57 protein-coding genes and 1 other RNA gene (2 of these 58 running past the window's edge) are annotated in these 55,675 nt (G+C 64.7%); 27 read left to right on the top strand and 31 right to left on the bottom strand.

Annotated elements, in window-relative coordinates; translation table 11 throughout:
- The 4 genes from G9C89_RS13290 to G9C89_RS13275 all read left to right on the top strand — a co-directional run.
- Positions 1-154, top strand: partial view of a M16 family metallopeptidase gene (locus G9C89_RS13290; RefSeq protein ID WP_172148664.1) — the end only. Its footprint begins 1,199 nt before the window's first position; only the last 154 of its 1,353 coding nucleotides appear in the window; its start codon lies off the left edge, out of view; it ends in the stop codon at positions 152-154.
- On the top strand, positions 147-1,628 hold the full coding sequence (locus G9C89_RS13285; RefSeq protein ID WP_256674181.1) for a M16 family metallopeptidase: 1,482 nt from the start codon (positions 147-149) through the stop codon (positions 1,626-1,628). Before G9C89_RS13290 ends, G9C89_RS13285 begins: the two co-directional genes overlap by 8 nt.
- Complete coding sequence (gene rsmD / locus G9C89_RS13280; protein ID WP_172148660.1) at positions 1,628-2,230, top strand: 16S rRNA (guanine(966)-N(2))-methyltransferase RsmD; 603 nt, start codon at positions 1,628-1,630, stop codon at positions 2,228-2,230. Before G9C89_RS13285 ends, rsmD begins: the two co-directional genes overlap by 1 nt.
- Positions 2,231-2,370: 140 nt before the next feature.
- Positions 2,371-3,360 (top strand): hydrolase, encoded by a 990-nt coding sequence (locus G9C89_RS13275; protein ID WP_172148658.1) that lies wholly within the window; start codon positions 2,371-2,373, stop codon positions 3,358-3,360.
- A gap of 40 nt (positions 3,361-3,400) precedes the next feature.
- Here G9C89_RS13275 and G9C89_RS13270 read toward each other — a convergent pair whose 3' ends face one another.
- Positions 3,401-4,060 (bottom strand): TetR/AcrR family transcriptional regulator, encoded by a 660-nt coding sequence (locus tag G9C89_RS13270; protein WP_172148656.1) that lies wholly within the window; start codon positions 4,058-4,060, stop codon positions 3,401-3,403.
- Between the two features lie 239 nt (positions 4,061-4,299).
- Between G9C89_RS13270 and G9C89_RS13265 the strand changes: the two genes are divergently transcribed.
- The 6 genes from G9C89_RS13265 to ggt all read left to right on the top strand — a co-directional run bounded on the left by G9C89_RS13265 (position 4,300) and on the right by ggt (position 10,924).
- Positions 4,300-5,742, top strand: coding sequence for a coniferyl aldehyde dehydrogenase (locus tag G9C89_RS13265; protein ID WP_172148646.1), 1,443 nt, complete (start codon positions 4,300-4,302; stop codon positions 5,740-5,742).
- Between the two features lie 110 nt (positions 5,743-5,852).
- Positions 5,853-6,398, top strand: coding sequence for a twin-arginine translocation pathway signal protein (locus G9C89_RS13260; RefSeq protein ID WP_172148644.1), 546 nt, complete (start codon positions 5,853-5,855; stop codon positions 6,396-6,398).
- 239 nt (positions 6,399-6,637) lie between these two features.
- A complete protein-coding gene (locus tag G9C89_RS13255) occupies positions 6,638-8,233 on the top strand; it encodes a GMC family oxidoreductase (protein WP_172148642.1) in 1,596 nt (531 codons plus the stop codon).
- A 111-nt stretch (positions 8,234-8,344) separates the two neighbouring features.
- The gene (gene coaD, locus G9C89_RS13250) at positions 8,345-8,824 is read left to right on the top strand and encodes a pantetheine-phosphate adenylyltransferase (protein WP_172148640.1); all 480 of its coding nucleotides are present in this window, start codon (positions 8,345-8,347) and stop codon (positions 8,822-8,824) included.
- Between the two features lie 134 nt (positions 8,825-8,958).
- On the top strand, positions 8,959-9,210 hold the full coding sequence (locus G9C89_RS13245; protein WP_025163485.1) for a YfhL family 4Fe-4S dicluster ferredoxin: 252 nt from the start codon (positions 8,959-8,961) through the stop codon (positions 9,208-9,210).
- A gap of 4 nt (positions 9,211-9,214) precedes the next feature.
- On the top strand, positions 9,215-10,924 hold the full coding sequence (gene ggt, locus G9C89_RS13240) for a gamma-glutamyltransferase (protein WP_172148638.1): 1,710 nt from the start codon (positions 9,215-9,217) through the stop codon (positions 10,922-10,924).
- A 135-nt stretch (positions 10,925-11,059) separates the two neighbouring features.
- Here ggt and G9C89_RS13235 read toward each other — a convergent pair whose 3' ends face one another.
- The 11 genes from G9C89_RS13235 to G9C89_RS13185 all read right to left on the bottom strand — a co-directional run bounded on the left by G9C89_RS13235 (position 11,060) and on the right by G9C89_RS13185 (position 23,737).
- Positions 11,060-12,913: a Na/Pi cotransporter family protein gene (locus tag G9C89_RS13235; RefSeq protein ID WP_172148636.1), complete on the bottom strand. Its 1,854-nt coding sequence runs from the start codon at positions 12,911-12,913 to the stop codon at positions 11,060-11,062.
- Positions 12,914-12,934: 21 nt separating this feature from the next.
- On the bottom strand, positions 12,935-13,273 hold the full coding sequence (locus G9C89_RS13230; protein WP_172148634.1) for a multidrug transporter: 339 nt from the start codon (positions 13,271-13,273) through the stop codon (positions 12,935-12,937).
- 153 nt (positions 13,274-13,426) lie between these two features.
- Positions 13,427-14,239 carry a bifunctional DNA-formamidopyrimidine glycosylase/DNA-(apurinic or apyrimidinic site) lyase gene (gene mutM / locus G9C89_RS13225; RefSeq protein ID WP_172148632.1) on the bottom strand — a complete coding sequence of 271 codons (813 nt, stop codon included), beginning with the start codon at positions 14,237-14,239 and terminating at the stop codon, positions 13,427-13,429.
- Between the two features lie 198 nt (positions 14,240-14,437).
- Positions 14,438-14,827, bottom strand: coding sequence for a glycine cleavage system protein GcvH (gcvH, locus tag G9C89_RS13220; RefSeq protein ID WP_172148630.1), 390 nt, complete (start codon positions 14,825-14,827; stop codon positions 14,438-14,440).
- 182 nt (positions 14,828-15,009) lie between these two features.
- Positions 15,010-16,107 carry a glycine cleavage system aminomethyltransferase GcvT gene (gene gcvT, locus G9C89_RS13215; protein WP_172148628.1) on the bottom strand — a complete coding sequence of 366 codons (1,098 nt, stop codon included), beginning with the start codon at positions 16,105-16,107 and terminating at the stop codon, positions 15,010-15,012.
- A 253-nt stretch (positions 16,108-16,360) separates the two neighbouring features.
- Entirely contained in the window at positions 16,361-17,977 is a 1,617-nt protein-coding gene (locus tag G9C89_RS13210; RefSeq protein WP_172148626.1) for an ABC transporter permease, read from the bottom strand.
- Positions 17,978-18,111: 134 nt separating this feature from the next.
- Entirely contained in the window at positions 18,112-19,113 is a 1,002-nt protein-coding gene (locus tag G9C89_RS13205; RefSeq protein WP_172148624.1) for an extracellular solute-binding protein, read from the bottom strand.
- A 181-nt stretch (positions 19,114-19,294) separates the two neighbouring features.
- Positions 19,295-20,512 (bottom strand): 2-octaprenyl-3-methyl-6-methoxy-1,4-benzoquinol hydroxylase, encoded by a 1,218-nt coding sequence (locus G9C89_RS13200; RefSeq protein ID WP_172148622.1) that lies wholly within the window; start codon positions 20,510-20,512, stop codon positions 19,295-19,297.
- 109 nt (positions 20,513-20,621) lie between these two features.
- Complete coding sequence (gene ubiH / locus G9C89_RS13195; protein ID WP_172148620.1) at positions 20,622-21,806, bottom strand: 2-octaprenyl-6-methoxyphenyl hydroxylase; 1,185 nt, start codon at positions 21,804-21,806, stop codon at positions 20,622-20,624.
- A gap of 4 nt (positions 21,807-21,810) precedes the next feature.
- On the bottom strand, positions 21,811-23,145 hold the full coding sequence (gene pepP / locus G9C89_RS13190; protein WP_172148618.1) for a Xaa-Pro aminopeptidase: 1,335 nt from the start codon (positions 23,143-23,145) through the stop codon (positions 21,811-21,813).
- Between the two features lie 37 nt (positions 23,146-23,182).
- Positions 23,183-23,737 (bottom strand): YecA/YgfB family protein, encoded by a 555-nt coding sequence (locus tag G9C89_RS13185; RefSeq protein WP_172148616.1) that lies wholly within the window; start codon positions 23,735-23,737, stop codon positions 23,183-23,185.
- A gap of 156 nt (positions 23,738-23,893) precedes the next feature.
- On the opposite strand from G9C89_RS13185, the gene G9C89_RS13180 reads away from it, so the two are divergent.
- The 4 genes from G9C89_RS13180 (at position 23,894) to G9C89_RS13165 (ending at position 25,272) form a co-directional block, all read left to right on the top strand.
- Positions 23,894-24,103, top strand: coding sequence for a TIGR02449 family protein (locus G9C89_RS13180; protein ID WP_172148614.1), 210 nt, complete (start codon positions 23,894-23,896; stop codon positions 24,101-24,103).
- Entirely contained in the window at positions 24,100-24,414 is a 315-nt protein-coding gene (locus tag G9C89_RS13175) for a cell division protein ZapA (RefSeq protein ID WP_172148612.1), read from the top strand. Before G9C89_RS13180 ends, G9C89_RS13175 begins: the two co-directional genes overlap by 4 nt.
- 33 nt (positions 24,415-24,447) lie before the next feature.
- Positions 24,448-24,626, top strand: a non-coding RNA gene (gene ssrS, locus G9C89_RS13170) — 6S RNA.
- A 49-nt stretch (positions 24,627-24,675) separates the two neighbouring features.
- Positions 24,676-25,272, top strand: coding sequence for a 5-formyltetrahydrofolate cyclo-ligase (locus tag G9C89_RS13165; protein ID WP_172148610.1), 597 nt, complete (start codon positions 24,676-24,678; stop codon positions 25,270-25,272).
- A gap of 54 nt (positions 25,273-25,326) precedes the next feature.
- On the opposite strand, the gene G9C89_RS25210 is transcribed toward G9C89_RS13165, so the two are convergent.
- Positions 25,327-25,458 (bottom strand): hypothetical protein, encoded by a 132-nt coding sequence (locus G9C89_RS25210; RefSeq protein WP_256674180.1) that lies wholly within the window; start codon positions 25,456-25,458, stop codon positions 25,327-25,329.
- A gap of 199 nt (positions 25,459-25,657) precedes the next feature.
- Here G9C89_RS25210 and G9C89_RS13160 point away from each other — a divergent pair, with 199 nt between their 5' ends.
- Positions 25,658-26,113 carry an EVE domain-containing protein gene (locus tag G9C89_RS13160; RefSeq protein ID WP_172148608.1) on the top strand — a complete coding sequence of 152 codons (456 nt, stop codon included), beginning with the start codon at positions 25,658-25,660 and terminating at the stop codon, positions 26,111-26,113.
- Between the two features lie 54 nt (positions 26,114-26,167).
- Positions 26,168-28,009: a sensor domain-containing diguanylate cyclase gene (locus G9C89_RS13155; RefSeq protein WP_390623804.1), complete on the top strand. Its 1,842-nt coding sequence runs from the start codon at positions 26,168-26,170 to the stop codon at positions 28,007-28,009.
- Between the two features lie 101 nt (positions 28,010-28,110).
- Here the strand turns inward: G9C89_RS13155 and G9C89_RS13150 are convergent, their stop codons facing one another.
- Positions 28,111-28,524 (bottom strand): flagellar basal body-associated protein FliL, encoded by a 414-nt coding sequence (locus tag G9C89_RS13150; protein ID WP_172148596.1) that lies wholly within the window; start codon positions 28,522-28,524, stop codon positions 28,111-28,113.
- A gap of 224 nt (positions 28,525-28,748) precedes the next feature.
- Here G9C89_RS13150 and G9C89_RS13145 point away from each other — a divergent pair, with 224 nt between their 5' ends.
- Entirely contained in the window at positions 28,749-29,726 is a 978-nt protein-coding gene (locus G9C89_RS13145; RefSeq protein ID WP_172148594.1) for an NADPH:quinone oxidoreductase family protein, read from the top strand.
- 112 nt (positions 29,727-29,838) lie between these two features.
- Here G9C89_RS13145 and G9C89_RS13140 read toward each other — a convergent pair whose 3' ends face one another.
- From G9C89_RS13140 to G9C89_RS13120, 5 genes are all read right to left on the bottom strand, one after another.
- Positions 29,839-30,807, bottom strand: coding sequence for a CDP-6-deoxy-delta-3,4-glucoseen reductase (locus G9C89_RS13140; protein ID WP_172148592.1), 969 nt, complete (start codon positions 30,805-30,807; stop codon positions 29,839-29,841).
- Between the two features lie 94 nt (positions 30,808-30,901).
- A complete protein-coding gene (gene ubiD / locus G9C89_RS13135; RefSeq protein ID WP_172148590.1) occupies positions 30,902-32,368 on the bottom strand; it encodes a 4-hydroxy-3-polyprenylbenzoate decarboxylase in 1,467 nt (488 codons plus the stop codon).
- 197 nt (positions 32,369-32,565) lie between these two features.
- Positions 32,566-33,825, bottom strand: coding sequence for a transcription termination factor Rho (rho, locus tag G9C89_RS13130; protein WP_172148588.1), 1,260 nt, complete (start codon positions 33,823-33,825; stop codon positions 32,566-32,568).
- A gap of 244 nt (positions 33,826-34,069) precedes the next feature.
- On the bottom strand, positions 34,070-34,396 hold the full coding sequence (trxA, locus tag G9C89_RS13125; RefSeq protein WP_172148586.1) for a thioredoxin TrxA: 327 nt from the start codon (positions 34,394-34,396) through the stop codon (positions 34,070-34,072).
- A gap of 116 nt (positions 34,397-34,512) precedes the next feature.
- Positions 34,513-35,205, bottom strand: coding sequence for a FadR/GntR family transcriptional regulator (locus tag G9C89_RS13120; RefSeq protein ID WP_172148584.1), 693 nt, complete (start codon positions 35,203-35,205; stop codon positions 34,513-34,515).
- A 284-nt stretch (positions 35,206-35,489) separates the two neighbouring features.
- Here G9C89_RS13120 and G9C89_RS13115 point away from each other — a divergent pair, with 284 nt between their 5' ends.
- From G9C89_RS13115 to ppx, 6 genes are all read left to right on the top strand, one after another.
- Positions 35,490-36,275 (top strand): transporter substrate-binding domain-containing protein, encoded by a 786-nt coding sequence (locus G9C89_RS13115; RefSeq protein WP_172148580.1) that lies wholly within the window; start codon positions 35,490-35,492, stop codon positions 36,273-36,275.
- A gap of 24 nt (positions 36,276-36,299) precedes the next feature.
- A complete protein-coding gene (locus tag G9C89_RS13110; RefSeq protein WP_172148578.1) occupies positions 36,300-36,965 on the top strand; it encodes an amino acid ABC transporter permease in 666 nt (221 codons plus the stop codon).
- Positions 36,962-37,612 (top strand): amino acid ABC transporter permease, encoded by a 651-nt coding sequence (locus G9C89_RS13105; RefSeq protein WP_172148940.1) that lies wholly within the window; start codon positions 36,962-36,964, stop codon positions 37,610-37,612. The genes G9C89_RS13110 and G9C89_RS13105 overlap by 4 nt, the downstream gene beginning before the upstream one ends.
- Entirely contained in the window at positions 37,599-38,330 is a 732-nt protein-coding gene (locus G9C89_RS13100) for an amino acid ABC transporter ATP-binding protein (protein ID WP_172148576.1), read from the top strand. Before G9C89_RS13105 ends, G9C89_RS13100 begins: the two co-directional genes overlap by 14 nt.
- On the top strand, positions 38,327-38,836 hold the full coding sequence (locus tag G9C89_RS13095; protein WP_172148574.1) for an ureidoglycolate lyase: 510 nt from the start codon (positions 38,327-38,329) through the stop codon (positions 38,834-38,836). The genes G9C89_RS13100 and G9C89_RS13095 overlap by 4 nt, the downstream gene beginning before the upstream one ends.
- Positions 38,837-38,928: 92 nt before the next feature.
- The gene (gene ppx / locus G9C89_RS13090; RefSeq protein WP_172148572.1) at positions 38,929-40,431 is read left to right on the top strand and encodes an exopolyphosphatase; all 1,503 of its coding nucleotides are present in this window, start codon (positions 38,929-38,931) and stop codon (positions 40,429-40,431) included.
- Here the strand turns inward: ppx and ppk1 are convergent.
- Together ppk1 and hemB are read right to left on the bottom strand one after the other, a co-directional pair.
- Positions 40,418-42,622, bottom strand: coding sequence for a polyphosphate kinase 1 (ppk1, locus tag G9C89_RS13085; RefSeq protein ID WP_172148570.1), 2,205 nt, complete (start codon positions 42,620-42,622; stop codon positions 40,418-40,420). The genes ppx and ppk1 overlap by 14 nt on opposite strands.
- Before the next feature lie 18 nt (positions 42,623-42,640).
- On the bottom strand, positions 42,641-43,654 hold the full coding sequence (hemB, locus tag G9C89_RS13080; protein ID WP_172148568.1) for a porphobilinogen synthase: 1,014 nt from the start codon (positions 43,652-43,654) through the stop codon (positions 42,641-42,643).
- A gap of 211 nt (positions 43,655-43,865) precedes the next feature.
- Between hemB and G9C89_RS13075 the strand changes: the two genes are divergently transcribed.
- The 3 genes from G9C89_RS13075 to G9C89_RS13065 all read left to right on the top strand — a co-directional run bounded on the left by G9C89_RS13075 (position 43,866) and on the right by G9C89_RS13065 (position 46,030).
- A complete protein-coding gene (locus tag G9C89_RS13075) occupies positions 43,866-44,420 on the top strand; it encodes a DedA family protein (protein ID WP_172148938.1) in 555 nt (184 codons plus the stop codon).
- Positions 44,421-44,749: 329 nt separating this feature from the next.
- Positions 44,750-45,409: an isoprenoid biosynthesis glyoxalase ElbB gene (gene elbB / locus G9C89_RS13070; RefSeq protein ID WP_172148566.1), complete on the top strand. Its 660-nt coding sequence runs from the start codon at positions 44,750-44,752 to the stop codon at positions 45,407-45,409.
- A 150-nt stretch (positions 45,410-45,559) separates the two neighbouring features.
- On the top strand, positions 45,560-46,030 hold the full coding sequence (locus tag G9C89_RS13065) for a thioesterase family protein (protein ID WP_172148564.1): 471 nt from the start codon (positions 45,560-45,562) through the stop codon (positions 46,028-46,030).
- Positions 46,031-46,060: 30 nt separating this feature from the next.
- On the opposite strand, the gene G9C89_RS13060 is transcribed toward G9C89_RS13065, so the two are convergent.
- The 5 genes from G9C89_RS13060 to G9C89_RS13040 form a co-directional block, all read right to left on the bottom strand.
- Positions 46,061-46,516 (bottom strand): YaiI/YqxD family protein, encoded by a 456-nt coding sequence (locus G9C89_RS13060; protein WP_172148562.1) that lies wholly within the window; start codon positions 46,514-46,516, stop codon positions 46,061-46,063.
- Between the two features lie 37 nt (positions 46,517-46,553).
- Entirely contained in the window at positions 46,554-47,183 is a 630-nt protein-coding gene (locus G9C89_RS13055; RefSeq protein ID WP_172148560.1) for a LysE family transporter, read from the bottom strand.
- A gap of 95 nt (positions 47,184-47,278) precedes the next feature.
- Positions 47,279-48,043 carry a TerC family protein gene (locus G9C89_RS13050; RefSeq protein ID WP_172148558.1) on the bottom strand — a complete coding sequence of 255 codons (765 nt, stop codon included), beginning with the start codon at positions 48,041-48,043 and terminating at the stop codon, positions 47,279-47,281.
- 5 nt (positions 48,044-48,048) lie between these two features.
- Positions 48,049-48,378 (bottom strand): hypothetical protein, encoded by a 330-nt coding sequence (locus G9C89_RS13045; RefSeq protein ID WP_172148556.1) that lies wholly within the window; start codon positions 48,376-48,378, stop codon positions 48,049-48,051.
- Entirely contained in the window at positions 48,375-50,285 is a 1,911-nt protein-coding gene (locus G9C89_RS13040; RefSeq protein WP_172148554.1) for an ATP-binding cassette domain-containing protein, read from the bottom strand. Before G9C89_RS13040 ends, G9C89_RS13045 begins: the two co-directional genes overlap by 4 nt.
- Before the next feature lie 50 nt (positions 50,286-50,335).
- On the opposite strand from G9C89_RS13040, the gene G9C89_RS13035 reads away from it, so the two are divergent.
- Complete coding sequence (locus G9C89_RS13035; RefSeq protein ID WP_172148544.1) at positions 50,336-50,800, top strand: TIGR02444 family protein; 465 nt, start codon at positions 50,336-50,338, stop codon at positions 50,798-50,800.
- Here the strand turns inward: G9C89_RS13035 and G9C89_RS13030 are convergent.
- The 5 genes from G9C89_RS13030 to G9C89_RS13010 form a co-directional block, all read right to left on the bottom strand.
- Positions 50,797-51,735: an AlgP family protein gene (locus G9C89_RS13030; protein ID WP_172148542.1), complete on the bottom strand. Its 939-nt coding sequence runs from the start codon at positions 51,733-51,735 to the stop codon at positions 50,797-50,799. The genes G9C89_RS13035 and G9C89_RS13030 overlap by 4 nt on opposite strands.
- A 408-nt stretch (positions 51,736-52,143) precedes the next feature.
- Positions 52,144-52,626 (bottom strand): sigma D regulator, encoded by a 483-nt coding sequence (rsd, locus tag G9C89_RS13025; RefSeq protein WP_172148540.1) that lies wholly within the window; start codon positions 52,624-52,626, stop codon positions 52,144-52,146.
- Positions 52,627-53,053: 427 nt separating this feature from the next.
- Positions 53,054-54,301 carry a heme biosynthesis HemY N-terminal domain-containing protein gene (locus tag G9C89_RS13020; RefSeq protein WP_172148538.1) on the bottom strand — a complete coding sequence of 416 codons (1,248 nt, stop codon included), beginning with the start codon at positions 54,299-54,301 and terminating at the stop codon, positions 53,054-53,056.
- Entirely contained in the window at positions 54,298-55,446 is a 1,149-nt protein-coding gene (locus tag G9C89_RS13015) for a uroporphyrinogen-III C-methyltransferase (protein ID WP_172148536.1), read from the bottom strand. Before G9C89_RS13015 ends, G9C89_RS13020 begins: the two co-directional genes overlap by 4 nt.
- 16 nt (positions 55,447-55,462) lie before the next feature.
- Positions 55,463-55,675, bottom strand: the final stretch of a protein-coding gene (locus G9C89_RS13010) for a uroporphyrinogen-III synthase (RefSeq protein ID WP_172148534.1). 561 nt of this gene lie beyond the right edge of the window; only the last 213 of its 774 coding nucleotides appear in the window; its start codon lies beyond the right edge, outside the window; the stop codon is at positions 55,463-55,465.

Below are 55,675 nucleotides of genomic sequence, written 5' to 3'. Positions count from 1 at the left end.
AACCGTCGGCCTGTCCTGGACGCTGATGGACCAGGAGCTGGCCGAGCTGGAAGCGGTCACCCCGGCCGATATCCAGAGCGCAGCGAAAACCTTCTTTACCCGCGATCGCCTGAGCGTCGCCCATGTTCTACCCGAGGAGAAGCATGATGAGTGAGCGCAATGGTTTGCGCTACGGCCTGCTCGGCCTGGCGGTACTGGTGTTGTTGGCGCTTCTGCTGCTGGTGATCAAACGTCCCGACCAAGCCAGCAGCCCGTCCGTACCCGCCCCGTCGACTGCCATCGAATCCCTCGCCGAACTCAATGGCCAGGCACCAGGCCGGCGCAATCTGGAGATCCAGACCTGGCAAACCGCCGAGGGCGCCAAGGTGCTGTTCGTCGAGGCGCGCGAGTTGCCGATGCTCGACCTGCGCCTGACGTTCGCCGCCGGCAGCAGCCAGGATGACGGCGTGCCAGGGCTGGCCATGCTGACCAACGCCATGCTCAACGAAGGCGTACCGGGCAAGGACGTCGGCGCCATCGCCGCCGGTTTCGAAAGCCTGGGCGCCGAGTTCGGCAATGGCGCCTACCGCGACATGGCGGTGGCCAGCCTGCGCAGCCTCAGTGCGGCGGAGCAGCGCGAGCCGGCGCTGCAGCTGTTCAACCAGGTGATCGGCCAGCCGACTTTTCCCGAAGACGCCCTGGCACGGATCAAGAACCAGCTGCTGGCCGGCTTCGAATACCAGAAGCAGAACCCCGGCCAACTGGCCAGCCTGCAACTGTTCGAGCGGCTCTACGGCGAGCACCCCTACGCCCACCCCAGCGAAGGCAACGAAGGCTCCGTCCCGGCAATTAGCCGCGAGCAGCTGCAAGCCTTCCATGCCAAGGCCTACGCCGCCGGCAACGCGGTGATCGCCCTGGTCGGCGACCTCTCGCGGGCCGAAGCCGAAGCACTCACGGCAGAGGTTTCCGCCGCATTGCCGCAGGGCCCGGCCCTGCCCATCATTGCCCAGCCGGACGCACCGCAACCCGGCGCCAGCCATATCGAGTTCCCGTCCAACCAGACCCACCTGATGATCGCCCAGCTCGGTATCGACAGGCGCGACCCGGACTATGCCGCACTCTTTCTGGGTAACCAGATCTTCGGCGGCGGCGGTTTCGGCACCCGGCTGATGAGCGAGGTGCGCGAAAAGCGCGGCCTGACCTACGGCGTCTACTCCGGCTTCAGCGCCATGCAGGCTCGCGGGCCGTTCATGATCAACCTGCAGACCCGCGCCGAACTCAGCGCCGGCACCCTGCAACTGGTCAAGGACATGCTGCGCGACTACCTGGCCAGCGGCCCGACCCAGGAGGAACTGGACAACGCCAAGCGCGAGTTGGCCGGCAGCTTCCCGCTGTCCACCGCGAGCAACGCCGCCATCGTCGGCCAGCTCGGTTCCATGGGCTTCTACGACCTGCCGCTGAGCCACCTGGAAGACTTCATGCGCGAGGTGCAGGCCCTCAGCACCGAACAGGTCAAGGCCGCCATGGCCAAGCACCTCGACCCGCAGGCCCTGGTCATCGTCACTGCCGGGCCGACGGTGGCGCAGCAAGACCTGCCGCCGCCCAGCAACAAACCCGCCGAACAACCTTCTGCCGTACCGGAGCACTGATGCGCAAGCCAAACAAAGCGGCCACGGCCCACGGCGGCGATGGTCAACTGCGGATCATCGGCGGGCAATGGCGTTCGCGCCAGTTCAACTTCCCCATGGCCGCCGGCCTGCGCCCCACGCCCAACCGCGTGCGCGAGACCCTGTTCAACTGGCTGGCGCCCTACGTCGAGGGCGCCAAGGTGCTCGACCTGTTCGCCGGCAGCGGCGCGCTGTTCCTCGAAGCGCTGTCACGCGGGGCCGGCAGCGCCCTGGCGCTGGATCTCAACCCCGGCGCCGTCGCCAGCCTGCGCGGCCACCTGCTGACCCTGGGCTGCGACAACGGCCAGTTGCTGCAAAGCGATGCCCTGGCCTACCTGCAGACCCAGGCCGCCACACCGTTCGACCTGGTGTTTCTCGACCCGCCGTTCAGCCAGGATCTGCTCCTGCCGGCCTGCAACCTGCTGGAGCAACACGGCTGGCTAGCCGCGGATGCCTGGGTCTACACCGAAAGCGAAAACCCGCCCTCAGGCCTCGGCCTGCCCGGCAACTGGCGCCTGCACCGCGAACAGAAGGCCGGCCAGGTGTATTACGCGCTGTGGCAGCGCAGCGCGCAGGAAGGCTGAGGCGGCACCTCGCCACTGTCCTGATCAACCCGGAGCATGCCAGCGGCATCGGCCAGTCCCTGTAGCCCGGATGCAATCCGCGGCGTATTGTCGATTGGCCACAACTTCCCCGGATTGCATCCGGGCTACGGGCTACACGCATGAATCCGACCTTCAAACCCGCCTGGTGGCTGCCCGGTCCGCACCTGCAGACCCTGTGGAATTCGCTGTGCCGCAAGCCGCCGCAACTGCAGCGCCGGCGCGAGCGCCTGTGGCTGGAGGACGGCGACTTTCTCGACCTCGACTGGCACGGCCCGCATTCAGCCGAGGCGCCGCTGGTCCTGGTGCTGCACGGCCTGACCGGCTCGTCCAGTTCGCACTATGTGCTCGGCCTGCAGCAGGCCTTGACCACACGCGGCTGGGCCAGCGTGGCGCTGAACTGGCGCGGCTGCTCGGGCGAACCCAACCTGCTGGCGCGCGGCTACCACTCCGGCGCCAGCGACGACCTGGCCGAGACGGTGCGCCACCTGCGCGCACAACGGCCGCTGACCCCGCTGTATGTCGTCGGCTATTCCCTGGGCGGCAACGTGCTGCTCAAATACCTCGGCGAAACCGGCGACGACAGCCAGGTGCAGGCCGCCGCGGCGGTGTCGGTGCCGTTTCGCCTGGATCAGTGCGCGGACCGCCTCGGCCTGGGCTTCTCGCGGGTCTACCAGGCGCATTTCATGAAGCAGATGGTCGCCTACGTGAAGACCAAGCAGCGCCTGTTCGCCCACCAGGGCATGGCCGACCGCCTGTCCACCCTGGATCAGCTCGGCGCGCTGGACGGCATGCGCACCTTCTGGGACTTCGACGATCGCATCACCGCGCCGCTGCATGGTTTCAAGGGGGCCCAGGACTATTACACCCACTCCTCCAGCCGCTACTTCCTCGCCCGCATCGCGACCCCGACCCTGATCATCCAGGCCACCGACGACCCCTTCGTATTCCGTCACAGCCTGCCGGAGAGCGCCGAACTGTCGCCGCACATCGAGTTCGAGTTGCACGCCCACGGCGGCCATGTCGGCTTCATCGACGGCTCGCTGCGCAAGCCTGGCTATTACCTGGAACGGCGTATTCCCCAATGGCTGGCGACGCGGGCGGTGGGTTAACCGCGCAGGACAATGCCCAGGCCAGCGAAGCGGTTTCGCTTCAGATCACCTGCTCCAGCGGCACGTGCAGTTTCCGGTACAGGGCATCCACCGCCTCCCGCACCTGCGGGGCGATATAACCACCCTCCAGCGCCAGCACCTGATAGATGCCGCGGCGTAACATCGCTTCGCTGAGCTCACCGGGCTTGCCGCTGGTCGTACACAGAAAGCGCACCCAGGAGGTCATGATGATCCAGGCATTCAGCGTCAGCGCCTCGATCTGCGCAGGGTTCATCAGCAGGATGCCGGCGGCGACGAAGCCCTGGTAGATGCCTTGCGCACCCTGCAGGCAGCGCTGGGCGAACAGCCGGTAACGCTCGGCCAGCTCGGCATCGCTGTCGAGCAGGTGCTCCAGATCGCGGTGCAAGAAGCGGTAGTGCCACATGGCCGCGAGCAGCGCCTCCAGGTAGAAGGTCTTGTCGTCGATGGTCATGGCCCGGTCGGGCGGCAGGCGCAGGAAGCTGTCGACATGACGTTCGTACTGGCCGAACAGCTCGGCGATGATCGCCTGCTTGTTGCGGAAGTGGTAGTAGAGGTTGCCTGGCGAAATGCCCAGGTGTGCGGCGATGTGGTTGGTGGTGACGCTGCGCTCGCCCTGGGCGTTGAACAGCTCGAGGCTGGCCTGGATGATGCGCTCGCGGGTTTTCAGGGGGGCCGCCATAAACTGCTCGATCTCGACTCAATCAATCCTGGCAAAGGTACACGGGGCAACGCGCAAAGTGTTACCTAGCATGGCCCACAGCGAGCCGCCGACTGCCGCTGGGCGGCGCGAACGCCCCCGAGGCGATCCCCCATTTGACAGATTAGAGCAATTGCTCTAAAAATCCAGCACACCTTTTCGCAGCACTCGCACCGCACGGGTGAACGGGACTGCAACGCTGCAACGCCGAGGAAATCGCCATGGCCGCCGACATCGCCTACCTGGAGCAGAGCCTGCAACACAGCCAGGATCAGCTCACCCAACTGCAAGCTACCTTTGCCCTGCAGCGCGCGGCCTTCCAGGCCAACCCCATGCCGCCCGCCGAGCAGCGCCTGCAATGGCTCAAGGCCCTGAGCGAGCTGCTGAGCGGCGAACGCGAAGCGCTGATCCAGGCGATCTCCCGGGATTTCAGCAACCGCTCGGCCGACGAAACCCTGATCGCCGAACTGATGCCCAGCCTGCACGGCATCCACTACGCGGCCAAGCGCCTGAAGCAGTGGATGACGCCCTCGCGGCGCAGCGTCGGCCTGCAGTTCATGCCGGCCTCGGCCAAGGTGATCTACCAGCCGCTCGGCGTAGTCGGGGTGATAGTGCCGTGGAACTACCCGCTGTTCCTCGCCATCGGCCCGCTGGTCGGCGCGCTGGCGGCCGGCAACCGGGTGATGATCAAGATGAGCGAATCCACCCCGGCCACCTCGCAGCTGATCAAGGAGCTGCTGGCCAAGGTGTTCCCCGAGGATCTGGTCAGCGTGGCCCTGGGCGAGGCGGAAGTCGGCATGGCCTTCGCCAAGCTGCCGTTCGACCACCTGCTGTTCACCGGCGCCACCAGCATAGGCCGGCACGTGATGCGCGCCGCCGCCGAGAACCTGACCCCGGTAACCCTGGAATTGGGCGGCAAGTCGCCGGCCATCGTCTCCGCCGATGTGCCGCTGAGCGATGCCGCCGAACGCATCGCCTTCGGCAAGACCCTCAACGCCGGGCAGACCTGCGTGGCGCCGGACTACGTGCTGGTGCCCAAGGATCGCGTGCCAGGCTTCGTCGAGGCCTACCGCCAGGCCGTGCTGAACTTCTACCCGCAGCTGGCGGACAACCCCGACTACACCGCGATCATCAACGAGCGCCAGCAGCAGCGCCTCAACGGCTACCTGCAGGACGCCGAGAGCAAGGGCGCAACCATCATCCCGCTGTACCCCGAAGCCCAGGGCCGGCGCATGCCGCATGTGGTGCTGCTGAATGTCACGGACGAGATGACGATCATGCAGGACGAGATCTTCGGTCCGCTGTTGCCCATCGTGCCCTACGCCAAGCTGGACGATGCCTTCGCCTATATCAACCAGCGCAACCGGCCGCTGGCGCTGTACTACTTCGGTTACGACAAGCGCGAGCAGACGCGCGTGCTGCATGAAACCCATTCCGGCGGCGTGTGCCTGAACGACTGCCTGCTGCATGTGGCCCAGGACGACCTGCCGTTCGGCGGCATCGGCCCCTCCGGCATGGGCCATTATCACGGCCACGAGGGCTTTCTGACCTTCAGCAAGGCCAAGGGCGTGTTGATCAAGCAGCGCTTCAACGCCGCCAAGCTGATCTACCCGCCCTATGGCAAGACCCTGCAGAAGCTGGTCTACAAGCTGTTCGTGCGCTAAGCCTTTACATCTGTAGGAGCGGGGGGGGGACACCTAGCGCCATGCCCGCGATGCCCAGTTTTCGCGGGCATGGCCCGCTCCTACACAAGCCGACCCAGGTGATAACAATAATGCACAACACCACGCTTGATTCGTCACAGCTGTCGCGGCGCGGCCTGCTCAAGGTCGGCCTGCTGGGCTCGGCCCTGCTCGCCACGGCCGGCCTGACCGCCACGCTCAGCGGCTGTTCGGCCAGCACGCCCAAGGCCGGCTTTGCCGTATTGCGCGAGTCCGACCTGCCCTTTCTGCAGGCCCTGATCCCGGTCATGCTCGCAGGCGCGGTAGCGCCTGCGCAGATGGCCGAGGCGGTTCACGGCACCCTGGAAAGCCTGGACTACAGCCTTAATCATGTCTCGCCGGAAATGCTCAAGCTCACCGTGCAACTGTTCGACGTACTCGCCCTGCCGCTCACCCGCGGGCCCTTGACCGGTATCTGGGGTAGCTGGCAGAACGCCTCGGCCAGCGAGGTGCGCGCCTTTCTCGAGCGCTGGCAGAACAGCTCGATCGGCCTGTTGCAGATGGGGCATGCATCCCTGCTGCAACTGGTGATGATGAGCTGGTACAGCCGCGCCGAGTCCTGGGCCCACTGCGGTTACCCCGGCCCACCTACAGTCTGACGGCTGGCTGCGCGTCGGCCGGGGCAAGGACCGCCATGCGTAGGGTGCGCCGCGCGCACCGACTGAGCGTAATTCTGGTGCGTACGGCGCACCCTACGGGTACAGCCCATTTCACGCTCAGTGGCGATAGCCGAACCCAACAGGCCATAGGGACACCATTACAAGAAACCGATGGGTTAAGTGCAGCGCTACCCATTACCCAGCCGCCAAGCCGGCCAGAACAAGAAAGAGAGCCCGCAATGCCCGTACCCGATAGCTTTAAAGAAGGCCTGGCCCGCGGCTGGAAAACCCATGACGGCTCACGCCTGGAGCACGACCTGACCCTCGAAGCCGATGTCGCCATCGTCGGCAGCGGTGCGGGCGGCGGTACCACGGCGGAGATCCTCAGCGCCGCCGGTTTCAAGGTGTTGCTGATCGAGGAAGGCCCGCTGAAGACCAGCGACGACTTCAAGATGCTCGAGGCCGAGGCCTATGCCAGCCTCTATCAGGAAGGTATCGGCCGCATGAGCAAGGATGGCGCGATCACCATCATGCAGGGCCGCGCGGTGGGCGGTACCACCCTGATCAACTGGACCTCGAGCTTTCGCACCCCCGATCCGACCCTGCAGCACTGGGCCAGCGAGCATGGCGTCAGCGGCCACAGCCCCGAGGACATGGCGCCCTGGTTCGAGTACATGGAGCAGCGCCTGGGCGTCGCCCCCTGGGCCGTGCCGCCGAATGCCAACAACCAGGTGATCCGCAGCGGCTGCGAGAAACTCGGCTATGCATGGAACGTCATCCCGCGCAACGTGCGCGGCTGCTGGAACCTCGGCTATTGCGGCATGGGCTGTCCGACCAACGCCAAGCAGTCGATGCTGGTCACGACCATTCCCGCGACCCTGGACGAGGGCGGCGAGCTGCTCTACCTGGCCCGCGCCGACAAGCTACTGATCGAGGGCGACCAGGTCAGCGGTATCGAATGCCTGGGCATGGACGCGCGCAGCGTGGCCCCTAACGGGCGCAAGATCCGGGTCAAGGCCAGGCATTACGTGTTGTCCGGCGGCGGCATCAACACCCCGGGGATCCTCTTGCGCTCGAAGGCGCCGGACCCGCACCGGCGCACCGGCAGGCGCACCTATCTGCACCTGGTGAACTTCTCGGCCGCGCAGTTCGAGCAGGTGATCAACCCCTTCTATGGCGCGCCGCAGTCGATCTACTCCGATCATTTCCAGTGGGACGACGGCACCACCGGGCGCCTGTCCTACAAGCTGGAAGTGCCGCCGCTGCAGCCGGCCCTGACGTCGACCCTGCTCGGCCGCTTCGGCATCGACAACGCCCTGCGCATGGAACAGTTGCCCCACACCAACGTGATGCTGGCCCTGCTGCGCGACGGCTTCCACCCGGATAGCGCCGAAGGCCGCGTGGAACTGCGCGGCGACGGCAGCCCGGTGCTCGACTACCAGATGACCGATTACAGCTGGGATGGCGTGCGCCGGGCCTTCCACAGCATGGCCGAGATCCAGTTCGCCGCCGGCGCCAAGGCGGTATTGCCGCTGCATGCCGACGCCGGCTACGTGAGGACGCTGAGTGAGGCCAAGCGCCTGATCGATGGCCTCAGCCTGGAGCTATACCGCACCCGCCTGGGCAGCGCCCATGTCATGGGCGGTTGCGCCATGGGCGAGGATCCGCGCCAGGCGGTCACCGACAGCCTCGGCCGCCATCACCAACTGGCCAACCTGTCGATCCACGACGGCTCGCTGTTCCCCACCAGCATCGGCGCCAACCCGCAATTGTCGATCTATGGCCTGACCGCGAAGCTGGCGACCAAGCTGGCCGAGCGCCTCAAGCACGCCTGATGGCGAGGTGTTGACGAGCCCCGCCGGGCTCGTGCGACACACTCCTGACTTGGCCGCAGTTCATCGCTGCGCTACCATCCGACTCCCCAACGGATCCGCCAGGACGTCACGATGAATCGAGTGTTATACCCAGGCACCTTCGACCCCATCACCAAGGGCCATGGCGATCTGGTCGAACGCGCCGCGCGCCTGTTCGACAGCGTCATCATTGCGGTGGCCGCCAGCCCGAAGAAAAACCCGCTGTTCCCCCTCGAACAACGGGTTGCACTGGCCCGCGAAGTGACCAAGCACCTGCCCAATGTCGAGGTGATGGGCTTCTCCACCCTGCTCGCGCACTTCGCCCAGGAGCAAGGCGCCAATGTGTTTCTGCGCGGCCTGCGCGCGGTCTCGGATTTCGAATACGAGTTCCAGCTGGCCAACATGAACCGCCAACTGGCGCCGGACGTGGAGAGCCTGTTCCTCACTCCGTCGGAAAAATACTCCTATATCTCCTCGACCTTGGTGCGCGAGATCGCCGCACTCGGCGGTGATATCTGCAAGTTCGTCCATCCTGCCGTGGCCGATGCCCTGCACGAGCGCTTCAAACACTGAACCCATGTGTGGGCGGGCCAGTCCGCCCACACATGGCGCCCGCTTCAACAATCCGGCACAATTCGCCCATCGTTGTCTGCCTATTGTTGTTTGAGAATGTCGTAGCCGAAGGCTGCGGCAGGAGCGTTTAGTCCATGTCCCTGATCATCACCGACGACTGCATCAACTGCGACGTCTGCGAGCCCGAATGCCCGAACGGCGCGATCTCCCAGGGCGAGGAGATCTACGTGATCGACCCCAACCTGTGCACCGAATGCGTCGGCCATTACGACGAGCCGCAGTGCCAGCAAGTCTGCCCCGTGGATTGCATCCCGCTCGACGAGAACCACGTCGAGAGCAAGGACGAGCTGATGGAGAAGTACCTGATCATTACTGGCAAGGCCTGACAGCATGCGCCGCCTGAATCGCGGCGCTCTGCCCTGGCGCCTGTTCGCCAGCGCGCTGTTGCTGCTGCTCGCCCTGGGCGTGCAGGCCGCCGAACAGCCCGGACGCGCGGCCATCGCCAGCGCCCACCCCGCCGCCACCGTCGCCGGCCAGGAAACCCTGGCCATGGGAGGCAATGCCTTCGATGCGGCGGTCGCCATCAGCGCCGCCCTGGCGGTGGCGGAGCCTTACAGTTCGGGCCTGGGCGGCGGCGGTTTCTTCCTGCTGCGCGAAGCCGGCGCGCAACCCGCCTACCGCTTTCTCGACGCCCGCGAGCGGGCGCCCCTGGCCGCCCACGTCGACCTCTACCGGCGCGACGGCGAGGTACAGCCGCAGCTATCGCTGAACGGGCCGCTGGCCGCCGCCATACCCGGACTGCCCGCCGCGCTGGTGCTGCTGGCTGAACGCTTCGGCCAGCTGCCGCTGCGCGACTCGCTGGCCCCGGCGATTCGCCTGGCCCGCGACGGCGTCGGCATCGATCGGGTCTACCGCGAGCGGGCGAACTGGCGTTTGGCCGCCCTGCGCGACGACCCGCAAAGCGCGCGGATTTTCCTCGACGAAGACGGCGAAATCCCCGCAGAGTTCGCCCTGCTGCAGCAGCCGGAACTGGCCACGACCCTGGAACGCCTGGCCCGTGATGGCCACGCCGGCTTCTACGCCGGCGAGATCGCCGACAAGCTGGTCGCTGGCGTGCGTGCCGCCGGCGGCATCTGGACCCTGCGCGATCTGGCCGAGTACCGCATCGTCGAGCGCCAACCCTTGCGCGTGTCCCTGGCCGAGGGTCGCGAACTGATCAGCGCGCCGCCGCCCTCGGCTGGCGGCCTGGCCCTGGCGCAGAGCCTGCTGATCCTGCAGCAACTGCCCTGGCGCCAGGCCGAGCCGGTGCAACGCACCCACCTGGTCGTCGAAACGCTGCGCCGCGCCTACCGCGACCGTGGCCTGCTCGGCGACCCGGACTTTGTCGCCAACCCGCTAAGCCAGCTACTCGCGCCGGCCTACATGAAACAACTGACCGCCAGCATCGACCCGGATCAAGCCACCTCCAGCGACAGCCTGCCAGCCGCCGGTGGCTGGCACGAAGGCGACCACACCACCCACTTCTCGGTGCTTGATGCCGACGGCAATGCGGTGGCCGCGACCCTGTCGATCAACCTGCCGTTCGGCGCCGCCTTCACCGTGCCCGGCACCGGCGTGCTACTCAACGACGAAATGGACGACTTCGCCGCCGATGTCCAGGGTGCCAACGCCTACGGCCTGACCGGCAGCCAGGCCAATGCCATCGCCGCCGGCAAGCGCCCGCTGTCGAGCATGAGCCCGAGCTTCATCGAAAGCAGCAAGGACTTCGCCAGCTTCGGCACCCCCGGCGGCAGCCGCATCCCGAGCATGGTGCTGCTGGCGATGCTCGAGTACCTCGACGGCCAGCCGATTGCCCACTGGCCGAGCGTTGCCCGCTATCACCATCAATTCCGCCCGGATCTGATCGAGCACGAACCGGACACCTTCAGCCCGGCGCAGATCGCTGCCCTGCGCGCCCGCGGCCATCAACTCAAGGTGCTGCAGCGCAGTTACGGCAACCAGCAGGTGCTGTTCTGGGACAAGCCGGGCAAACGGGTCGAAGCCGCCAGCGACCCACGCGGCGTCGGCACCAGCGCCGTGGTGACGCCGCCCCAACGATAGATAACGTCGAGCAAGCGCCGTTGCGAGGCTGCCTCCAACAAACGCCCAACGCGTAGCCCGGATTGCATCCAGGCTACAAAAGAATGCTGCTCACTTGGCTTAAGTGACAGCGTTGCCGCAGTAGGCGGGAGTTTTTCAATCCAGCTGGATCAGTGGGCCATCCTCGGCCACCAGTTGGCGCAGCGGCCGGAACAGTTCGTTACCCTCGCCCTGACCAAGCAGCAGCACGTTGCGCAGGCTCTGGGTGATGCGGCTGACATAGCCCAGGTCATTCATCAGCGAGCTGGCCTGCTGGCCATCCAGATGACGCTCGCGTACGGCGGCGAACAGACGCTGGCGGAAGGCACTGTCGAAGGCGGCCGCCCCCTCGTCGAACTGCCGCAGGCGCTCGTCCCAGATGCTATCGGGCAGCTCGAGCCGGCCCAGTTCGCGCACTTCGTGGAGCACCCCGAGCAGGTGTCGGCGCAGCTCGACATACGTCCGGCGGGTGCTGCTGTCGTCCTGACGCAGGTAGCGACCGAGATTCTTCTGCAAATGCTTGGCATCTTTCACCGCGTCCACCAGTTGCAGCGCCGCCAGCTGGCAGCTGACCCAGAAGTGCTGATGCGCCTCATCGAGGCTGACTTCCAGGCGACTCATGAAACTCAGCAAGTCGCTGTACACGCCCTTGATATGCCGCTGGTAGAGCTGCTCCGCATCCAGCGCCCGCGAATCGGGACGGGCGCTCAGCAGGCGTTCGTCCTGGTCACTGCGTTCGAGTTGATCCACCGGCACATAGAGCGCATGGCAGATCACCTCCAGACTGAGACGGGCCAGGTGCTGCAACTCCAGCACCACCGCCTGAGCCGCGCTATCGGCACTGGCCAGGGCGCTGTCATCCAGGTAACGGGCGCGCGTCGGCTCAGTCGCCGGCGCGGCCACCTCGGTGATCAGCACCTGGGGCTCTTCGCGGTCGGGCAGCCAGCGTTCCAGCAGACCCGCCAGCCAACCCTGCATCGGCCAGAACAGACTCACGCCCATGGCATTGAACAGCGTATGGAACAGCGCCAGCTGAATCAGCAGGTTGCCGCCAAGGCCCATCGGCGCCGTCAACCACTGCACCAGGATGGCCAGCGGCACCAGCAGAGCCAGCGCCAGGACACCGGTGGTCAGATTGAACAGCACGTGCGCCAGGGCCAGTCGTTGCCCGCCACGAGACCCGCCCAGGGCGCCGATCACCGCCGTTACCGTGCTGCCCAAATTCGAGCCAATGGCGATCGCCAACCCCTGCTCCAGGGCCAGCTGGCCGCTAGCCAGGGCTGTCAGGGTCAGCATCAGGGTGGCATGGCTGGACTGCAACAAGACCGTGATCAGCAAGCCTGCACCGGTAAACAGCAGATGACCGGCAATGCCGGGCAACTGATAGTGCAGGGGATCGAAGCCGTCGGCCACGCTGGAGAAGCCGGCCTTCATCTGGTCAATGCCGAGAAACAGGAACGCCACGCCGAGCACCACGCGCCCGATTGCGGGCCCTCGCGGACCGGTGAAACTGCCGAGCACGCCAAACACCAGCAGGGGCAACGCCAGAGGGCCGAGACTGACATTCTGCCCAGCCAGGGCCAGCAGCCAGATACCGCTTGTGGTGCCCAGGTTGGCACCGAACAGGATGGCGATGCCCGCCGCCAATTGGATCAGGCCAGTGCTGAGGAAGGCGATGGTCAACAGCGACACCAGCGAACTGGACTGCACCAGCATGGTGGCGCTCACGCCGAACATCAGGCTTTTGAAGGGCGTGGCGGTGCTCAGCGCCAGCAGGCGTTCCAGCTTGCCACCGGCCAGTTGGCGCAGCCCTTCCTCCAGGCACTGCATGCCGAACAGGAACAGCGCCAGGCCTGCGCACAGGCCAAGCCAGCCGGCACTGAACCAGAAGCTCAGGGCCAGCAGGACAAACAGGAAAATCCAGCTGAACGAACGTAATCGCAGAAGCAGGCTGCGGTCGGAGTCAGGCATTCAGTGCGCGTTCATGCGCAATCACTGACGCTTGTTGTAACCATCTCCGGTGCACCCCAGGCAGCGCACGAAGGCCGCCTTGCCCGGCTCGACCACCAGGGCCCGGCCGGCATCACCAATACCGCCACCGGTAGCGGCGAACGGCAGTGCCACGACAAAGACACCGGCACCGATCACGGTCGCAGCGATCAGCAAGGGGCGGGCAATCAGCAGATCCGCCACCATCGAGAAGGCGTCCGGCGCCTTGACGCTGTAGAGCGGATCGCCACTGGAATTTTGCACCACTTCCGCCTGTGCCGGCAGCGCCAGCAAGCCAGTGGTCAGCGCCAGGACAACAGCGGTTGAGCGAAACAGTTTCATCAGAGCGATCCTTCAGCTATTAGGAGGCAGTGCCAGTAACTATAACAGCGCTCTGGAAATTGTCAGCGTGACGGCCGTCAATCGCCATGAAATGCGTATGCGAGTTTTTTCGGGATAACAGCCCAGGGGTAGGCGGGAATTTCCGGACGCCGATCAGCGCTGGCAGCGCGGGCAATAGACACTGGCGCGCTGCCCCAGCTTGAGTTCACGCAGGGTGCTGCCGCAGTTTTTGCAAAACTCGCCGCCGCGCCCGTAGACGAACAACTCCTGCTGGAAATAGCCCGGCTGGCCGTCACCGCCGACGAAGTCACGCAGGGTGGTGCCGCCGCGCTCGATGGCATGGGCGAGGATGCGTTTGATCTGCTCGGCCAGGGTCATGTAGCGCGCCCGGGAAATCGAACCGGCCTCACGGCGCGGATCGATGCCGGCGGCGAACAGCGCTTCGCTCGCATAGATATTGCCGACCCCAACCACCACGGCGTTGTCCATGATGAAGGGTTTGACTGCCATCGAACGGCCACGCGACTGCTGGTACAGGCGCTCGCCGTCGAACGACTCGGTCAAGGGTTCGGGACCGAGCTTGCTGAGCAGCACATGGTGCCAGGGATCGGCACTCCAGAGCAGCGCGCCGAAGCGCCGTGGATCGGTGTAGCGCAGGGCCAGGCCGGACTCCAACTCGATGTCCACATGCTCGTGCTTGGCCGCCGGCAGGCCACACTCGACCAGGCGCAGGTTGCCGGACATGCCCAGGTGACTGATCAGACTGCCGGTCTCGGCCTTGATCAGCAGGTATTTGGCGCGCCGCTCGACACACTCGATGCGCTGGCCGGACAGGCGCACATCCAGGTCTTCGGGAATCGGCCAGCGCAGACGACGCTCGCGCACAATCACTCGGCTAACCCGCTGACCTTCGAGAAAGGGCGCGATACCGCGGCGGGTGGTTTCGACTTCAGGCAGTTCGGGCATGGGCAATCATTCGGGCAGACAGGGGAATGGCAGGCATCTACCTTAGCAGGAAACCGCCCCTATCCAGGCGTTCGCGATATCGGCGAACAGTCAGCAGTTGTGAAAGTATCGAGCGCCTTCACCAGGCGCTATCCGCCGGGGCAAACCCAGCCCCTGCCCGCCAAACCAGCCCGACAGGGCCGGCCTGGCGCGATCCGATCAGGCGTCGACGTCGGCAATCGCCTTATAGGCAGGCGCATCGAGCAGTTTGTCCAGCTCGCTGGCATCGCTTGGCTTGAGCTTGAAGAACCAGCTGCCATAGGGGTCGCTGTTGACGCTCTCGGGAGCGTCGGCCAGATCCTGGTTGATCGCGATCACTTCGCCACCCACCGGCGTGTAGATATCGGAGGCGGCCTTGACCGATTCCACCACCCCGGACTCCTGACCGGCAGTCAGGGTCTGGCCGACTTCCGGCAGCTCGATGAAGACCACATCGCCCAGGGCTTCCTGAGCGTGATCGGAAATACCGACGGTGACCGTGCCATCGGCTTCCAGGCGGGCCCATTCGTGGCTGGTGGCGTAACGCAGATCGGCGGGGATAGTGCTCATGTGTCGTTCCTCGTAAGACATGACGGCGACCGCGCCGTCAGGAGAATTTAGCAGGGGTTGCTCTTAGCGAAAGCAAGTCATTGCAAACATAGCGCACCCAACCACACCCAGCGGGTGAAGGCACGCCCAGATCCATCTGGGTTACAGACTCGGCGCAGCAGCCGCGCAGCCTGCAATCGGGTTCAGATCAGGGCCTTGCCATGGCGGACAAACATCGGTTTGACCACCCTGACCGGAAACCATTTACCGCGAATTTCCACCTCGGCGCGCTCGCCAGTGGCTGTCGGCACACGCGCCAGGGCGATGGACTTGCCGAGGGTCGGGGAGAAGCTGCCGCTGGTGATCTCGCCCTCGCCCACACCGCCAACCCGCACCACCTGATGGGCACGCAGCACACCACGTTCCTCCAGCACCAGACCGACCAGCTTGGACTGGATACCAGCGTTCTTCAGTTCTTCCAGTACCTTGCGCCCGACAAACTGGCGCCCGGCCGGTGCCCAGGCGATGCTCCAGGCCATGTTGGCCGCCAGCGGCGTGACCTGCTCGTCCATGTCCTGGCCGTACAGGTTCATCCCGGCCTCCAGACGCAAGGTATCGCGCGCGCCCAGGCCGATAGGCGAGGTGCCGGCGCCGACCAGGTCATTGAAGAACGCCACGGCCTGATCGGCCGGCAACATGATTTCCAGGCCATCTTCGCCGGTGTAGCCGGTGCGGGCGATAAACCAGTCGCCTTCCGCCAGCCCCTGGAACGGTTTGAGTTCGTGAATCAGCGCGGCGCGGGCCTGGGTCACCAGCTCGCAGGTCTTGGCGCGGGCGTGCGGGCCCTGGATCGCGAGCATGGCCAGCTCGCTGCGCTCATGCAGTTCGACAGCGAAGGCGCCACTCTGCTGATGCATCCAGGCCAGATCCTTGTCGCGGGTAGCGGCATTGACCACCAGACGGTAGCCGCTCTGCCCCTCGACAGAATCGGTGAGGTAGACGATCAGATCGTCGATCACCCCACCCTGCTCGTTGAGTATGGCGCTGTACAGGGCCTTGCCGGAGATGTGCAAGCGCTCCACATCGTTGGCCAGCAGGTGCTGCAGATAGGCCTTGGCCTGACGGCCGGCGACATCGATCACGCACATGTGGGAGACGTCGAAGACCCCGCAATCGCGGCGCACCTGATGGTGTTCCTCGACTTGCGAACCATAGTGCAGCGGCATGTCCCAGCCACCGAAATCGACCATCTTGGCACCCAAGGCGAGGTGCAGGTCATAGAGAGGGGTGCGCTGTCCCATGGGTGTCTCCTTCCGGGCTTGGCAGAGCTGCGAGCAACTGCTGAACCCGGCTGAGCCCATTGAATCAGGGCACTGGCACGGGCTGTCGAAATGACGCGCCGCAGCGAATGGCGCGCATTGTAGCTGCAACACCGCGGCGGGTCATCCTGGCCGTAGGGCGTACGCGCGAAGCCGTGCGCCGCATGGACGCCGCTGGCCGCGGCCGAACGGCGGACTGTGCGCGGCTCCGATGAGCGTCCGGCGTCCCACTCCGCTAGCCGATCCGCCGCGCCGAACGGCGGATCAGCAGGATCACCGGCAGCAGCCCGACCAGCACCAGGGTCAGGGCCGGCAGCGCGGCGCGTGCCCATTCGCCCTCGCTGGTCATCTCGAACACCCGCACCGACAGGGTGCCCCAGCCGAAGGGGCGCATCAGCAGGGTCGCGGGCATTTCCTTGAGCACATCGACGAACACCAGCAGCGCCGCCGACATCGCCCCCGGCACCAGCAGCGGCAGGTAGACCCGGAAGAACAGGCCGATGCCGCCGACCCCCAGGCTGCGCGAGGCTTCCGGCAACGACGGGCGGATCCGCGCCAGGCTGTTCTCCAGCGGCCCGTAGGCCACCGCCATGAAGCGAATCAGGTAGGCCAGGAGCAAGGCCGACAGACTGCCGAGCAGGATCGGCTTGCCCGTGCCGCCGAGCCAACCGGACAGCGGAATCACCAGCTCGCGGTCGAGCACGCTGAAAGCCAGCATGATGGCCACCGCCAGCATCGAGCCCGGCAACGCATAGCCGAGATTGGCCAGGCTGACAGTCGAGCGCATCAACCGCGTCGGCGCCTGACGACGGGCGAAGGCCAGCAGCAAGGCCACGCAGACGGTGATCAGCGCGGCCATGCCGCCGAGGTAGACGGTGTGCAGAATCAGGGCGGTGTAGCGCTCGTCCAGATCGAAACGGCCGCGCTGCCAGAACCACACCAGCAACTGCACCACGGGAATCACAAAACCACAGGCGAACACCAGGCCGCACCAAGCGCTGGCGACCAGTGCCTGGCCACCCTTGAGGTGATAGAGCGCCTTGACCCGCGGCCGCTCGTTGGCCGGCCGCACGGCCCCGCGGGCACGCCGCTCGCCATAGAGCACCAGCATCACCGCGAGCAACAGCAGGCTGGCCAGCTGGGTGGCACTGGTCAGGCTGTAGAAGCCGTACCAGGTCTTGTAGATGGCCGTGGTGAAGGTGTCGAAATTGAACACCGAGACCGCGCCGAAATCGGCCAGGGTTTCCATGATCGCCAGCGCCAGGCCGGCACCGATGGCCGGCCGCGCCATCGGCAGGGCCACCCGCCAGAACGCCTGCCAGGGACTCTGCCCGAGCACCCGCGCCGCCTCCATCAGCCCCTTGCCCTGGGCCAGGAAGGCGTTGCGCGCCAGCAGGTAGACATAGGGGTAGAACACCAGCACCAGGACGATGATCACCCCGCCGGTGGAACGCACCCGCGGCAGACGCAAGCCGCTGCCAAACCAGTCGCGCAGCAGGGTTTGCACCGGCCCGGCGAAATCCAGCAGGCCGACGAAGACGAAGGCCAGCACATAGGCCGGAATGGCGAAGGGCAGCATCAGCGCCCAATCCAGCCAGCGGCGCCCGGGAAACTCGCAGAGACTGGTCAGCCAGGCCAGGCTGACGCCGAGCGCGGTGACCCCGATGCCGACCCCGAGTACCAGCATCAGGGTATTTCCGATCAGGCGCGGCAACTGGGTCTGCCACAGGTGCGCCCAGATCTGCCGATCCACCTCGTGCCAGCTGAACAGCAGCACGCTGAGCGGCAACAATACCAGCAGGGCAATGGCAAAGGCGATGGGATACCAGCGACGCTGGGCAGGAAGGGCCACGCAGAATCCTCGAAACTATTTTCTCGACGGCATAAACACAACGCCCCGGACTAAGCCGGGGCGTGGAGTATAACTGCAGCCTAAAGCAGGAAACCGAATCGAATCTGCCCTTGGTGCCCAGACACTGACCTGGATCAGTTCCAGCCGGCGCGATCCATCAGCATGGTCGCTTCGGCCTGACGCTTGCCAGCCACTTCCAGCGGGATGCTGTCGGCCTTGAAGCTGCCCCAGGCAGCCACTTCGGCGGACGGCGCGATCTGCGGATTGGCCGGGAACTCCTGGTTGAGGCTGGCGAACAGACCCTGGGCCTCCTCGGTGGTCATCCACTCCAGCAGTTTCTGGGCGGCCTCGGCGTGCGGCGCATGCGCGGTGACACCGGCGCCGGACAGGTTGACATGCACACCGCGGTCGGCCTGGTTCGGCCAGAACAGCTTGGCTTTCAGATCCGGTTGCTGCTTGTGCAGGCGGCCGAAGTAGTAGGTGTTGACCATGCCGACATCGCACTGGCCGGCGTCGATCGCCTGGATCAGCGCGGTATCGTCCGCGAATACGTCGGTGGCCAGGTTGCCGATCCAGCCCTTGATGATCGCCTCGGCTTTTTCGGCGCCGTGGGTCTCGATCAGGGTGGCGGTCAGCGACTGGTTATAGACTTTCTTGCTGGTACGCAGGCACAGGCGGCCTTCCCAGTTCTTGTCGGCCAGGGCTTCGTAGGTCGACAGCTCCTGCGGCTTGACCCGCTCGGTGGAGTAGACGATGGTCCGCGCACGCAGCGACAGGCCAGTCCAGGCGCCGGTGCTGGAGCGATACTGAGCAGGAATGTTGCTCTCGATGACCTTGGAGTCCAGCTTCTTCAGCACGCCTTCCTGCTCGGCCTGCCAGAGATTGCCGGCATCCACGGTGATCAGCATGTCGGCCGGGGTGTTCTCGCCTTCGGCCTTCAGGCGGGCCAGCAGCGGCGCTTCCTTGTCGGTGATGAACTTCACCGCGACACCGGTCTTGGCGGTGTAGGCATCGAAGACCGGCTTGATCAGCTCGTCGATACGGGCGGAGTAGACCACCACTTCATCGGCAGCCTGGGCGGCGCCAGCCAGCGCAGTGAGGGTGAGAGCGGCAAACAAACACTTACTTACCTGCATGAATCCTGCCTCTTGAGCGAAGGTGAGTCGAAAGACCAAATAATAGTGAATGTCATTTAGTTTCTCAACCATTCTTCGCCTCGCAGACGTAATCCGCCATGACCCAGGTCAATCTTCGCCAACCTTTTAATCGGCAACAGGGCGCACCCTGGCAGGTGCAAGGGGAGAGGTGGCGACGGCTTCAGGCGCGCGCCAGTTCCGGCAAATCGCCGCTGAGGCCAAGCGCCTGGCGGACGAACAGCGCCTTGGCCTCGGGCAGCTCGTCGACCCAGTTGAGGCCGGCGTTGCGCAGCCAGCGCAACGGCAATGGATCGGCCTGAAACAAGCGCTCGAAACCCTCCATCGCCGCCATCATCGCCAGGTTATGCGGCATGCGCCGCCGCTCGTAGCGACTCAGCACGCGCTCATCGGCCAGACGCTCACCCCGTCCCAGGGCATGCAGCAGCACCTCGGCCAGCACGGCAGCATCGAGGAAGCCCAGGTTGACGCCTTGCCCGGCCAACGGGTGGATGCTGTGCGCGGCATCGCCGATCAGCGCCAGCCCGTCTTCGACGTAGCGCTTGGCATGGCGCTGGCGCAACGGGATGCACAACCGCGGATCGGCGTGCAACACCTCGCCCAGGCGATGCTCGAAGGCCTTGCCCAGCTCGACACAGAAACCGGCGTCATCCAGCGCCATCAGGCGTTCGGCTTCGCCCGGGGTGGCCGACCAGACGATCGAACACCAGTGTTCGCCTGGCGTTGCAGTCAAGGGCAGGAAGGCCAGCGGGCCGTCGTCGGTGAAGCGCTGCCAGGCCGTGGCCTGGTGCGCCTCGCTGCAGCGCACGCTGGTGACGATGGCATGGTGCAGGTAGTCCCACTCGCGGGTGGCGCAACCGGCCAGGCGGCGCACCGCCGAATTGGCGCCATCGGCGGCGATCAGCAAGGGGGTACGCAACTGGCGGCCATCGGTCAGGGTCAGCAGCCAGTCGTCGCCGGAACGGCGCAACTGCTCCAGGCGGGCATTGTTCAGCAGGCCGACATTGCCGTCGTACAGACGCTCGAGCAAGGCATCCTGGACCACGCGGTTCTCGACGATATGACCGAGCGCCTCGGCATGCACGCTGGCCGCACTGAAATGAATCTGCCCGGTACCGGAACCGTCCCACACCCGCATCTCGGCATAGGGGCTGCTGCGACGCGCGGTGACGCCCGGCCACACACCAAGCCGCTCGAGCACCCGCTGACTGGCGATCGACAGCGCACTGACCCGCGGCTCGAAGGGCGCGGCAGGCTCGAACGGCTTGACGCTGAGCGGCCCGCCGTCGATCAGCAGAATGTCCAGCCCCTGCTCTTGCAGGGCCAAAGCCAGGGCGCTGCCAACCATACCGGCGCCGACGATGATCAGATCCGCACGCATATCATTCCTTAATTGAACCAACGCGAATTGAACGGTGACCGGGCATGCCTCTGTTGCCGCGGCAGCTGCCTGGTCCAGACTTGAGCCAACCGGTCGCGGCGGCCCGCCCTCATAGGTCGCGAGTCCCCAGGCCCATGGCCTGACGGGCGAACCAGCGCTTGGCCGGCGGCAGCAGATCCAGGCCCAGCAGGCCCAGGCCGCGCCCGGCGGCCAGCAGCGGCTGGCCACTGCTGAACAGGCGGGTGACCTGATCGGAAAAGCCCACGGTCAATTGCTGGTCGACCCGTTGCCGCTGCAGATAACCCTGCAGGGTCGCCAGATCGCCCAGCGGCGCACTGCTGCTCAGCAGCGTCTCGGCCAACGCCAGGGTGTCGCGCAGGGACAGGTTGTAGCCCTGCCCGGCAATCGGATGCAGGCTGTGCGCGGCGTTGCCGAGCACCACCAGATGGGAGCGTACCTGCTCTTCGGCCGCGGTCAGCGCCAGCGGGTACAGGTGCCGCGCACCGACCTGACGCAAGGCGCCGAGGCGGTAGCCGAAGGCCTGCTGCAATTCATTGAGGAAGCTTGCCTCGTCCATCCGCAGCAAGCGTTCGGCATCAGCCGTTGGGCGGGTCCAGACCAGCGCACAGCGCCTGTCCGCCAACGGCAGCATGGCCATCGGCCCGTCTTCGGTAAAACGCTCGAAGGCCAACCCCTGGTGATCGTCCTGCGGGCTGATATTGGCAATCAGCGCACTCTGACCGTAGGGCCTGTGGCTGACGCCGATACCCAACTGCTCGCGCAAGCCGGAGCGGCCGCCATCGGCCAGAATCGCCAGGTCGCACTCCAGGCTGGACTCATCGTCCAGGGTCAGTCGATAACCGCTCTCCCGCGCGTCCAGGCGCGCCACCTGCGCCGGGCTGCGCCAACTGACCACCTGCTGATCCAGAGCCTGCCACAGGCACTGGCCCAACCAGGCATTTTCCACCACATAGCCCAGCGCCGGCACGCCCTCCTCCGCGGCGCTCAGGCGCGCCGCGGCAAAGCGGCCGCGATCGGAGACATGAATCTGCAGAATCGGTTCGGCGCGCTCGCCGATGGCCTGCCACAGCCCCAGGTGCTGGTAGATCAGCCGCGTACCGTAGGACAGCGCAGTGGAGCGCGCATCGTAGCTCGGCTGATAGCCTTCGCCCGGGGCGAAGGGTTCGATCAGGCTGATCCTCCAGCCGCGCACCCGGGCCTCGTCCTGCAGGGCCAGGGCCAGGCTGGCGCCGACCAGACCGCCGCCAATGATTGCCAGATCGACTCGCTGCATGGGCTCAGACCGCCACTGTCGGCGCGGCGGCCATCAGCGCCTCGATCTCGCCGACGGTTTTCGGCACGCCAAGGGTGAGCACCTCGCAACCGCTCTTGGTCACCACCACGTCATCTTCGATGCGCACACCGATACCGCGCCATTTCTTCGCCACATTGGCGTTGTTCACGGCGACGTAGATGCCCGGCTCGACGGTCATGGCCATGCCGACCTCCAGCTCCCGCCACTCGCCACCGACCTTGTAGTCGCCGACATCGTGCACGTCCATGCCCAGCCAGTGGCCGGCGCGGTGCATGTAGAAGGGCTTGTAGGCCTCAGTGGCGATCAGCTCGTCGACCTCGCCGTGCAGCAGTCCCAGCTCGACCAGCCCGGCGGTGATCACCCGCACCGTCGCCTCGTGGGCTTCGTTCCAGTGCTTGCCCGGGGCGATATGCTTGAACGCCTCCTCGTTGGCCGCCAGCACCAGCTCGTAGATGGCCTTCTGCTCGGGCGAGAACCGACCGTTGACCGGAAAGCAGCGGGTGATGTCGCTGGCGTAGCAGTCGATCTCGCAGCCGGCGTCGATCAGCACCAGATCGCCGTCCTTGAGCGGCGCATCGTTCTCGCGGTAGTGCAGGATGCAGGCATTCCTGCCGGCCGCGACTATCGAGCCGTAGGCCGGCATCTTCGCCCCGCCCTTGCGGAATTCGTAGTCCAGCTCGGCTTCCAGGTGGAACTCATGCAGCCCGGCACGGCTGGCCTGCATGGCGCGGATATGGGCGCGCGCGGAAATCTGCGCGGCTTCCTTCATCACTCTGACCTCGGCGGCCGACTTGTACAGACGCATGTCGTGCAGTAGGTGATCGAGGGCGACGAACTCGTTGGGCGGCTGCGCGCCCTGACGCGCCTTGGAGCGGATCACGTTGATCCAGTCCATCAGGTGGCGATCGAACTCCTGGTTGGTGCCCATGGCGTAGTAGACCCGCTCGCGGCCTTCGATCAGGCCGGGGAGGATGTCGTCGATGTCACCGATGGGGAAGGCATCGTCGGCGCCGTACTGGCTGATCGCGCCGTCCTGACCGGCACGCAGGCCATCCCACAGCTCGCGCTCGGGATCCCGTTCGCGGCAGAACAGCACGTACTCGCCATGCTCGCGGCCGGGAATCAGCGCGATCACCGCCTCCGGCTCGGGAAAGCCGGAGAGGTACTGGAAGTCGCTGTCCTGGCGGTAGACATGCTCGACGTCGCGATTGCGGATGTACACCGGCGCCGCCGGCAGGATGGCGATGCTATTGGGTTCCATCTGCGCCATCAGCGCCTTGCGCCGACGGGCGTATTCCGACTTGGGGATGCTGATCATGGGCAGGTTGGGTCCACTTCTTCTATCGCGAGATTAATCAGTGCAGCGACGGCTTGGCGACCGCGGCTACCGGCTTGGAGCACTCACTGAACAGCAACAGCGGGGCCACCCGCAGGTATTCCATCACTTCCATGTAGTCGTTCTCGCCATCTTCCGACTCTTCCAGGGCATTCTGCACCTGGGCGATGGCCGACAGGTCCTGCAGCACTTCCATCGCCTCGGCGCTCAAGGCGCTGTCTCGCGCGGTCAGGCCGAAGCCGCCGAGAAAACCCTGGCACCACTGGCCAATGGCCGCGGCACGCTCGCGCAGCGGCGCTTCATCGGACGGCAAGAGCAGCACCACAGTGACTTCGTCACCGGACAACTCGCCCTTGACCATCTCCTGCAAGCCAATCAAGGCCTGGCGCACACTGTCTTGCGGTGCAGCGCCGAGCAGCTCGGCGGCATCCACCAGCCAGGAGTCGATATCGAAGCCGGCGCCAGCACAGCTGCGGCCCAGCAGCAGACCATGCAGCTCGGCAGGCGAAACGGGATGACCGCTGCTGGCGAGCAGCGCGGCGAAAGCGGTATAAGGAGAACTTGAAGTCGGCATAGATCACTAGGCGCCAAGCGGCGCAATCACTAGAATGAAGGCCTCGTATCCTAGCACCGGCAGGCGCGCCAAGACCATCCAAGGCCGGCGCAAGGTTTGACCTCCTTCAGGGACAAGCCTATATAGTCCGGTCAATCCTTGCCTTAGCGAGACCCCATGGAAGACGTCGACCTGCACGCCCTTACGACCAAGCTGGAGCAACTGATCCAGCGCGTCGAGCAGCTCAAGGCCCACAACCGGACTCTCCTGGCAAATGAAAAGGCCTGGCGCGAGGAGCGCGCCCATCTAATCGAAAAGAACGAAATGGCCCGGCACAAGGTCGAATCCATGATTTCGCGCCTCAAAGCCCTGGAGCAGGACTCATGACCCAGTCAAATACCGTTACCGTGCATATCCTCGACAAAGAATATTGCATCGCCTGTCCGCCGGACGAACGCATCAACCTGGAAAGTGCCGCGCGCTACCTGGACGGCAAGATGCGCGAGATCCGCAGCAGCGGAAAAGTCATCGGTGCCGATCGCATAGCGGTGATGGCCGCACTGAACATCACCAACGACCTGCTGCACAAACAGCACAACCTCGATCAGCAAACGACCTCGACCCGCGACCATGTGCGCGACCTGCTCGAGCGCGTCGACCATGCCCTGGCGAACGATGACGATGGCCAAGCTCGCTGATTCCGCCGCAGTGGATTCAGGTATACTGGCCGCCACTCCCTGGGGTGTGCGCCAGTTGGTGATGTCCCTGAGCCGATACGCACAAACCCGGGGGTTGCAAGTTGGGGCCGGTGTGCATGTCCGCCTGACGGAAAGCCTTAACGCCTCCTGCAACCTCCACCTTGAACTTTCGGGTTCAAGGGCTAAGCCGACAGCGGCACGCCGGGGAGTCTTTTTTTCACACCTGCTGCCCTCGGCTGGCAACAGGTTCCACGCCTGATCATGCTCGACTCGGCCGACCTGACCCGCCCGCAATTACGCCGCCTGCTGCGACAACAGCGCCGCGCCCTGAGCAATCAAGCGCAACGTCGAGCGGCGCAGCAGCTGTATCGGCAATTGGTGCAACACCCATTGTTTCGACGCGCCAGACACATCGCCCTGTACCTGCCCAATGATGGCGAAATCGACCCCAGGCCGCTGTTACGCGCCGCTCAACGCCGTGGCAAAGCCACCTACCTGCCAGTGCTCAACCCCTGGCCGCGTAGCAAAATGGTGTTTCAGCGCGTGCGCCCCCACGAAACCATGAAACCCAATCGCTTCCGCATCCCCGAGCCGCGCCACAACCGCATGCAGCAACGCAAGGTATGGACGCTGGACCTGGTGTTGTTACCGCTGGTCGGCTTCGACCGCCACGGCGGACGCATCGGCATGGGTGGCGGTTTTTACGATCGCAGCCTGGCCTATCGCGGGGTGCGCAAAAAATGGCACAAGCCGACCTTATTGGGCCTGGCACACGAATGTCAGCAGGTAGATCGGCTGGCACTGGCCAGCTGGGATGTGCCGCTCAAGGCGACGGTGACGGACAGGGCGTGGTACTGAACTGCGCGGGTGACGCCGCGATCCCTGCGGCACATGGCGGATCAAGCAAGCGGATCAAGGCTGTTGAGAGACGTTGGCGGGCGCATCGCCCTGCCGCTCCCATTGGCTCTGGGTGTAACCCGTGGTGACCACACCTAGGCCAAATAGAATGACCAATACCCACAATAGATCTGGTTTGCGTTTCATGGGATGCCTCCCCCTTCAAGGCATGCTGCGCACGGTGGACCGGCGGCGGTTATTGTTATCGGCCGTACGAACCGTCTAGCACGGAGGGCGGCATTGTCTACCCGCCGCCACCATCAAGCAATTGTTGGCGCCAAACGGTTGCCAACTGCCTGTACGACCATCCGTCCGTTATAAGGACTGGCTTCATGGAGCAAAGCTCATGCCATATTGGCTGATGAAATCGGAACCCGATGAATTCTCCATCCACGATCTGCAGCGCCTGGGCCAAGCCCGCTGGGATGGCGTGCGCAATTATCAGGCGCGTAATTTCTTGCGCAGCATGCTGGCCGGCGAGCAGTTGTTTTTTTACCACTCCAGCTGCCCCGAGCCGGGCATCGCCGGAATCGCCCGCATCATTGCCCCCGCCTATGCCGACCCGACGGCACTGGATCCGCACAGCCACTACTTCGACAGCAAGGCCAGCAGCGAGAAAAACCCCTGGAGCGCGGTCGACGTGGCCTTTGTCGAAGCCTTCAGCAGGGTCATCCCGCTGGCCGAACTGAAGGCGCAAAGCGCCTTGCTGGAACTGCCCCTGGTGCACAAGGGCAGTCGCCTGTCGGTGATGCCGGTCAGTGCCGAGCAATGGGCGGCAATCCTGGCGCTGAGCGAGCGCTAGCGCAGGGAGCAGGCACTGTGCTATGAGGTAACTGACTCCTCATGGATCCCGTCTATGCTGCGCCCCCGGTCTCCCTGGCCCACTCGCTTGGCGCTGGCAGCACTGCTCCTGGGCCTGAGCCTGGTCAGCCTGCTGCTCTGGCAGCGACTGTTGATCGCGCAGCAGGAGCGTGTCGCCGAGCGCGTCGGCTACCAGGCGCGCAGCCTCGCCCGGCAACTGGAGACCAGCCTGCACGATCAGGTCGATGGCCTGCGCCGCATCGCGCTGCAGTGGAATCACCGCGGGCGCATGCCGAAGGACGAATGGGTACTCGACAGCCGCTTCGCCCTCGAGCGCTTCAAGGGCTACCAGGCGATCCAATGGCTCGGCGCCGACCTCGCGATGCGCTGGATCGAACCCCTGCAGGGCAACGAAGAGGCCCTGCAGGTGCGCCTGACTCCGGCCCACCCCAACTTCAACCTGGCCATCCAGGCCAAGGCCTCGGGCGAACCACGCTTCTCCAACAGCTTCGTCCTGATCCAGGGCGGCCGCGGTTTCATTCTCTACACCCCGCTGTACATTCGCGACGCCCAGCAGGAGCGGGTCTTCGATGGCTTCCTGCAGGGAGTGTTTCGCGTCGAACGCTTGATGGATGAGCTGCTCAGCCACCCCGACAGCCGGGACTTCAGCGTCGACTTGCTGGAGGAGGGCCGGTCGATCTACCACCATGCACAACCCGACGCCCTCGACGCACTGCAGCAGGAGGTGCCGCTACAGCTGCTGAACAACCAGAACTTCGCCCTGCGTCTCAAACCCACCGAACAGCTGGTGCAACGCCTGGCCACGCCCCTGCCGCAAGTCGCTCTCGGCGCCAGCCTGACCATCAGCCTGCTGCTGGTCGCGGCCCTCGGCCTGGCGCTGGCCAATGCACGTCGCGCCAGCGCCCTGCAAGCTGGCAACCGGCGCCTGAGCGAAGAACTGGAGCAACGCGAAAAGATCGAGCAGGTACTGCGCGACAGCCGTGAGCGCCTGCAACTGGTACTCGACCTGACCGATTCCAGCCACGACGGCCTGTTCATCATCGACCCGCAGAACCGCGACATCCTGCACATGAACCAGGCCACCTACAGCAGCCTGGGCTACAGCGCTGAAGCCTTCCGCGAACTGCTCAAGCAGGATCCGGAACAGCTGCTGCCGGGCTACTACAACTGGCTCGATCGCGTGCGCCAAGCCCAACAGGACAAGCTGTCGAGCATCTTCCAGCAGAAGATGCGCCGGCGCGACGGCAGCGAACAAGCCGCGGAAATCAGCGCGCAACTGGTCCTGGTCAACGGCCACGAATACCTGATCGGGGTAACCCGCGACAACAGCCAACGCCTGCAACTCGAGGCGCAGCTGCAGCGCCTGTCGCAGCTGGATGGGTTGACCGGCCTGTACAACCGCCGTTTTTTCGACAGCCAACTCAACAGCGAGTGGCGCCGTTTGCGCCGCCACGGCACTTCGCTGACCCTGCTGATGCTGGATATCGATTACTTCAAGAGCTACAACGACCGACTCGGGCATCTGGCTGGCGACGATGCGCTGCGCCAGGTATCCGCGGTCTTGCCCAATAGCCTGCAGCGCGAGGGCGACAGCGCCTGCCGTTACGGCGGCGAGGAATTCGCCATCATCCTCGCCGATACCGGCCTGGAGGGCGGCATGCATGTCGCCTCACGGATACAGCAACGACTCGAAGCGCTGAACCTCGCCCACCCGGCCAGCCCGCTGGGGCGCCTGACCCTGAGCATCGGCCTGGCGGTTGCCGAGCCGGGCAGCGGCGAATCGCCGGACCTGCTGGTAGCGCACTGCGACCGAGCGCTTTACCGCGCCAAGCACGAGGGCCGCAACCGCATCTGCGTCTGGCGGGACGAGGAATGAGGAAACGCGCCCGGCCCGTCGAACAGCGCAACGCCACTCCTCAGAGGTTGTGAAAATATCGAGCGCCGTAGCGAGAGCGCCCCGGGCGTCCGCTGCTGGCGTTACTGAATGATCAGGTTGTTGAACAGCAGGTCGTCCACCAGCGGCTGGCCTTCTTCCTGGGTGATGACATCCTGCACCTGCTTGAGCGCTTCCTGGCGCAGCGCCTCCTTGGCGCCGGCCGCACCCATGCTCTCATCGGTCTGCTGGGAAAACAGCATCACCAGTTGATTGCGGATCAATGGCTCGTGGTGCTTGACCTTGTCCTCGGCCGCAGTACCGCTGACCCGTAGCGCGATATCCGCCTTGTAGAACTTGAGCTTGGGCCCTGAGCCGAAATTGCCCACCAGCGCCGGCACCAGGCTGACATAGGCAACCGCTGGCGGTGCGCCCTCTTCCGGCTTTTTCTCCGCCTCCTGAGCAAATGCCGGCACGGGCAGGGACAGGGCCAACAACAGTGCGATCCAGACTTTCACAGGGGGTATTCCTCCACAGGGGCGCCTAGCATAGCCATAGCCGGGCCGCAGCCCAAGCCCCAGTGCGCGTGAAAAAACGCCCATACTTATGCAGCGCCATCAGACGCGGCCATGCTCGTTGACCGCATCCCCCTCGCCTCTAACACTGCGAGGGTCTGTTGACGTTTCGCTGCGGCCACGAAACGTCAACAGACCCTAGTCCATCATCCGCAGAGGAAAGCCCGATGAAAGCCGTGCTGTGCAAAGCCTTCGGCCCCGCCGAAACCCTGGTACTGGAAGAAATCGCCAGCCCCGAAGCGAAGAACAACGAAGTCCTGCTCGACGTGCATGCGGCCGGGGTCAACTTCCCCGACACCCTGATCATCGAGGGCAAGTACCAGTTCAAGCCGCCGCTGCCCTTCTCCCCCGGCGGCGAAGCCGCGGGTGTGGTGGCGGCGGTGGGCGAGAAGGTCAGTCACCTGAAAGTCGGTGAGCGGGTAATGGCCCTGACCGGCTGGGGCAGCTTTGCCGAACAGGTGGCGGTAGCGGGCTACAACGTCATGCCGATCCCGCCGAGCATGGACTTCACCACTGCCGCCGCCTTCGGCATGACCTACGGCACCTCGATGCACGCGCTCAAGCAGCGCGCCAACCTGCAGCCGGGCGAAACCCTGCTGGTCCTCGGTGCCTCCGGCGGCGTGGGCCTGGCGGCAGTGGAAATCGGCAAGGCCATGGGCGCCCGGGTGATCGCCGCAGCGAGCAGCGCAGAAAAACTGGAAGTAGCCAGGGCCGCCGGCGCCGACGAACTGATCAACTACAGCGACAGCAGCCTGAAGGATGAAGTCAAACGCCTGACCGGCGGCCAGGGCGCCGACGTGATTTACGACCCGGTGGGCGGCGATCTGTTCGATCAGGCCATTCGCAGCATCGCCTGGAATGGCCGCCTGCTGGTGGTGGGTTTCGCCAGCGGACGCATCCCCGAACTGCCGGTCAACCTGGCCCTGCTCAAGGGCGCCGCCGTGGTCGGGGTGTTCTGGGGCTCGTTCGCCCAGCGCCAACCACAGGATAACGCCGCCAACTTCCAACAGCTGTTCGCCTGGCATGTCGAAGGCAAGCTCAGGCCGCTGGTCTCGCAGACCTTTGCCCTGGAGCAGGCGGCAGCGGCGATCGACACCCTCGGCCAGCGCAAGGCAGTGGGCAAGGTAGTGGTCACGGTCCGCTGAGACATTAACCGGTAAGGTGCGCCGTGCGCACCATCACCTACGCAGAAATATCGGTGCGCGCAGCGCACCCTACGGAAAAGCCGCCCTCGGGCAGCTTTTTCATGGCCGTCAATCAGCCCCTGGGGGCGTAGGCGAAGACGTCGGCGCGCATCTGCCGGGCATCCATGCCCGCCTCGACCAGGGCGTCGAGGGTCGCGTAGACCATGCTCGGCGAACCGCTGGCATACACATGCAGCGGCTTGAGGTCGACGAAGTCCGCGCGCACCGCCTCGTGCAGCAGGCCGCAACGGCCCTGCCAGCCGCACTGGTCGCTGACCACCCGATGCAGGAACAGATTGGGTAACGACTGCCACTCGGCCCAGCAGGGCAGCTCATAGAAATCTTCCGGTCGGCGCGCGCCCCAGTACAGGTGCACCGGGTGAGGGAAACCGGCGGCGCGGCAGTGCTCGATCAGGCTGCGCATCTGTGCCATGCCGGTACCGGCGGCGATCAACACCAGCGGGCCATCCGGCAGCTCGGCCAGATGGGTGTCGCCAAACGGCATCTGTATCCGCGCAAAACCCTGTCCGCGCAGGTGCTCGATGACCGCGATACTGGACGGGTCACGCGCCAGGATATGCAGTTCCAGCTCACGCCCGGACTGCGGCGCCGAGGCCAGGGAAAAAGCCGAAAACTCGGCATCCGCCCGTTGCAGCAACAGGTACTGGCCGGCGTGATAACGCGGCAACTTGCCGGCCGGCGCACGCAGGCGCACGCGAAACACGTCGCCACCGGCATCGTGGCATTCGAGCAGCTGGCAGTTCAGCTCGCGCACCGGCAGCTCGCCAGGCGCCAGCACCCCATCCCAGAGCAGGACACATTCCTGTTCGGGTTCGGCCAGGCAGGCGAACACCTCGCCATGCTCATGGGATTGGCCCGCCTGACGCACCCGGCCGTTGACCAGCAGGGCCGCGCAAATATGACAGTTGCCGTTGCGACAGCTCTGCGGGCAGTCGTAACCGAGCCGACGCGCCGCATCGAGAATGCGTTCGCCACGCTCGACGTCGAGTACGGCACCTGAGGGTTGCAAGGTAACTTTCATGGCGTTTTCAATCCAAAGCGCAAACCCGCGGCCTTGACCGGGCCTTGCACGCATTGCAGTAAGCGCGACCGCAGTCGCTTATCGATCCAGCGCATCAGTCGATCCCCAACTGCGCCCAGAGCTCGTCGACCCGACGCTTGACCGCCTCATCCTGAACGATCGCCCGCCCCCATTCGCGACTGGTCTCACCCGGCCATTTGTGGGTGGCGTCCAGGCCCATCTTGCTACCCAGACCGGAGACCGGCGAGGCGAAGTCCAGGTAATCGATCGGCGTGTTGTCGATCAGCACGGTGTCGCGCTTGGGGTCCATACGTGTGGTGATCGCCCAGATCACGTCGTTCCAGTTGCGCGCATCGATGTCGTCGTCGGTGACTATGACGAACTTGGTGTACATGAACTGGCGCAAGAACGACCAGACACCGAGCATCACGCGCTTGGCATGGCCAGGGTACTGCTTCTTGATGGTCACCACCGCCATGCGGTACGAGCAGCCTTCGGGCGGCAGGTAGAAATCGGTGATCTCGGGGAACTGCTTCTGCAGGATCGGCACGAAGACTTCATTCAACGCCACGCCGAGGATCGCCGGCTCATCCGGCGGGCGACCGGTGTAGGTGCTGTGGTAGATCGGCTTCTGCCGACGGGTGATGCGCTCGACGGTGAACACCGGGAAGCGGTCCACCTCGTTGTAGTAGCCGGTGTGGTCGCCGTAGGGACCTTCATCGGCCATCTCGCCGGGATGGATCACCCCTTCGAGGACGATTTCGGCACTGGCCGGCACCTGCAGTTCGCTGCCACGGCATTTGATCAACTCGGTACGATGGCCGCGCAACAGACCGGCGAAGGCGTATTCGGACAGACTGTCCGGCACCGGGGTGACCGCGCCAAGGATGGTTGCCGGATCGGCACCCAGGGCCACGGCCACCGGGTAGGGACGGTCCGGGTATTTCTCGCACCAGTCGCGGAAGTCCAGGGCGCCGCCGCGGTGGCTGAGCCAGCGCATGATCACCTTGTTGCGGCCGATCACCTGCTGGCGGTAGATGCCGAGGTTCTGCCGCTCCTTGTTCGGCCCCTTGGTGATGGTCAGGCCCCAGGTGATCAGCGGGCCGACATCGCCCGGCCAGCAGGTCTGCACCGGCAACTTGCCGAGGTCGACGTCGTCGCCCTCCTCGATCACTTCCTGGCAGGGCGCGTCTTTCAACACCTTGGGCGCCATGGCCAGCACCTTGCGGAAAATTGGCAGCTTCGACCAGGCATCTTTCAGGCCTTTCGGCGGCTCCGGCTCTTTCAGGAACGCCAGCAGCTTGCCGATCTCGCGCAGCTCGCTGACCTCTTCCGCGCCCATGCCCAACGCCACCCGCTTGGGCGTGCCGAACAGGTTGCCGAGCACCGGCATGGCGAAGCCCGTGGGGTTCTCGAACAGCAGCGCCGGACCGCCGCGGCGCAATGTGCGGTCGCAGATTTCGGTCATTTCCAACACCGGGGATACCGGCGTCTGGATGCGCTTGAGTTCGCCGCGCTGTTCCAGGCCGCGGATAAAGTCGCGCAGGTCGCGATACTGCATGCAGGAGCCTCGTGTCGGGCGTGCCAGTCGGGGCGCAAAGTTTAGCGCCGAACTGGGTTATTCAGAAGGAGTGGCAGTGCGTAGACACACAAAAGCCGGGTTTCCCCGGCTTCTGTCTTAACCGGCCGAACCAGGCTCATCGCGAGCCGAGGTCAGTCAGTTGTTACCCAACATCGCCGAAGCGCAGCAGATCCTGCCTACTTGCGGCGCATCGACTGGAAGAACTCTTCATTGGTCTTGGTCGCTTTCAGCTTATCGATGAGGAACTCGATAGCGGCGATTTCGTCCATCGGATGCAGCAGCTTGCGCAGGATCCACATGCGCTGCAGCTCGTCTTCGGCGGTCAGCAACTCTTCGCGGCGGGTGCCGGAGCGGTTGATGTTGATCGCCGGGAACACGCGCTTCTCGGCGATCCGACGGTCCAGCGGCAATTCCATGTTGCCGGTGCCCTTGAATTCCTCGTAGATCACTTCGTCCATCTTCGAGCCGGTTTCCACCAGCGCGGTGGCGATGATGGTCAGCGATCCGCCTTCCTCGATATTGCGCGCGGCACCGAAGAAGCGCTTCGGCTTCTCCAGGGCGTGGGCGTCGACACCACCGGTGAGGACCTTGCCGGAGCTCGGGATCACGGTGTTGTAGGCCCGCGCCAGACGGGTGATGGAGTCGAGCAGGATGACCACGTCCTTCTTGTGCTCGACCAGGCGCTTGGCCTTCTCGATCACCATTTCGGCAACCTGCACGTGGCGGGTTGGCGGCTCGTCGAAGGTGGAAGCGACCACTTCGCCGCGCACGGTGCGCTGCATTTCGGTCACTTCTTCCGGGCGCTCGTCGATCAACAGCACGATCAGGTGGCACTCGGGGTTGTTGCGCGTGATGTTGGCCGCGATGTTCTGCAGCATGATGGTCTTGCCGGCCTTCGGCGGCGCCACGATCAGGCCACGCTGGCCCTTGCCGATGGGGGCACAGAGGTCAATGATGCGGCCGGTGATGTCTTCGGTGGAGCCGTTACCGGCTTCCATGATCAGGCGCTTGGTGGGGAACAGCGGCGTCAGGTTCTCGAACAGGATCTTGTTCTTCGCGTTTTCCGGGCGATCGTAGTTGATCGTATCGACCTTGAGCAGCGCGAAATAACGCTCGCCTTCTTTCGGCGGGCGGATCTTGCCGACGATGGTATCGCCAGTACGCAAGTTGAAGCGGCGGATCTGGCTCGGCGACACATAGATGTCATCGGGGCCAGCGAGGTACGAGGCATCCGCGGAGCGGAGGAAGCCGAAACCGTCCTGGAGGATCTCCAGCACGCCATCACCGGAGATTTCCTCACCGCTTTTAGCGTGTTTTTTCAACAGCGAGAAAATCACGTCCTGCTTGCGCGAACGAGCCATGTTTTCCAGGCCCATCTGTTCGGCGAGTTCCAGCAGTTCGGTGATCGGCTTTTGCTTGAGTTCGGTCAGATTCATAGGAATGACGTAATCATGAAGGAGGGGAAATAAGCTATTCAGCTTGGGAGACCGCGCCGCTAAAAGGCGATTGGATCGCCAGCGTGTTTCGAAGGTATTCGCGTAGGAATCCGTCGGCGACGGCTTGCAGGGGGCTGCATAGGAAATGCAGCGAGGCCGAATGTAACACCGGTTTTATCGACACGTCCAGCACCCGGACAGAAAAAACCCCGCAATCAGCGGGGCTTATCATTGGCACTATGGCTTAGATATTGCTGTCGAGGAAGGCCGCCAGCTGCGACTTGGACAGCGCACCAACCTTGGTGGCTTCGACGTTGCCGTTCTTGAACAACATCAGGGTCGGAATGCCACGCACGCCGTATTTCGGCGGGGTGTCCTGGTTTTCGTCGATGTTCAGCTTGCAGATTTTCAGCTTGCCTTGATAGTCCTTGGCGATCTCATCGAGCACCGGCGCGATCATCTTGCACGGACCGCACCACTCAGCCCAGTAATCGACCAGCACCGGACCTTCGGCCTGGATGACGTCCTGGTCGAAGCTGGCATCGCTGACATTGGTGATGAATTCGCTCATGGAAAGTCTCCGTGTTCGGAAGCAAAAAGTGGACGCCATCATAGCCCGCCTTTCCCGACACAGGAAGGCGAACGCCATTGAGCCTATCTATGGGGCCTGAAGAAATTTCCCGCTCGCTAGTCGCCAAGGGTGACAAAAGCGATGCCGGTGCGCAAGGCGGCCGCGCGGATATGCTGCTGCATGGCCTTCTGCGCCGGGCCCGAGGCGTGCCGCCCCAGGGCCTTGAGGATCTTACGGTGCTCCTGCCAGGTCTCCATCGCCCGCTCCGGGCGGATGAACGGTAGTTTCTGACTTTCCAGAAAAATATCCGCGCGGGAGGTGACGATGCCGCACATGGCCTGGTTGCCGCTGGCCAGCAGGATGCGCCGGTGAAAGTCGAAATCCAGGCGCGAAGCGCTGTCGAAATCACCGCCGCGCAGCTCCAGGCGCATCTGCTCGACATTGTCCTGCAGCGCATCCAGCTCTGCCGCGGTCAGGGTGGCCGCCGCCAGGCCACAGGCGAAACCCTCCAGGGCGAAACGCAGCTGGAAGGTATCGGCGGCCGACACCTGCTCGGCGAATGGCCAGGCGAAGCCCGTCGGGGCCGCGGCCTGGACGAACACCCCCTTGCCCGGCTGCACACTGACCATGCCCAGGGCACTCAGGGACGACAGGGCCTCGCGCAGGGAGGTGCGACTGACCCCCAGGCGCTCGGCCAGGTCGCGCTGCGAAGGCAGGGCGTCGCCCGGGCGATAGTCCTCGTCGGCGATCAGCTTGCGGATCGCCTGCAGGGCGTACTCGGGGACGGCGCGGGGAGCGGGAGCATGCATGACTGTTCAGGCCGGTCGGTCCAGTAAAGGTGCTCTTTGTACGGCCAGAGCGGCCTCCCAGGCAAGCGCTGCGCCGTTTTGACGCCCGTTACCTGGCCGCGCACCCGAATGATGCAGCATCTCGCCTGACCAGCCAGTCAGCTTCTAAACTGTTCAGACCAGTAAGACCTTGTTTTGCAAAAACAATAAAGCTAAGTACATGAATCAAATGAAATTGGCATGAGCGATGCAATCGGGTAGCCAGCGAAATCCATCGAATTTCACTCGCCCACCGGGAGCATGCCATGCACAAGATTCAGCGCCACCTACTCAACCTGCTCGTCGCCGGCCTGGCCCTGAGCCTACCCAGCGCCTTCGCCGACAGCCTCAGCGACATCACCGAACGCGGCGTGCTGAAAGTCGCCGTCCCCCAGGACTTCCCGCCCTTCGGCTCGATCGGCCCGGACATGCAGCCACGCGGCCTGGACATCGACACCGCGCAGCTGCTGGCTAACCAGCTGGCGGTGAAGCTCGAGCTGACTCCGGTCAACAGCACCAACCGCATTCCCTTCCTCACCACCGGCAAGGTCGACCTGGTGATCTCCAGCCTGGGCAAGAATCCCGAGCGGGAAGCGGTGATCGACTTTTCCAGCGCCTACGCGCCCTTCTACCTCGGCGTATTCGGCCCGGCAGACGCGGCCGTGAGCAGCCTCGCCGACCTGGAAGGCAAGACCATCAGCGTGACCCGCGGCTCGGTGGAGGATATCGAGCTGAGCAAGGTGGCCCCCAAGGGCGCGACGCTCAAGCGCTTCGAGGACAACAACTCGACCATCGCCGCCTACCTCTCCGGCCAGGTCGACCTGATCGCCAGCGGCAACGTGGTGATGGCCGCCATCGCCGAGCGCAATCCCCAGCGCGTGCCGCTGATGAAGCTCAACCTCAAGGACTCGCCCACCTACGTCGGCCTGAACAAGAACGAGGCGGCGCTGCTGGCCAGGGTCAACGCGATCATCGCCGGCGCCAAGGCCGACGGCAGCCTCAATGCGATCAGCGAGAAATGGCTGAAGCAGCCACTGCCGGCCGGCCTGTAAGGGCGCAGAGACAGGAGGCCCGCAATGGCGTACCAGTTCGATTTTCTTCCGGTGTTGGACAACGCCGACCTGTTGCTGCAGGGCGCGTTCTTCACCCTCAGCCTGACCGCCGTCGGCACCCTGCTGGGGGTCGGTCTGGGCATCATCGGTGCGGTGCTGCGCGCCTGGCGGATCAAACCCTTCAACCAGGTGTTTGGCCTGTATGTCGAACTGATCCGCAACACCCCCTTTATCGTTCAGCTGTTCTTTATCTTCTTCGGCCTGCCGGCCCTGGGCGTGCGGATGAACGAGTGGGAAGCGGCGGTGCTGGCAATGGTGATCAACCTAGGGGCCTATTCCACCGAGATCATCCGCGCCGGCATCCAGGCCATCCCCGGCGGCCAGCTGGAAGCGGCGGCGGCCCTGGCCATGAACCGGCTCGAGATCTTCCGCCACGTGGTCCTGCGCCCGGCCCTGGCCAAGGTCTGGCCGGCGCTGTCGAGCCAGATCATCATCGTCATGCTCGGCTCGGCGGTGTGTTCGCAGATTTCCACCGAAGAGCTGTCGTTCGCCGCCAACTTTATCCAGTCGCGCAACTTCCGCGCCTTTGAAACCTACCTGGTGACCACCCTGCTCTATCTGGCCATGGCGATCCTGATCCGCCAGCTGCTGGCCTGGGTTGGCCGCCGCTTCGTCGTCGGAGGCCGCTGATGGACTTCACCTTCTGGGACATCCTGCGCAACCTGCTGGTGGGCCTGCAGTGGACCCTGCTGCTGTCGCTGGTGGCCTTCGCCTGTGGCGGCGTGGCCGGGCTGCTGCTTCTGCTGGCGCGAATTTCACGGTTGCAGGCGCTGCGGGTCCTGGCGCGCGGCTATATCGAGCTGTTTCAGGGCACGCCGTTGCTGATGCAGCTGTTCATGGTGTTCTTCGGCATCGCCCTGCTCGGTGTCGACGTGTCGCCCTGGCTGGCCGCAGCCGTCGCCCTGACCCTGTTCACCAGCGCCTTCCTCGCCGAAATCTGGCGCGGCTGCGTCGAATCGATCGGCCGCGGCCAGTGGGAAGCTGCCGAAAGCCTGGCCATGAGCCGCCTCGAGGTGCTGCGTCACGTGGTCCTGCCGCAGGCGCTACGCATCGCCATCGCCCCCACCGTGGGCTTCTCGGTGCAGGTGGTGAAAGGCACCGCGGTGACCTCGATCATCGGTTTCAGCGAACTGACCAAGACCGGCGGCATGCTGGCCAACGCCACCTTCGAGCCCTTCATGGTCTACGGCCTGGTGGCGCTCGGCTACTTCCTGCTCTGCTACCCCTTGTCGCTTGCCGCATACCGCCTGGAAAGGAGGCTGAATGTCACTGCTTAACGTCACCGCCCTGCACAAGTACTACGGCGACAACCACGTGCTCAAGGGCATCGACCTGACCGTCGAGGAAGGCCAGGTGGTCGCCATCATCGGCCGCAGCGGCTCGGGCAAGAGCACATTGCTGCGCACCCTCAACGGCCTGGAGTCGATCGACGACGGGGTGATCGAGGTCGACGGCGACTATATCGACGCCGCCCGCGCCGACCTGCGCAGCCTGCGGCAGAAGGTCGGCATGGTGTTCCAGCAGTTCAACCTGTTCCCCCACCTGAGCGTCGGCGAGAACATCATGCTGGCACCCCAGGTGGTGAAAAAGCTGGCGCGCGACGAGGCCGCGCAACTGGCGCGGCAGATGCTCGAGCGGGTCGGCCTGGGCGAGAAGTTCGACGCCTACCCGGAACGCCTGTCCGGCGGCCAGCAGCAGCGGGTGGCGATCGCCCGCGCCCTGGCCATGTCGCCCCGGGTGCTGCTGTGCGACGAGATCACCTCGGCGCTCGACCCGGAGCTGGTCAACGAGGTGCTGGCGGTGGTCAAGCAACTGGCCAGCGAGGGCATGACCCTGATCATGGTCACCCACGAGATGCGCTTCGCCCGCGAGGTCGGCGACAAGCTGGTGTTCATGCATCAGGGCAAGGTGCATGAGGTCGGCGCGCCCAAGGCGCTGTTCGCCGAACCGCAGACCGCGGAGCTGCGCCAGTTTATCGGCTCGGTCAACTTATGAGCCTGGCCCTGCGCGAGCCGCGGCCGCTGGCGGTCGAGCCGCTGACCCGCGCGGCCTTCGCCCCCTTCGGCGAAGTGCTGGAAAGCGTCGGCGCCACGGCCCTGTCGATCAACGCCGGCAGCACCACCCGCTACCACGACCTGGCGCGACTCGAGGCGGTCGGCAGCGATGCGCGAACCCTGCTCAGCCTGTTCGACGGCCAGGCCTGGCACTCGCCGCTGCAGATCCACCAGCTGGAACGCCATCCCCTGGGCAGCCAGGCCTTCTACCCGGTGGATGGCGCGCGCATGCTGATCGTGGTGGCCCCGGCCGGCGAACTCGACGAACGGGCGATCCGCGCCTTCATCAGCAGTCCCGGGCAAGGCGTCAACTATGCCGCCGGCACCTGGCACCACCCGTTGCTGTGCCTGCAGCGCCCGGGCCGCTTCGTCGTGGTGGATCGTGGCGGCCCGGGGCAGAACTGCGATGAGCGCCTCTTGCAGCACCCCCTCGAGGCCTGTTTCTAGCAACATCTGCAGGGCCTGCGACATCGGTATGCGTTGGCGTGCCCCACCTATCGTGGCAGGATGTCGGCGTTCCGTATCGAGAAAGCCCCATCATGCCGCATACCCCTGCAGAGTCATTTCCCTTGATTGCAGCCATCGACCTGGGCTCCAACAGCTTCCACATGGTGTTGGCCAAGGCCGATCACGGCGAACTGCGGATCCTCGAGCGCCTGGGCGACAAGGTGCAACTGGCCGCCGGTATCGACGAGCTGCGCCTGCTCGACGAGGCCGCCATGCAGCGCGGCCTCGACTGCCTGCGCCGCTTCGCCCAACTGACCGCCAGCCTGCCGGAGGGGGCGGTGCGCATCGTCGGCACCAACGCCCTGCGCGAGGCGCACAACCGCGGCGAATTCATCCGCCGCGCCGAGGAAATCCTCGGCCATCCGGTCGAAGTCATCTCCGGTCGCGAAGAAGCGCGACTGATCTACCTCGGCGTGTCCCACAGCATCGCCGACACCCCGGGCAAGCGCCTGGTGACCGATATCGGCGGCGGCAGTACCGAGTTCATCATTGGCCAGCGCTTCGAGCCCTTGCTGCGCGAGAGCCTGCAGATGGGCTGCGTGAGCTACACCCAGCGCTACTTCAAGGACGGCAAGATTACCCCGGCCCGCTACGCCCAGGCCTATACCGCGGCGCGCCTGGAGATAATGGGTATCGAGCATGCCCTGCGCAGGCTCGGCTGGCAGGATGCGGTGGGGGCGTCCGGCACCATCAAGGCCATCGGCCTGGCGATCCAGGCCGCCGGACTGGGCGCTGGCGAGATCAACCCGGATGGCCTGGCCTGGCTCAAACGCAAGATCTTCAAGCTCGGTGACGTGGACAAGCTCGACCTCGGCGGCATCAAACCGGATCGGCGCGGGATATTCCCGGCGGGCCTGGCCATTCTCGAAGCGATTTTCGATGCCTGCGAGATCGAACGCATGTCGCACTCCGAAGGCGCCCTGCGCGAAGGCGTGCTCTACGACCTGCTCGGCCGCCATCACCATGAAGATGTACGCCAGCGCACCCTGAGCGCGCTGATGGAGCGCTACCACGTCGACCTGGAGCAGGCCGCCCGGGTCGAGCACAAGGCCCTGGAAGCCCTCGACCAAGTGGCCGACAGCTGGGGGCTGGGCGACGAATGGCACCGTGAACTGCTGATCTGGGCCGCGCGGGTGCATGAACTGGGCCTGGACATCGCCCACTACCAGTATCACAAGCACGGCGCCTACCTGATCGAGCACTCCGACCTGGCCGGTTTCTCACGCCTGGATCAGCAGATGCTCGCCCTGCTGGTTCGCGGCCACCGGCGCAACATTCCCAGGGACAAACTCGGTGAATTCGGCGACGAAGGCATCAAGCTGGTCCGCCTGTGCGTACTGCTGCGATTCGCCATCCTCTTCCATCACATCCGCGGTACCCAGGAGATGCCCCAGGTACAGCTGCAGGCAGTGGCGCAAAGCCTGGAAATCCGCTTCCCGAAGGACTGGCTGGCGAGCAACCCGCTGACCCAGGCAGACTTCATCCAGGAAGCCGAGTGGCTCAAACGTTCCGGCATCGAGCTTAGCGTGCGCTGACCAGCGGCACCGTCAACTTCTCCAGCAACCCGGCCTGCGCACTGCGCGGGTTCTGGTTGCCGGTCGGGCTGCTACGCAGGTAGCGGCCGTCCGGCTGCAGCACCCAGCTCTGGGTGTTGTCGGTCAGGTAGGCTTCCAGCTCCTTCTTCACCCGCGTGATCAGCTTCTTGCCTTCCACCGGGAAACAGGTCTCGACGCGCTTGTCCAGATTGCGCTCCATCCAGTCGGCGCTGGACAGGTAGATCTTCTCCTCGCCTTCGTTGAGGAAGTAGAACACCCGCGTGTGCTCGAGGAAGCGGCCGATGATCGAGCGCACCTGGATATTGTGCGACACCCCCGGAATACCCGGACGCAGACAGCACATGCCGCGCACCACCAGATCGATGCGCACCCCGGTCTGGCTGGCCTTGTACAGCGCACGGATGATCTTCGGATCGGTCAGCGAGTTGAACTTGGCGATGATGTGCGCCGGCTTGCCCTCGCTGGCCTGGGTGGTTTCCTTGGCGATCAGGTCGAGCAGGGTTTTCTTCAGGGTGAAGGGCGCATGCAGCAGCTTCTTCATGCGCAGGGTCTTGCCCATGCCGATCAGCTGGCTGAACATCTTCGCCACATCCTCGCCCAATGCCACATCGGCGGTGAGCAGGCTGTAGTCGGTGTACAGCTTGGCGTTGCCGGCGTGATAGTTGCCGGTGCCCAGGTGCGCGTAGCGGACGATCTCGCCGCTCTCGCGGCGCAAAATCAGCATCATCTTGGCGTGGGTCTTGAACCCGACCACCCCGTAGATCACCACCGCACCGGCCGCCTGCAGGCGACTGGCCAGGGCCAGGTTGGACTCCTCGTCGAAGCGGGCACGCAGTTCGATCACCGCGGTGACTTCCTTGCCGTTGCGCGCGGCCTCGACCAGCGCATCGACGATTTCCGAGTTGGCGCCGCTGCGGTAAAGGGTCTGCTTGATCGCCAGCACGTGCGGATCCTTGGCCGCCTGACGCAGCAGGTCGACCACCGGGGTGAAGGACTCGAACGGGTGCAGCAGGAGAATGTCCTGCTTGCTGATCACGCTGAAGATGTTGTCGCTGTTCTGCAGCAGCTTGGGGATCACCGGAGTGAACGGCGCGTACTGCAACTCCGGGTGACTGGCCAGGCCGGTGATGCTGAACAGCCGGGTCAGGTTGACCGGGCCACTGACCCGGTACAGCTCGTTCTCGCTCAAGCTGAACTGCTTGAGCAGGTAATCCAGCAGCGGCCGCGGGCAGGTGTCGACCACCTCCAGGCGCACCGCATCGCCGTAACGCCGCGAGAACAGCTCGCCGCGCAGGGCACGGGCCAGGTCTTCGACGTCCTCGGTATCCACCGACAGGTCGGCGTTGCGGGTCAGGCGGAACTGGTAGCAGCCCTTGACCTTCATGCCCTGGAACAGGTCGTCGGCATGCGCGTGGATCATCGAGGAGAGGAACACGTAGTTGTCGCCGGGGCCGCCGACGTCCTCCGGCACCTTGATGATCCGCGGCAACAGGCGCGGCGCCGGGATGATCGCCAGGCCCGAATCGCGGCCGAAGGCATCGATGCCCTCCAGCTCGACGATGAAGTTCAGGCTCTTGTTCACCAGCAAGGGAAACGGGTGGGTCGGGTCCAGGCCGATCGGCGTGATGATCGGCGCGATCTCATCGCGGAAGTAGCGACGCACCCAGACCTTCAGCTTGGTGTTCCAGTGACGCCGGCGGATAAAGCGCACCTGGTGCTTTTCCAGCGCCGGCAACAGGGTGTCGTTGAGAATCGCGTACTGGCGGCTGACCTGCTCGTGCGCCAGCTCGGAAATCCGCGCCAGCGCCTGATGCGGCTGCAAGCCATCGGCGCCGGCCTGTTCGCGGGCGAAGTTGATCTGCTTCTTCAAGCCGGCGACACGGATCTCGAAGAACTCATCCAGGTTGCTGGAGAAGATCAGCAGAAACTTCAGCCGCTCCAGCAACGGGTAGGACTCATCCAGCGCCTGTTCCAGCACGCGGATATTGAATTGCAGCTGCGACAACTCGCGGTGGATATACAGGCTGCTGTCGTCCAGGCTCGGCACCACCATGGGCGGTGCCGGCGCGGGCACGGGCAATTCGATCGGCGGCAGGATTTCCGCCGGCAGTTCGGCGACGACCGCTTCGGCAGTCTGCAATTCGCTGGGGGTGAGTCCTTCGGTGGTCATTGGATCGTCCTGGCGGGACTAGCGCCCCGGCTGTAACAGTTCTGCCGCGCGAACGGCGAAATAGGTAAGGATGCCATCGGCACCGGCACGCTTGAAAGCGGTCAGCGACTCGAGAATCACCGCCTCGCTCAACCAGCCATTCTGGATCGCGGCCATATGCATGGCGTACTCGCCACTGACTTGATAGACAAAAGTTGGCACCCGGAATTCCTGTTTGACCCGCCAAAGGATGTCCAGATAGGGCATGCCCGGCTTGACCATCACCATGTCGGCGCCTTCGGCCAGGTCGGCGGCCACTTCGTGCAGCGCCTCGTCACCGTTGGCCGGATCCATCTGGTAGCTGGCCTTGTTGGCCTTGCCCAGGTTGGCCGCCGAACCCACGGCATCGCGGAACGGGCCGTAGTAGGCGCTGGCGTACTTGGCCGAGTAGGCCATGATCCGCACATTGGCAAAATCGGCCAGCTCCAGGGTCTCGCGGATGGCCTGCACCCGGCCGTCCATCATGTCCGAGGGCGCGACCACCTGGGCACCGGCCTCGGCATGCGACAACGCCTGCTTGACCAGGGCGTCGACGGTGACGTCGTTCTGCACGTAGCCGTCTTCGTCGAGGATGCCGTCCTGGCCGTGGGTGGTGAAGGGGTCCAGGGCCACGTCGCTGATGATGCCCAGCTCCGGGAAGCGTGCACGCAGGGCGCGAATCGCGCGCTGGGCGATGCCCTCGGGGTTCCACGCCTCGCTAGCGTCCAGCGACTTTTTCTCCAGCGGCGTCACCGGAAACAGCGCCAGCGCCGGAATGCCCAGGGCCACCCACTTCTCCGCCTCCTGCAACAGCAGGTCGATGGACAGCCGTTCGACACCCGGCATCGAGGCGATTGCCTCGCGGCGGTTGTCACCATCGAGGACGAACACCGGCAGAATCAGGTCGTCGACGCTCAACCGATGCTCGCGCACCAGGCGCCGGGAAAAGTCATCGCGACGGTTACGCCGCAGGCGCGTGGCAGGAAACAGGCGATTGGCAGGGGTAAAGCTCACAGCAGACTCCATAGCCCGCACGAACAGGCGAGCGTGACAGTTATAAGCCACCATTATGACCAAATGATGACGACCGAAGGCGAAACTGCGCCAATGCGTCGCGGCAGCCTGCAGATATTGTGACCACCAGGCTCACTGGCGTCGAGCGATGTGCCGTTTTCCCCAGCGCCGCATGGGAGTAGGCTGGTCGCCCACCCCTTCGGCCGCCACCATGCTCGAACATCTGCTGCAACAATTTGGCTATCCCGCGGTGCTGCTTGGCACCTTTCTCGAAGGCGAGATGGCGCTGCTACTGGCGGCGTATCTGGCGCTGCGCGGCTACCTGAGCATCGAACTGGTGGTGCTGTTCGCCTTCTGCGGCACCTACGCCAGCGACCAGCTGTGGTATTTCCTCGGTCGCCGCCATGGCCGCCGCATCCTCGCCCGTCGGCCGCACTGGCAGGGCCTGGGCGACAAGGCATTACTGCTCCTGCGCCGGCATCCGGATTTGTGGGTATTGGGCTTGCGCTTCATCTACGGCATGCGCACGGTGATGCCGCTGGCCATCGGCCTGTCCGGCTACTCATGGCGCCGCTACCTGCTGCTGGACGCCATCGGCGTGGCCATCTGGGCTAGCGGCCTGGGACTGGCGGCCTATCACCTGGGCGCGGCGCTGGAAACCATCCTCGGCGACTTCCGCCGCTACCAGCTGTATGTCTTCGGCGCGCTGCTGCTGATCGCCCTGGGCTTCTGGCTACGCCAGCGCCTGCGCCGCTCGGCGCATTGAGCCACCCCGCCAGCGCCATCCAGCCAGTGGAGTCCGGCCGCCGAGCAGCATCCAGCCCAAGCAGATATCGCTTTAATTCATCCCCGGCCCATATCGCGGCCAAAGCCCAGCGACTAGGATTAGCTTCAGGATCCTGATCTTGGCGTATCGAGTCTTTCGCGGTGATCCATGCCAACCTGAGTAGCATTTGACCACAACCTGCCCAGGCCGATGATGATGCGCCCGACCCACACAGCCATTCACCCCCGTTCAACTTGTCGAGGATCGGCCGCAGACCAGCCATAATCTGCATAGCCACCTTGACTCAGCCCAGTGACCAGGAGTTCTCAATGAACAGAAAAGTAGCGGTGATTCTTTCCGGTTGCGGCGTTTACGACGGATCCGAGATTCATGAAAGCGTGATCACCCTGCTGCGCCTCGACCAGCGCGGCGCCGAGGTGCAATGCTTTGCGCCGAACGTGCAGCAACTGCATGTGGTCGATCATTACAGTGGCGATGAAATGGACGAGACGCGCAACGTCCTGGCGGAGGCCGCCCGCATCGCGCGCGGCAAGATCAAGGACGTACGCGAACTGCATGTAGACGATTTCGACGCCCTGATCATGCCCGGCGGTTTTGGCGTGGCCAAGAACCTCTCCGACTTCGTCCTCAGCGGCGCCAACTGCACGGTGCAGCCCGACGTACTGAGCGCGGCCCAGGCCTTTGCCAAGGCCGGCAAACCGGTCGGCCTGATGTGCATCGCCCCGGCCCTGGCGGCAAGGATCTTCGGCCGCGGCGTGGTCTGCACCATCGGCAACGACCAGGAAACCGCGGCCGCCCTGACCCAGATGGGCGCCATCCACCATGAGTGCGAGGTCAGCGATATTGTCGAGGATCACGCCCACAAGCTGGTCACCACGCCCGCCTACATGCTCGCCCAGTCGATCAGTGAAGCGGCCGCAGGCATCAACAAGCTGGTCGACCGGGTACTCGAACTGACCCACGCCTAAGAGCCTGGCGGACTTAACACGGTTCTACAGCGGAAAAACCGGACAGGCCGCCAGGCCGAATCCGCCAATGCGCGCGGCACTCCCGCCGCGCCCCTGGCCAAACAGGCTCCCCTGCTGCAGCGTGCAGTGAAATCCCGCAAGGCAGGCGCCATGACCACTCCACCTCTCGAACTTACCCAGGAACTGCATCAGGCCGTGAGCGGCTTTTTTCAGCGCATCCCGTTCAACCAAATGCTGGGTATTCAGCTTGGCGAGCTGAGTCCGCAGCGGGTGACCATGCACCTGCCGATGAAGCCCGAGCTGATCGGCAACTTCGTCCACGGCATCCTGCATGGCGGAGTCATCTCATCGCTGCTGGATGTCGCCGGTGGTGCCATGGCGCTGATCGGCGCTTTCGACAAGCACCAGCACCTGTCCAGCGCCGAACGCATGGCGCGACTGTCCAAGCTGGGCACCATCGACCTGCGCATCGACTACCTGCGCCCCGGTCGCGGCCAGCACTTCACCGTCAGCGCCGTGCTGCTGCGTTCCGGCAACAAGGTCGCGGTGGTGCGCAGCGAACTGCACAGCGATGACGGCACCCTGGTGGCGGTCGGCACCGGCACCTACCTGTGCGGCTAGACTCATTGCCTGGGTCGAGGCTACGCCATCTCAGACCTGGCGCTGAAGCCGGGTCAGAATGCGATCCAGGGCATTGGCGAAGGCCTGTTTGTCGCGTTCGCTATAGGGTCCCTGGCCACCACTGACCTGGCCCTGCTCGCGCAGGTCGGTAAACAGGTTGCGCACTGCCAGGCGCTCGCCCATGTTGCCCTCGTCGAACTCCTTGCCGCGCGGATCGAGAGCGGCGACGCCCTTCTTCACCAGGCGGTCGGCCAGGGGCACATCGCTGCAGATCACCAACTCGCCGGGCAGGACATGCTCGACCAGGTAATCGTCGGCGGCATCCGGACCGCTGGGCACCACGATCAGCCGCACGCAGCTGTAGGCCGGCTTGACCTGCGCCTGACCGGCCACCAACAGCACCTCGAAGCGCCGTTTGAGGGCGAACTTGACCACTTGATCCTTGGCCGCTTTGGGGCAGGCGTCGGCATCTATCCACACACGCATCCGGGCGCCTTGCTCATGCAAAACCAACGACTCCCGCTCAGGCCGGTGCGCGGCGTACCGTGGCCAACAGCGCCGCGGCACCGACGAACAGCACGGCAAAGGTACGGTTCATCACCCGCTGCTGACGCGGCGAACGCAATGCCCGCAGCGCCCGTGCCGCCAGCCCGGTATAGCCGGCCATGACAACCAGGTCGACGCAGATCATGGTCACGCCCATCAGCAGGTGCTGCACCAGCAACGGCGCCTGCGGATCGAGAAACTGCGGCAGCACCGCGAGGATGAAGACGATGGCCTTGGGGTTGCTGAAATTCACCAGAAAGCCGCGCAGGACCAGAGTCAGCGGCCGGCCGATCGGACGCTCGGCCTGCGCCTCCATATCGCTGGGCAAGGCTTGCCACTGGCGATAGCCGAGGTACACCAGATAGACCACGCCGAACCACTTGATCAGGCCGAACGCCACTTCCGATGCGGCAAGAATCGCCCCGACACCGGCGGCGACGATGACGATCTGCAGCGCCAGGCCCAACTGCAGGCCGAGGGCATTCCAGTAGCCGCGCCAGAAACCGTATTGCAGCCCGGCGGACATCGAGGCAATGGCCCCCGCCCCCGGCGACAGGCTGATCACCCAACAGGCGGCAAAGAACGCAAGCCAGGTTTCGAGCGCCATGGCGGATACCTCAAACGGAATGATGAAGGGCTGCCAGCGGACAGAGGCAGGCGCTCTAGCCTACCTCTTGTCGCGGGCCGTGCCCAGCCAGGCGCTTAGTCCGGCGAGCCCTTGCGCAGGTGCACCGGCTCCAGCTCTTCCTTGCGCGCCCGGGCGCGGGCCGTGCGCATGCGGATATTCACAGCCTCCACGGCCAGCGAGAAGGCCATGGCGAAGTAGACGTAACCCTTGGGCACATGCACGTCGAAGGCTTCGGCGATCAAGACGGTACCGACCACGATCAGGAACGACAGCGCGAGCATCTTCAGGCTCGGGTGCCTGTCGATAAAGTCGCTGATGGTGCCGGCCGAGAGCATCATCACGATCACCGAAATCACGATGGCGGCGATCATCACCGGTACGTTGTCGACCAGGCCGACCGCGGTGATCACCGAGTCCAGCGAGAAGACGATGTCGATGATGGCGATCTGCACGATGATGCCCAAGAAGCCATAGGCCTTGCCGCCCGCGCCCTGGCCTTCCTCTTCGCCTTCCAGGCCGTGGTAGATCTCCGCGGTGCTCTTGAACAGCAGGAACAGGCCGCCGAAGAACAGAATCAGGTCGCGCCCGGAAAAGCCCTCGCCGAAGACTTGGAACAGGTCATTGGTCAGGCGCATCACCCAACTGATCGACAGCAGCAGCAGAATCCGCGTGCCCATGGCCAGGGCCAGGCCGAAAAAGCGCGCTTTGGGTTGCTGAGCCTTGGGCAGGCGGCTGACCAGGATCGAGATAAAGATGATGTTGTCGATGCCGAGGACGATTTCCAGGGCCGTCAGGGTCAGAAAAGCGACCCAGAGTTCAGGGTTGGCGAGCCATTCCATAGAGGTTAAATCTCGAGTTTGCGGGCGGTGGGAAGTTCGCCATTACGCCAGCGGCGCACGGTTTTCTGGAAGAACAGACTATTGGGAACCTGCACCCAGGTTCCCGGTGCATCGCCACTGAGGTCTTCCAGGGTGGTGTAGAACAGGTTGATTTCCAGGACCCGGCCTCTGACGCCAGGCTTGTCGGCACTGCCGATGATCAGCCGGCCCAGGCCACGTGCCAGCAAACGCTGCAGCAACCACGCCAACAGCACAATCAGCACCACCTGGCCGGCACGCAGCAGCGGTGCGCGGTAGGCGCTCAACCATTCCCAGCCGAATACCTCGACACTCAACTGGCCGCCTCCAACTCGGCCTGCAAGGCCTCGAGGGTTTCCAGTGCCTCCAGCCAGCGCTCTTCCAGCTCGGCTTCACGGCTCTTCAGCTTGGCTTGCTCGGCCAGCGCATCGCGCAGCTGGTTCTTGCTGGCCGCCTCGTAGATCGCACTGTCGCCCAGGCGGGCTTCCACGGCAGCCAGGTTCTGATGCAGTTGGCCGAGTTCCTTTTCCAACTTGTCGGCTTCACGTTTGAGCGGCGCCAGCTGCTGGCGCAGCGCCGCCGCGGCCTGGCGCTGGGCGCGCTTGTCGGTTTTATCCAGGTTGCCTTCGCCGTTGTTGACTGGCGCCTGGCGCACCCGGAAGTCCGCCAACCAACGCGCATAGTCCTCGAGATCACCATCGAACGGCTGCACCCGGCCATCGGCAACTAGGAGGAACTCATCGGTGGTGCTTTTCAGCAGATGCCGATCATGCGAGACCACCACCACCGCGCCGGAGAACTCCTGCAGGGCCATGGTCAGCGCCAGGCGCATCTCCAGGTCGAGGTGGTTGGTTGGCTCATCGAGCAGCAACAGGTTGGGCTTGCCCCAGGCGATCAAGGCCAGGGCCAGGCGCGCTTTTTCGCCCCCGGAAAAATTCAGCACCGGCTCGTCGCAGCGCGGCCCGCGGAAGTCGAAACCGCCGAGGAAGTCGCGCAGGGTCTGCTCGCGCTCGGTTGGAGCCAGGCGCTGGAAATGCAGGAGCGGGCTGGCCTTGTCGTCGAGGGCGTCGAGCTGATGCTGGGCGAAATAACCCACCACCAGATTCTCACCAAGCTGCAAACGGCCACTGATGGGCTGCAACTCGCCCGCCAGATTCTTGATCAGGGTCGATTTACCGGCGCCGTTGGGCCCGAGCAAGCCCAGGCGAGCGCCGGGCGCCAACTGCAACTTGACCTGTTCGAGCACCACCTTGTCGCCATAGCCGAGACGGCCTTCGCTCAGGTCCAGCAGCGGGCTGGAAATCTTCTCGGCCTCGCGGAAGCTGAAGTCGAACGGCGAGTCGACATGCGCCGCGGACAACTCTTCCATGCGCTCCAGCGCCTTGATCCGGCTCTGCGCCTGGCGCGCCTTGGTGGCCTGGGCCTTGAAGCGGGCAATGTACTTTTCCATGTGCGCGCGCTGCGCCTGCTGCTTCTCGAACGCCTGCTGCTGCTGGGCCAGGCGTTCGGCGCGGGTGCGCTCGAAGGCCGAGTAGCCGCCGCGATAGAGGGTCAGCTTGCGCTGCTCGACGTGCGCGATGTGATCGACCACCGCATCGAGGAAATCGCGGTCATGGGAAATCAGCAGCAGGGTACCGGGGTAGTTCTGCAGCCAGCCTTCCAGCCAGAGAATCGCATCCAGGTCCAGGTGGTTGGTCGGCTCGTCGAGCAACAGCAGGTCGGATGGGCACATCAGCGCCTGGGCCAGGTTCAGGCGCATGCGCCAGCCGCCGGAGAAATCGCCGACACGGCGATCCATCTGCGCACTTTCAAACCCCAGGCCGGCGAGCAATTTGCGCGCACGGGCATCGGCGGCATAACCATCGAGGTTATCCAGCTCGGTGTGCAGGCGCGCAATCGCGACGCCATCGTGCGCGGCCTCGGCCACGACCAGTTCGGCCTGGACCCGGCGCAGCTGCACATCGCCATCGAGCACATAGTCCACCGCCTGGCGCTCGACGGCGTCGATCTCCTGACGCATATGGGCAATGCGCCAGTCGGCGGGGATCAGGCAGTCGCCCGCGTCCGCACTCAAGTCACCGCGCAGCAAGGCGAACAGGCTGGATTTGCCGGCGCCATTGGCGCCGATCAGGCCGGCTTTCTGGCCGGGATGCAGGCACAGCTCGGCGTCTTCTAGCAGACGCTGCGGGCCACGCTGTAAAGTGAGGTTCTGGAGTCGGATCATAATGGCGGCGGAGTCTACCAGAGTCGCCCGCCGCATACCCGGAAAGCACCATGCATCCTGACCTGTGGCGTTTCGCCGAAGACCTCTATCGCCGCCCCGGCGTCGAGACCGCCTGCCTGCACTTGCAGGCCCAGGGTAACGATATCTGCCTGTTGCTCTGCGGCGCCTGGCTCGGCTGCCGCGGTGTGGCCTGCAGCGCCGAGCGGGCCGAGCACCTGCGCGCCATAGCCCAGCCCTGGCAGCGCGAGGTGATCGGTGCGCTCAGGCACGTCCGCCAGCAATGGCGCGCAGCCGCTCACCACGACAGCGCCCTGGCGGCGCTGCGCGAGCAGATCAAACAACTTGAACTGGCGGCCGAACGCGAACTGTTGCAGCGCCTGGCGTCATGCTGCCATGACTGGCCAGGCGATACGGCCGAGGACATGCAAGACTGGCTGCACACGCTGGCTCCCGTGACCACGGCAGCCGACTGCGACGCACTGCATCTGCTGCACGCCGCAGCCCGACACGTTTAGGACGCTGTCGGCGGGGTGCTGCCTGCAGGTACGACAGTGGCCGCGACGGGCACCGCCGGCGAGCTGACAACCGGGGTTGCCGCCACGGGTTTAGCGGCCGCGGTTTTTTTCGCCACGGGCTTGACTGCAGCTTTAGCCGCAGGTTTCGCCACTGGTTTACTCGCCGCCTTGGTTGCCACGGGCTTGGCCGCCACAGGTTTGGCCGTGCTGGTGGCAAGCGGCTTCTTCGCTGCCGGCTTGGCCGGCGCCTTGGCGGCTGGCTTGGCGGCTGCAGGAGCTGCAGCGACCGGCTTCGCCGCGGACTTCAGCGGTGCCTTGCCGGCCGGTTTGGCAGCGGCGCCGGCTGGTTTGCTGGCTGCGGTTTTACTGGCAACCGGCTTGGCTGCAGCTTTGACTGCAGGCTTGGCCGCGGGCTTGGCGGCAGGTTTGCTGGCGACCTTGGCAGGCGCTTTGCTCGCCACCGGTTTGGCAGCGGCTTTGGCGACCGGCTTGGCTGCCGGCTTGACGACTGCGGGTTTGCCTTCATGGCGGCTCAGGGCCTTGCTGGCGGCTTCCTTGACCTTGCCTACACCCTGGGCGAGCTTCAGGCTTTCCTGGGCGTCACGCTTGAGCCCGACGATATAATTGCGGGTCTCGCTCTGCCGCTCCTTGAGGGTATCGAGCAACTCTTCCAGCTCGGCCACCGCATCCTTGGCTTTGGCCTGCGCCTTGGCCTTGCCCGCCACTGCAGCATCCTGCAACCTGACGCGGGCGTTATGCAGCTTTTCCTGGGCCTTGCCGCGCTGCTTCTCCAACTTGCCGAGCAGCTTTTCAGCATCGATCAGCGCTCGCGAACAGGCATCCTCAAGATGCTCTAGCAGGCTGCTGGATAGTTGATGGAGCAAGTGCAGCGGGGTACTGACCGATTTCTTCTTGGTATTCTTTGTGGCCGACATGGCGCGCCTCCAGGCGGATGTAGATGCAACTCATACTAGCAGCCTGCCGGAGAATAGTAATTGCCTGCAAACTGCAGGTTGGTGCCGGGGAACGAAGCCCAACAAAATCTACCTGCTGAACGTCGCGGCACGCTGCCTGTGTGGCTCCGGCCTATGGCCTGAATCTGGGAAAAATGGCTGCGCGGGAGTCCGAGAACTCGCACCCAGCGAGCGTCTGCTTGAGGGCATTGACGGGGGAGCAGGCGACGACAGAACAAGCACTCGAACCAACGGCAAGCGGCATCCCCGCCAACGCAAAGAGCCAACCCAGCTTGATCACGAGTGACAAACTGGCGCCTGACGGTTGCGCAGGTGCTGCACGACGGCGGCGAGTGAGGTTCTACTGGCAGGCGATTGAAAAACCGCTTGCTAGAGTACGGGGGCCGGAGCCGGAGCCTGCTGCTGATGCGCGTTGTGCAGCACTTCGATCAGGCAGTCTTCCAACTCGAAACGCTCGTGTAGCAACTGCCCCAGGCGCTGGAGCTCTTCGCCCAGGGACACGCTATCATGGCAATCGCCATTGTCGCAGCGGTCGTTGAATGTTAGCGCCACCTCGGTGATCACCTCGAGCCGCGGATAGATCTGCTTGGCCAACTCGAGGCCACGCTGATCGTCAAAGGCCTTGGCTTCATTGGTCAGCTGTTCATAGACCTCGAAATGTCCAGCGGACACGTAGTCGACCAGGATTTCGCAGAACCTCTGCAAGGGCTGCGCATTGGTAATAGGTGCTTGTGGGGAGTTGCTGATGGCCGTATAGGCCTTCACCAGTTCCTGGCGCTCCTGCAACCAGCGATCGATCAGCAGGTGAACACCACCCCAACGTTCCTGGGCGTTCTGACAACTATCGAGCATGATGGCCTCACTTCCCTTATCGGTATTTCTGTTATACGTCCGATCCGAGACGGTTTTTTGTCAATCGGCACATGGTCTTGGAAAAGCAACCGAAAAACGGCAGCTTTCCGGCGCTGCTTGCGAGCCAGATTATGCCCGCGAACCCACACCATCAAGGCGCTCGGTCGAGAAAATTTCATACGAGCGTTTAATCGGTGTCCCGCGCAGCGTCTGGCCCGCAGAAATTCAGCCAAACCCCACTCGACGCTTGCTTGCACTACAACATATGCGGACCAACTTGCACAGCATGGGTTGATTAATCAGGCCCATCCCATGATCGACATCAACCGGATCGACACAATATCGGCCGCAGCGCGTCCGCTGCCGTCCACCACTAGCGGGGGGAACATTCCCCTTGCAGCGCCATGCAGACGCCGGCATCCGCCTATCAGTTGGCGACTGGCGCGGGCAAAGGCAGGCTGTCCAGGCGCCGATCGAGTAGCCCCAGCCCCTCCTGAAACAAACGATTGCTCTGCTCGGTTTCGCCCAACCGGGCCAGCAGGCGAGCCAACTCCGCACAGGTTTCCGGGTGGCGCTGAAACACCAGGCTAGTCTCGAAATATTCTTTGGCCTTGCCCCACAGCTGGCAGTGCAAACACAGCCGACCCAGCGTCAGCAATAGGCCCGCCTCACTCGGGTGCTGCGTCAACCAGCCCTCGGCGGTTTGCAGCTGGCGCGCGGGGTCGCGCCCACGCAGCAGACCATAGAGACGTACCAGGCGACTGTCATAGCTGCGCTTGAGCGCCGCCTGCAGTAATTCTTCGGCAGCGGGTTCTGCGCCCAGCACGCGTAAGCGCTCGGCATAGACAGCCAGCAACTCCGGCTCCTGGCGGTGCGCCGCGGACAGTTGTTGCCAGGCTTGCGCCAGCGCCGCCAACGCATCCTGCCCGCCGTCTTCATCAGCCCGGCCGGCATCCGCCAGCCGACCGCACCAGGCCTGCCGCTCCAGCTCGGCCAACTGGGCATCAGCGAGCACCTTGCCCTTGCGCAACTCCGGCAACAAGGCGAGCAGCGCCGACCAATCGCCGCGCTGTACATACAACTGCTGCAGCTGACGCAATACCAGTTGGTGGTGGGGATGACGCTCGTTCATCACCTGCAAGGTCTCCAGCGCCGCATCGGCCTGCCCCCGCGCCAATTGCAATTCGGCATGGGTCAGACCGATCGCCAGCTCGGCTTGAGGCTGCCGCGTGAGCGCCTGCTCCAACAACTGATCACTGTCCTCCTCCTGCCCCAGTTGCTGCGCGGCACGAGCGGCCCCCAGGTAATATGCCAGGGGCTGCTCCTCGCCTTCGGCGGCTCGGCGCAAATGGCGCAAGGCCGGCGCCCAACGACCTTCGGCCAGATCGAGAAAACCCTGCTCGCGGGCCAGACGCACGCGACGCCTGCCATGCAGACGCGACCAGGGATTGACCAACCCTCCCGAGGTGACGACCAGACGCAGCAACAGGCGCAGCAGGTAGAGCGACAACCAGACCACCGCGACCAGCGCCAGGAAAGCCCACAAGCTCGATTCGTAGCGAAAGCCCTGGTAAGCGAACAACACGTAGCCCTTGTGCTCGGTTACCGCCAGGGCGAGCAACGCCAGCCCCGCGGCTATCGCCAACACGACGAGCAGCAGATAGACACGCTTCATGGGCGAGCCTCCTCCACACTCGGCAGGGCGTCTGCCGGTGCGTCACGCTCGATCCGCTCCCGGGCCGACTGCTTGCGCTGGATGTAGGCCTGCACCGCGTTGAGCGAACCACTCAGATCCGGCGCGGCCACCTCGATCGGCTGCTCGAGCAACTCCTCGATGCGCGCACGCAAGGCACGGCTATTGGGGTTGTCCAGATCGAAATGCGCATCCAACACCTCCCGCGCCTGCAGCAGCGACTGCCGATATACCGGGGTCTGGCCATGCAGCGCCGCCCACTGCGCCTGCTCCAGGGCCAGGCTGAGGGCCAGGCGCACCTGCGTCAGGCTCTGCCCGGCGAGCAACGGGCGAATATTCTCGTCGGCGCTGAAGTCGATACGAAAATACTGCGACAGGGTTTCGAGCCACTCGGCCCACCAACTGCTGCCATCACCCTCGGCGGCCAGATCACTGAGCACCCCACCGGAACTGACGAAGGCCGGGTTCAGCGCATGCAACTGCGCCACCTGCTCGCGCAACGCCGCCAACTGCAGGAACAGCCCGGTGCGATCGGGATTGACGGTTGCGCGCAAGGCCTCGAGGCTCTTGGCCAGTTGCTCGCGCGCCGCAAAAGCGGCGGGATCATCCTGCCCGCGGAGAATCTCGTCGGCGCCCTGCACCAAGGCCTCGGCACTGTCGATATCCTGCAAGGCCGACAGACGCAGGCTGGCAAGACGCAACAGATGCTCGGCCTCGGCCAGACGCCAATCCTGACGACTGGCGCCGAGGACAGTCTCCAGACGCTGGTTGAGCAACTGCTGATCGCCTTGCAACTGCGCGACCAGGCGGCGCCGAGCTTCCAGCTCATCGGCAGCGGGCAATTGCTGCAGGCGAGCATCCAGTCCCTGGGTACGCTGGGCCAGGGCCTCGGTCTGACTGCGCGCCGCCTCCAACTGATCGAGCTGCTGCTGCTCGCGCACTTCCAGACTGCGCAACTGCCACAGGCCCCAGCCACCCACCGCTACGCCCGCCGCACCCAGCAACAGCGCCAGCCAGACCAGGCTGTTAGCGCGCGACGCGGGTTTTGCCACAGGGGCGGGCGGTGCAGCAGTGGGCGCCTCCGTTACCGGCGGCTGTTGTTCTTTCGGGGTAGTCGCTTCGCTCACGTATCCATCCTTTGCATCAGAGGTCGGGGGCAGGTTGCGCCTGCAACGCCGCCAGCAACGCCGCGGCATTCGCGCCGCGGCAGTCCACAATATTTTTGGCGCCCGCAGCACGCGCCTGTTCAGCCACACGCGGGCTGGGTACGAACAAGGGTAGCCGAGCCAGCGATGGCCAGTGTTCGCCGGCCAACTCGAGCAAATGGCTGAAACCCTGCCCACTGCTGACCACCAG

Source organism: Pseudomonas tumuqii (assembly GCF_013184545.1).
Lineage (GTDB): Bacteria > Pseudomonadota > Gammaproteobacteria > Pseudomonadales > Pseudomonadaceae > Aquipseudomonas > Aquipseudomonas tumuqii.
This window is presented reverse-complemented; position numbering and strand designations above follow the sequence as displayed.

Coding starts and splice junctions, on each gene's coding strand:
- mutM (WP_172148632.1), bottom strand. CDS start 14,239: ATGCCCGAACTGCCTGAAGTCGAAACCACCCGCCGCGGTATCGCGCCC.
- G9C89_RS13185 (WP_172148616.1), bottom strand. CDS start 23,737: ATGCCGACTTCAAGTTCTCCTTATACCGCTTTCGCCGCGCTGCTCGCC.
- G9C89_RS13050 (WP_172148558.1), bottom strand. CDS start 48,043: ATGGAATGGCTCGCCAACCCTGAACTCTGGGTCGCTTTTCTGACCCTG.
- G9C89_RS13285 (WP_256674181.1), top strand. CDS start 147: ATGAGTGAGCGCAATGGTTTGCGCTACGGCCTGCTCGGCCTGGCGGTA.
- G9C89_RS13120 (WP_172148584.1), bottom strand. CDS start 35,205: ATGCATGCTCCCGCTCCCCGCGCCGTCCCCGAGTACGCCCTGCAGGCG.
- G9C89_RS13145 (WP_172148594.1), top strand. CDS start 28,749: ATGAAAGCCGTGCTGTGCAAAGCCTTCGGCCCCGCCGAAACCCTGGTA.
- G9C89_RS13115 (WP_172148580.1), top strand. CDS start 35,490: ATGCACAAGATTCAGCGCCACCTACTCAACCTGCTCGTCGCCGGCCTG.
- G9C89_RS13260 (WP_172148644.1), top strand. CDS start 5,853: ATGCACAACACCACGCTTGATTCGTCACAGCTGTCGCGGCGCGGCCTG.
- rsmD (WP_172148660.1), top strand. CDS start 1,628: ATGCGCAAGCCAAACAAAGCGGCCACGGCCCACGGCGGCGATGGTCAA.
- G9C89_RS13200 (WP_172148622.1), bottom strand. CDS start 20,512: ATGCGTGCGGATCTGATCATCGTCGGCGCCGGTATGGTTGGCAGCGCC.
- G9C89_RS13255 (WP_172148642.1), top strand. CDS start 6,638: ATGCCCGTACCCGATAGCTTTAAAGAAGGCCTGGCCCGCGGCTGGAAA.
- ggt (WP_172148638.1), top strand. CDS start 9,215: ATGCGCCGCCTGAATCGCGGCGCTCTGCCCTGGCGCCTGTTCGCCAGC.
- G9C89_RS13265 (WP_172148646.1), top strand. CDS start 4,300: ATGGCCGCCGACATCGCCTACCTGGAGCAGAGCCTGCAACACAGCCAG.
- ubiD (WP_172148590.1), bottom strand. CDS start 32,368: ATGCAGTATCGCGACCTGCGCGACTTTATCCGCGGCCTGGAACAGCGC.
- G9C89_RS13060 (WP_172148562.1), bottom strand. CDS start 46,516: ATGCGTGTGTGGATAGATGCCGACGCCTGCCCCAAAGCGGCCAAGGAT.
- G9C89_RS13020 (WP_172148538.1), bottom strand. CDS start 54,301: ATGAAGCGTGTCTATCTGCTGCTCGTCGTGTTGGCGATAGCCGCGGGG.
- G9C89_RS13205 (WP_172148624.1), bottom strand. CDS start 19,113: ATGCAGGTAAGTAAGTGTTTGTTTGCCGCTCTCACCCTCACTGCGCTG.
- pepP (WP_172148618.1), bottom strand. CDS start 23,145: ATGATCAGCATCCCCAAGTCGGAATACGCCCGTCGGCGCAAGGCGCTG.
- ubiH (WP_172148620.1), bottom strand. CDS start 21,806: ATGCAGCGAGTCGATCTGGCAATCATTGGCGGCGGTCTGGTCGGCGCC.
- G9C89_RS13110 (WP_172148578.1), top strand. CDS start 36,300: ATGGCGTACCAGTTCGATTTTCTTCCGGTGTTGGACAACGCCGACCTG.
- coaD (WP_172148640.1), top strand. CDS start 8,345: ATGAATCGAGTGTTATACCCAGGCACCTTCGACCCCATCACCAAGGGC.
- G9C89_RS13235 (WP_172148636.1), bottom strand. CDS start 12,913: ATGCCTGACTCCGACCGCAGCCTGCTTCTGCGATTACGTTCGTTCAGC.
- rsd (WP_172148540.1), bottom strand. CDS start 52,626: ATGCTCGATAGTTGTCAGAACGCCCAGGAACGTTGGGGTGGTGTTCAC.
- G9C89_RS13140 (WP_172148592.1), bottom strand. CDS start 30,807: ATGAAAGTTACCTTGCAACCCTCAGGTGCCGTACTCGACGTCGAGCGT.
- G9C89_RS13155 (WP_390623804.1), top strand. CDS start 26,168: ATGCTGCGCCCCCGGTCTCCCTGGCCCACTCGCTTGGCGCTGGCAGCA.
- G9C89_RS13040 (WP_172148554.1), bottom strand. CDS start 50,285: ATGATCCGACTCCAGAACCTCACTTTACAGCGTGGCCCGCAGCGTCTG.
- G9C89_RS13100 (WP_172148576.1), top strand. CDS start 37,599: ATGTCACTGCTTAACGTCACCGCCCTGCACAAGTACTACGGCGACAAC.
- G9C89_RS13175 (WP_172148612.1), top strand. CDS start 24,100: ATGACCCAGTCAAATACCGTTACCGTGCATATCCTCGACAAAGAATAT.
- G9C89_RS13055 (WP_172148560.1), bottom strand. CDS start 47,183: ATGGCGCTCGAAACCTGGCTTGCGTTCTTTGCCGCCTGTTGGGTGATC.
- ppx (WP_172148572.1), top strand. CDS start 38,929: ATGCCGCATACCCCTGCAGAGTCATTTCCCTTGATTGCAGCCATCGAC.
- rho (WP_172148588.1), bottom strand. CDS start 33,825: ATGAATCTGACCGAACTCAAGCAAAAGCCGATCACCGAACTGCTGGAA.
- G9C89_RS13065 (WP_172148564.1), top strand. CDS start 45,560: ATGACCACTCCACCTCTCGAACTTACCCAGGAACTGCATCAGGCCGTG.
- gcvH (WP_172148630.1), bottom strand. CDS start 14,827: ATGAGCACTATCCCCGCCGATCTGCGTTACGCCACCAGCCACGAATGG.
- G9C89_RS13245 (WP_025163485.1), top strand. CDS start 8,959: ATGTCCCTGATCATCACCGACGACTGCATCAACTGCGACGTCTGCGAG.
- ppk1 (WP_172148570.1), bottom strand. CDS start 42,622: ATGACCACCGAAGGACTCACCCCCAGCGAATTGCAGACTGCCGAAGCG.
- G9C89_RS13270 (WP_172148656.1), bottom strand. CDS start 4,060: ATGGCGGCCCCCCTGAAAACCCGCGAGCGCATCATCCAGGCCAGCCTC.
- G9C89_RS13275 (WP_172148658.1), top strand. CDS start 2,371: ATGAATCCGACCTTCAAACCCGCCTGGTGGCTGCCCGGTCCGCACCTG.
- G9C89_RS13165 (WP_172148610.1), top strand. CDS start 24,676: ATGCTCGACTCGGCCGACCTGACCCGCCCGCAATTACGCCGCCTGCTG.
- G9C89_RS13030 (WP_172148542.1), bottom strand. CDS start 51,735: ATGTCGGCCACAAAGAATACCAAGAAGAAATCGGTCAGTACCCCGCTG.
- elbB (WP_172148566.1), top strand. CDS start 44,750: ATGAACAGAAAAGTAGCGGTGATTCTTTCCGGTTGCGGCGTTTACGAC.
- G9C89_RS13230 (WP_172148634.1), bottom strand. CDS start 13,273: ATGAAACTGTTTCGCTCAACCGCTGTTGTCCTGGCGCTGACCACTGGC.
- trxA (WP_172148586.1), bottom strand. CDS start 34,396: ATGAGCGAATTCATCACCAATGTCAGCGATGCCAGCTTCGACCAGGAC.
- G9C89_RS13160 (WP_172148608.1), top strand. CDS start 25,658: ATGCCATATTGGCTGATGAAATCGGAACCCGATGAATTCTCCATCCAC.
- G9C89_RS13035 (WP_172148544.1), top strand. CDS start 50,336: ATGCATCCTGACCTGTGGCGTTTCGCCGAAGACCTCTATCGCCGCCCC.
- gcvT (WP_172148628.1), bottom strand. CDS start 16,107: ATGGGACAGCGCACCCCTCTCTATGACCTGCACCTCGCCTTGGGTGCC.
- G9C89_RS13095 (WP_172148574.1), top strand. CDS start 38,327: ATGAGCCTGGCCCTGCGCGAGCCGCGGCCGCTGGCGGTCGAGCCGCTG.
- G9C89_RS13180 (WP_172148614.1), top strand. CDS start 23,894: ATGGAAGACGTCGACCTGCACGCCCTTACGACCAAGCTGGAGCAACTG.
- G9C89_RS25210 (WP_256674180.1), bottom strand. CDS start 25,458: ATGAAACGCAAACCAGATCTATTGTGGGTATTGGTCATTCTATTTGGC.
- G9C89_RS13075 (WP_172148938.1), top strand. CDS start 43,866: ATGCTCGAACATCTGCTGCAACAATTTGGCTATCCCGCGGTGCTGCTT.